The organism is Sphaerotilus sp. FB-3, from assembly GCF_023706025.1.
Classification (GTDB): domain Bacteria; phylum Pseudomonadota; class Gammaproteobacteria; order Burkholderiales; family Burkholderiaceae_C; genus Sphaerotilus; species Sphaerotilus sulfidivorans.
This window is the reverse complement of record NZ_BQWE01000057.1, coordinates 225,396-283,066: the sequence shown is the minus strand read 5'-3', so window position 1 is coordinate 283,066 and position 57,671 is coordinate 225,396. Positions and strand designations below refer to the sequence as shown.

Annotated in this window: 39 protein-coding genes and 6 tRNA genes (2 of these 45 cut by a window edge); 27 read left to right on the top strand and 18 right to left on the bottom strand. The window is 71.1% G+C overall.

What is annotated here, in order from left to right; all coding sequences use genetic code 11:
• Positions 1-1,278: the 5' portion of a sensor histidine kinase gene (locus NFT33_RS17865; protein ID WP_251677356.1), read on the bottom strand. It extends 234 nt beyond the left edge of the window; 1,278 of the gene's 1,512 nt are visible here — the first part of the coding sequence; its start codon is at positions 1,276-1,278; the stop codon falls past the left edge of the window.
• Complete coding sequence (locus NFT33_RS17860; protein WP_220784845.1) at positions 1,275-1,964, bottom strand: response regulator transcription factor; 690 nt, start codon at positions 1,962-1,964, stop codon at positions 1,275-1,277. Before NFT33_RS17860 ends, NFT33_RS17865 begins: the two co-directional genes overlap by 4 nt.
• A gap of 151 nt (positions 1,965-2,115) precedes the next feature.
• Here NFT33_RS17860 and NFT33_RS17855 point away from each other — a divergent pair, with 151 nt between their 5' ends.
• The 4 genes from NFT33_RS17855 to NFT33_RS17840 all read left to right on the top strand — a co-directional run bounded on the left by NFT33_RS17855 (position 2,116) and on the right by NFT33_RS17840 (position 6,018).
• Positions 2,116-3,078, top strand: coding sequence for a tripartite tricarboxylate transporter substrate binding protein (locus NFT33_RS17855; RefSeq protein ID WP_251677354.1), 963 nt, complete (start codon positions 2,116-2,118; stop codon positions 3,076-3,078).
• Between the two features lie 68 nt (positions 3,079-3,146).
• The gene (locus tag NFT33_RS17850; RefSeq protein ID WP_246606973.1) at positions 3,147-3,635 is read left to right on the top strand and encodes a tripartite tricarboxylate transporter TctB family protein; all 489 of its coding nucleotides are present in this window, start codon (positions 3,147-3,149) and stop codon (positions 3,633-3,635) included.
• Position 3,636: 1 nt separating this feature from the next.
• Positions 3,637-5,133, top strand: coding sequence for a tripartite tricarboxylate transporter permease (locus NFT33_RS17845; RefSeq protein WP_149502978.1), 1,497 nt, complete (start codon positions 3,637-3,639; stop codon positions 5,131-5,133).
• A 120-nt stretch (positions 5,134-5,253) separates the two neighbouring features.
• Positions 5,254-6,018, top strand: a complete 765-nt coding sequence (locus tag NFT33_RS17840; RefSeq protein ID WP_251677352.1) for a PIN domain-containing protein — start codon at positions 5,254-5,256, stop codon at positions 6,016-6,018.
• A gap of 33 nt (positions 6,019-6,051) precedes the next feature.
• Here the strand turns inward: NFT33_RS17840 and NFT33_RS17835 are convergent, their stop codons facing one another.
• Both NFT33_RS17835 and hemH read right to left on the bottom strand, forming a co-directional pair.
• Positions 6,052-6,465 carry a hypothetical protein gene (locus tag NFT33_RS17835; RefSeq protein ID WP_251677350.1) on the bottom strand — a complete coding sequence of 138 codons (414 nt, stop codon included), beginning with the start codon at positions 6,463-6,465 and terminating at the stop codon, positions 6,052-6,054.
• A gap of 74 nt (positions 6,466-6,539) precedes the next feature.
• Entirely contained in the window at positions 6,540-7,637 is a 1,098-nt protein-coding gene (gene hemH, locus NFT33_RS17830) for a ferrochelatase (protein ID WP_251677348.1), read from the bottom strand.
• Positions 7,638-7,678: 41 nt separating this feature from the next.
• Between hemH and NFT33_RS17825 the strand changes: the two genes are divergently transcribed.
• The 7 genes from NFT33_RS17825 (at position 7,679) to NFT33_RS17795 (ending at position 25,766) form a co-directional block, all read left to right on the top strand.
• On the top strand, positions 7,679-8,461 hold the full coding sequence (locus tag NFT33_RS17825; RefSeq protein WP_251677346.1) for an HAD family hydrolase: 783 nt from the start codon (positions 7,679-7,681) through the stop codon (positions 8,459-8,461).
• A gap of 133 nt (positions 8,462-8,594) precedes the next feature.
• Positions 8,595-9,947 carry a GAF domain-containing protein gene (locus NFT33_RS17820; RefSeq protein WP_220784832.1) on the top strand — a complete coding sequence of 451 codons (1,353 nt, stop codon included), beginning with the start codon at positions 8,595-8,597 and terminating at the stop codon, positions 9,945-9,947.
• Between the two features lie 14 nt (positions 9,948-9,961).
• Complete coding sequence (locus tag NFT33_RS17815) at positions 9,962-12,133, top strand: hypothetical protein (protein WP_251677344.1); 2,172 nt, start codon at positions 9,962-9,964, stop codon at positions 12,131-12,133.
• Positions 12,134-12,140: 7 nt separating this feature from the next.
• On the top strand, positions 12,141-14,078 hold the full coding sequence (locus tag NFT33_RS17810; RefSeq protein WP_220784829.1) for a preprotein translocase subunit SecA: 1,938 nt from the start codon (positions 12,141-12,143) through the stop codon (positions 14,076-14,078).
• 43 nt (positions 14,079-14,121) lie between these two features.
• The gene (locus NFT33_RS17805; protein ID WP_220784827.1) at positions 14,122-14,979 is read left to right on the top strand and encodes an efflux RND transporter periplasmic adaptor subunit; all 858 of its coding nucleotides are present in this window, start codon (positions 14,122-14,124) and stop codon (positions 14,977-14,979) included.
• A gap of 18 nt (positions 14,980-14,997) precedes the next feature.
• Positions 14,998-24,165 carry a putative Ig domain-containing protein gene (locus NFT33_RS17800; protein WP_251677342.1) on the top strand — a complete coding sequence of 3,056 codons (9,168 nt, stop codon included), beginning with the start codon at positions 14,998-15,000 and terminating at the stop codon, positions 24,163-24,165.
• 62 nt (positions 24,166-24,227) lie between these two features.
• On the top strand, positions 24,228-25,766 hold the full coding sequence (locus NFT33_RS17795) for a sensor domain-containing diguanylate cyclase (RefSeq protein WP_251677340.1): 1,539 nt from the start codon (positions 24,228-24,230) through the stop codon (positions 25,764-25,766).
• Positions 25,767-25,787: 21 nt separating this feature from the next.
• Here NFT33_RS17795 and NFT33_RS17790 read toward each other — a convergent pair whose 3' ends face one another.
• From NFT33_RS17790 to dnaG, 3 genes are all read right to left on the bottom strand, one after another.
• Complete coding sequence (locus NFT33_RS17790; RefSeq protein ID WP_180692772.1) at positions 25,788-26,723, bottom strand: adenylate/guanylate cyclase domain-containing protein; 936 nt, start codon at positions 26,721-26,723, stop codon at positions 25,788-25,790.
• 94 nt (positions 26,724-26,817) lie between these two features.
• Entirely contained in the window at positions 26,818-29,178 is a 2,361-nt protein-coding gene (gene rpoD, locus NFT33_RS17785; protein ID WP_251677338.1) for an RNA polymerase sigma factor RpoD, read from the bottom strand.
• 239 nt (positions 29,179-29,417) lie between these two features.
• A complete protein-coding gene (gene dnaG / locus NFT33_RS17780) occupies positions 29,418-31,511 on the bottom strand; it encodes a DNA primase (protein ID WP_251677336.1) in 2,094 nt (697 codons plus the stop codon).
• A 50-nt stretch (positions 31,512-31,561) separates the two neighbouring features.
• Here dnaG and NFT33_RS17775 point away from each other — a divergent pair, with 50 nt between their 5' ends.
• Entirely contained in the window at positions 31,562-32,824 is a 1,263-nt protein-coding gene (locus NFT33_RS17775; RefSeq protein WP_251677334.1) for an anion transporter, read from the top strand.
• Positions 32,825-32,864: 40 nt separating this feature from the next.
• On the opposite strand, the gene NFT33_RS17770 is transcribed toward NFT33_RS17775, so the two are convergent.
• The 8 genes from NFT33_RS17770 to NFT33_RS17735 all read right to left on the bottom strand — a co-directional run bounded on the left by NFT33_RS17770 (position 32,865) and on the right by NFT33_RS17735 (position 39,694).
• On the bottom strand, positions 32,865-34,676 hold the full coding sequence (locus tag NFT33_RS17770; protein WP_251677332.1) for a gamma-glutamyltransferase family protein: 1,812 nt from the start codon (positions 34,674-34,676) through the stop codon (positions 32,865-32,867).
• A 93-nt stretch (positions 34,677-34,769) separates the two neighbouring features.
• Positions 34,770-35,528 (bottom strand): 3-hydroxyacyl-CoA dehydrogenase, encoded by a 759-nt coding sequence (locus NFT33_RS17765; protein WP_251677330.1) that lies wholly within the window; start codon positions 35,526-35,528, stop codon positions 34,770-34,772.
• A gap of 161 nt (positions 35,529-35,689) precedes the next feature.
• Positions 35,690-36,343, bottom strand: a complete 654-nt coding sequence (gene adk / locus NFT33_RS17760) for an adenylate kinase (protein ID WP_251677328.1) — start codon at positions 36,341-36,343, stop codon at positions 35,690-35,692.
• Between the two features lie 195 nt (positions 36,344-36,538).
• The gene (gene kdsB, locus NFT33_RS17755; protein ID WP_220785785.1) at positions 36,539-37,324 is read right to left on the bottom strand and encodes a 3-deoxy-manno-octulosonate cytidylyltransferase; all 786 of its coding nucleotides are present in this window, start codon (positions 37,322-37,324) and stop codon (positions 36,539-36,541) included.
• Positions 37,321-37,548 (bottom strand): Trm112 family protein, encoded by a 228-nt coding sequence (locus tag NFT33_RS17750; RefSeq protein ID WP_149502997.1) that lies wholly within the window; start codon positions 37,546-37,548, stop codon positions 37,321-37,323. Before NFT33_RS17750 ends, kdsB begins: the two co-directional genes overlap by 4 nt.
• 9 nt (positions 37,549-37,557) lie before the next feature.
• Positions 37,558-38,628 carry a tetraacyldisaccharide 4'-kinase gene (lpxK, locus tag NFT33_RS17745; RefSeq protein ID WP_251677326.1) on the bottom strand — a complete coding sequence of 357 codons (1,071 nt, stop codon included), beginning with the start codon at positions 38,626-38,628 and terminating at the stop codon, positions 37,558-37,560.
• Entirely contained in the window at positions 38,609-39,040 is a 432-nt protein-coding gene (locus NFT33_RS17740) for an ExbD/TolR family protein (RefSeq protein WP_037477675.1), read from the bottom strand. The genes lpxK and NFT33_RS17740 overlap by 20 nt, the downstream gene beginning before the upstream one ends.
• Before the next feature lie 30 nt (positions 39,041-39,070).
• Entirely contained in the window at positions 39,071-39,694 is a 624-nt protein-coding gene (locus tag NFT33_RS17735) for a MotA/TolQ/ExbB proton channel family protein (protein WP_251677324.1), read from the bottom strand.
• Between the two features lie 270 nt (positions 39,695-39,964).
• Here NFT33_RS17735 and xseA point away from each other — a divergent pair, with 270 nt between their 5' ends.
• On the top strand, positions 39,965-41,284 hold the full coding sequence (gene xseA, locus NFT33_RS17730) for an exodeoxyribonuclease VII large subunit (protein ID WP_251677323.1): 1,320 nt from the start codon (positions 39,965-39,967) through the stop codon (positions 41,282-41,284).
• A 78-nt stretch (positions 41,285-41,362) separates the two neighbouring features.
• Positions 41,363-41,947: a Fe-Mn family superoxide dismutase gene (locus NFT33_RS17725; protein WP_251677311.1), complete on the top strand. Its 585-nt coding sequence runs from the start codon at positions 41,363-41,365 to the stop codon at positions 41,945-41,947.
• Positions 41,948-41,980: 33 nt separating this feature from the next.
• Here the strand turns inward: NFT33_RS17725 and hpnE are convergent, their stop codons facing one another.
• From hpnE to hpnC, 3 genes are read right to left on the bottom strand one after another with little or no spacing between them, the layout of a single operon-like run.
• Entirely contained in the window at positions 41,981-43,267 is a 1,287-nt protein-coding gene (hpnE, locus tag NFT33_RS17720; RefSeq protein ID WP_251677309.1) for a hydroxysqualene dehydroxylase HpnE, read from the bottom strand.
• Positions 43,264-44,106, bottom strand: a complete 843-nt coding sequence (hpnD, locus tag NFT33_RS17715) for a presqualene diphosphate synthase HpnD (RefSeq protein ID WP_220785782.1) — start codon at positions 44,104-44,106, stop codon at positions 43,264-43,266. Before hpnD ends, hpnE begins: the two co-directional genes overlap by 4 nt.
• Before the next feature lie 14 nt (positions 44,107-44,120).
• Positions 44,121-44,981 carry a squalene synthase HpnC gene (gene hpnC / locus NFT33_RS17710; RefSeq protein ID WP_251677299.1) on the bottom strand — a complete coding sequence of 287 codons (861 nt, stop codon included), beginning with the start codon at positions 44,979-44,981 and terminating at the stop codon, positions 44,121-44,123.
• A gap of 216 nt (positions 44,982-45,197) precedes the next feature.
• On the opposite strand from hpnC, the gene NFT33_RS17705 reads away from it, so the two are divergent.
• The 13 genes from NFT33_RS17705 to dnaB all read left to right on the top strand — a co-directional run.
• Positions 45,198-46,313: an efflux RND transporter periplasmic adaptor subunit gene (locus NFT33_RS17705; protein WP_251677291.1), complete on the top strand. Its 1,116-nt coding sequence runs from the start codon at positions 45,198-45,200 to the stop codon at positions 46,311-46,313.
• 24 nt (positions 46,314-46,337) lie between these two features.
• Positions 46,338-49,475, top strand: coding sequence for an efflux RND transporter permease subunit (locus tag NFT33_RS17700; RefSeq protein ID WP_251677288.1), 3,138 nt, complete (start codon positions 46,338-46,340; stop codon positions 49,473-49,475).
• Positions 49,476-49,509: 34 nt separating this feature from the next.
• Positions 49,510-49,596: transfer RNA gene (locus NFT33_RS17695), tRNA-Leu, on the top strand.
• A gap of 71 nt (positions 49,597-49,667) precedes the next feature.
• Positions 49,668-50,975, top strand: coding sequence for a trigger factor (gene tig, locus NFT33_RS17690; RefSeq protein WP_149503005.1), 1,308 nt, complete (start codon positions 49,668-49,670; stop codon positions 50,973-50,975).
• Positions 50,976-51,174: 199 nt separating this feature from the next.
• The gene (clpP, locus tag NFT33_RS17685; RefSeq protein WP_037477642.1) at positions 51,175-51,783 is read left to right on the top strand and encodes an ATP-dependent Clp endopeptidase proteolytic subunit ClpP; all 609 of its coding nucleotides are present in this window, start codon (positions 51,175-51,177) and stop codon (positions 51,781-51,783) included.
• A gap of 54 nt (positions 51,784-51,837) precedes the next feature.
• Positions 51,838-53,118 carry an ATP-dependent Clp protease ATP-binding subunit ClpX gene (gene clpX / locus NFT33_RS17680; RefSeq protein ID WP_220785778.1) on the top strand — a complete coding sequence of 427 codons (1,281 nt, stop codon included), beginning with the start codon at positions 51,838-51,840 and terminating at the stop codon, positions 53,116-53,118.
• A gap of 88 nt (positions 53,119-53,206) precedes the next feature.
• Positions 53,207-55,630, top strand: coding sequence for an endopeptidase La (lon, locus tag NFT33_RS17675; protein WP_251677286.1), 2,424 nt, complete (start codon positions 53,207-53,209; stop codon positions 55,628-55,630).
• 116 nt (positions 55,631-55,746) lie between these two features.
• Positions 55,747-55,822, top strand: a tRNA-Gly gene (locus NFT33_RS17670).
• Between the two features lie 15 nt (positions 55,823-55,837).
• Positions 55,838-55,911, top strand: a tRNA-Cys gene (locus NFT33_RS17665).
• Between the two features lie 8 nt (positions 55,912-55,919).
• Positions 55,920-55,995: transfer RNA gene (locus tag NFT33_RS17660), tRNA-Gly, on the top strand.
• Positions 55,996-56,044: 49 nt separating this feature from the next.
• Positions 56,045-56,133: transfer RNA gene (locus NFT33_RS17655), tRNA-Leu, on the top strand.
• 25 nt (positions 56,134-56,158) lie between these two features.
• Positions 56,159-56,234, top strand: a tRNA-Gly gene (locus tag NFT33_RS17650).
• Between the two features lie 112 nt (positions 56,235-56,346).
• On the top strand, positions 56,347-57,671 hold the 5' portion of the coding sequence (gene dnaB / locus NFT33_RS17645; protein ID WP_220785776.1) for a replicative DNA helicase. 97 nt of this gene lie beyond the right edge of the window; only the first 1,325 of its 1,422 coding nucleotides appear in the window; its start codon is at positions 56,347-56,349; its stop codon lies off the right edge, out of view.

Sequence of the window (57,671 nt, the reverse complement as noted above, 5' to 3'; positions counted from 1 at the left end):
GCGCAGCGGCTCGGCGATGCCGGGGCCGCTGTCGGCGATCGTCAGCGCGGCGTGGTGGCCGTCGCGGTGCATCGTCACCGCCAGCATGCCGCCCGGCGCCGAGCACTTGATCGCGTTGTGCAGCAGGTTGCGGGCCAGCTCGCGCAGCGCCCACTCGTGGCCGCGCACCGTGGCCGGCACCGTCTCGACCGAGAAGTCCAGATCGCGCTCGGCGGCCAGCGCGGCCAGGTCCAGCGCGACATCGCGCACCAGCGCCTCCCAGTCGGCCAGCGGCGGCTGGCCCTGCTGGCGCAGCTGCTCGACCTTGGCCAGCGCGAGCATCTGGTTGGCCAGGCCGGTGGCGCGGTCGACGGTGTGCTCGATCTCGGCCAGCGCGGTGGCGCTGTCGGTGTCGCCACGCCGGGCCGACTGCACCTGCACCTTCAGCACCGCCAGCGGCGTGCGCAGCTGGTGCGCGGCATCGCGCACGAAGCGCTTCTGGTGCTCGAGCAGCCGCGCGCTGCGGTCCATCATCGCGTTGGTGGCCTCCACCAGCGGGCGCAGCTCGCGCGGAGCCTCCTCGGTCGCCAGCGGGGTCAGGTCGTCCTCGGCGCGGCGGGCGATCTCCTCGCTGAGCCGGCGCACCGGCCGGGTGGCGTGCTGCACCACCCAGACCACCACCAGCGCGATCACCGCCACCAGCGCCGCCTGGCGCCACAGCGTGCCGATCAGGATCTGCCGCGCCAGCGTGTGGCGCAGCTCCAGCGTCTCGGCCACCTGGATGGTGGCCATGCCCTGGCCGGCCTGGCCCGCCACCGGCTGCAGCAGCACCGCCATGCGCACCGGCATGCCACGGTACTCGGCATCATGGAAGTCGACCAGCGCGGCATAGACGCTGCGCTGCGGGATGCGGCCGTCCCAGCGCGGCAGGTCCTCGAAGCCGCTGACCATCTCGCCGGCAAAGCCGCTGACGCGGAAGAACATGCGGCTGCGGTTGTCCGCCTCGAAGGCCTCCAGCGCCGAGTAGGGCACGTCGGCCGCGACCTGCGCTCCGCCGCTGCCTGCGCGCACCTCCAGCCGCTCGCCGATGGCCTTGGCCGAGGCCAGCAGCGTGCGGTCGTAGGCGATGCCGGCGGCCTCGCTCGCCTCGCGGTAGAGGCTGACGGTGTGGATCACCACCAGCACCGTGACCGGCAGCAGGATGCCCGCCAGCAGCTCGGCGCGCAGCGACAGGTGCGCGATGCGGTGGGCCAGGCGCTGGCGCAGCCGCGCCAGCGGTCCCGGGGCGGCCGTGCTCATGCCGGTGCCGGTGCGGCCTTGAGCAGATAGCCCAGGCCGCGCAGCGTCACCAGCTGCACGCCGGTCTGCGCCAGCTTCTTGCGCAGCCGGTAGACCACCACCTCGATCGCCTCGGTCTGCACCTCGCGCTCGCCGGGAAAGACCAGCTCGAACAGCCGCTCCTTGGCCACCGCCTGGCCGGGCCGCGCCAGCAGCGCGCGCAGCAGCGCCAGCTCGCGCGCGGTCAGGTCCATCGGCCGGTCGTCATGGCAGATCGCGCCGCTCTCGGCGTCGATGCGCAGACCGCAGAAGGTGGGCGCCTGCGCGCTGGCGCCGGGCAGGGTCGGCGCCGCCCGGCGTGCCAGCGCGCGGATGCGCGCCTCCAGCTCGTCCAGGTCGAAGGGCTTGGCCAGATAGTCGTCGGCGCCGGTGTTCAGGCCCAGGATGCGGTCGCCGACCGTGCCGCGCGCGGTCAGGATCATCACCGGCGTGCGCAGCCCGGCGGCACGGGCGCGAGAGAGCACCTCCAGCCCGTCCAGCCCCGGCAGGCTCAGGTCGAGCAGCACCACATCGGGCATCGAGGCCTCCCAGCGGTCGAGCGCGCGTGCGCCATCCTCGCAGCCGATCACCTGCATGCCGCGGCGCTCGAAGGCGCGGCGCAGGGTCGTCTGGATCGTCGGGTTGTCTTCCACCAGCAGCAGTTTCATGGGCGCGAAGCCTAGCGCCATCGGCGCGGGCGCGCAGCCGCCGTGGTGCTTGGCGTTTCCCCTAGGGTCGTGGACAGCCGTTTGACAGCCGCCGACAGGAGCATCGGCGCTGTCCCCCTTTCCATCGAAAACCCTCCTGGAGACTGGTCCCATGCGTCGAGACACCTTCCTGAAGTCGCTGGCCGCGCTGGCCGCTGCCGGTGCGCTGCCGCTGCCCGCGCTGGCCAATGCCAACCTGAAGATGATGATTCCCGCCAATCCGGGCGGCGGCTGGGACACCACCGGCCGGGCGCTGGGCAAGGCGCTGCAGGATGCCGGTGCGGCCGCCTCGGTGCAGTTCGACAACAAGGGCGGTGCGGCGGGCGCGATCGGTCTGGCGCAGTTCGTCAACGCCAGCAAGGGCGATCCGAACGCGCTGATGGTGATGGGCGCGGTGATGATCGGCGGCATCATCACCGGCAAGCCGCCGGTGTCGCTGACCGCGGCGACCCCGGTGGCGCGCCTGACCAGCGAATACAACGTCTTTGTCGTGCCGGCGGACTCGCCCTTCAAGTCGATGAAGGATGTGGTCGAGGCGATGAAGAAGGACATGGGCAGCGTCAAGTGGGGCGGCGGCTCGCGCGGATCGACCGAGCACATCGCCGCGGCGATGCTGGCGCGCGCCACCGGCCTGGACGCGGCGAAGATCAACTATGTGCCCTTCCGCGGCGGCGGCGAGGCCACCGCGGCCATCCTGGGCGGCAATGTCTCGGTCGGCGGCAGCGGCTACAGCGAGTTCCAGCAGTACATCGAGTCCGGCAAGATGCGCCCGATCGGCGTGACCTCGGCCACCCGCCTGAAGAACGCCCCGAACATCCCGACGATGAAGGAGCAGGGCTTCGATGTCGAGATCGGCAACTGGCGCGGCGTCTATGCCGCGCCCGGCATCACGCCCGATCAGCGCAAGGCGCTGACCGCGATGCTGCAGAAGGCGGTCAAGTCCAAGGCCTGGGCCGAGGCCATGGAGCGCAACGGCTGGACCGACGCCTGGCTGGCCGGCCCGGCCTTCGACGAGTTCGTCGAGCGCGAGTTCGCCTCGCTGCGCGCCACGATGGTCAAGGCGGGAATGGTCTGATGAGCGCGACGTCCTCCGGGCCCGTGTCTGCGCCCGCGGCCGGGCAGATGCCGGCTTCCGTTTCTCCGATGCCGCAGGTCCTGGTCGGCCTGGGCACGCTCGCCGTGGCCGCATGGCTGGCCTGGGGGGCGGCGTCGATCTCCGCCGATGCCGGCTATGCCGGCGTCGGGCCGAATTTCCTGCCGTGGGTGGTGAGCGTGCTGCTGGGGCTGTGCGGCGTGTTCATGCTGCGCGAGGCGCTGACCGGAGGATTCCGCGATCTCGACGAGGTCGACGGTGCCGAGCAGGGCGACTGGCGCAGCTTCGTCTGGGTCGCCGCCGGCATCCTGCTCAATGCCTCGCTGATCACCACGATCGGCTTCATCCTGAGCTGCGCGCTGTGCTACCTGCTGGCGGTGCAGGGCTTCCGGCGCTCGCAGGGCAGCGCCGTCGGCGGCGCACGCGCCTGGATCACCGACGCGCTGGTCGGGCTGGCGATCGCCTCGCCGGTCTTCTGGATGTTCACCAAGGGCCTGGCGATCAGCCTTCCCGGCCTGACCCAGACGGGATGGATCTGACATGGGCAACCTCGATCTCTGGCAGCAGCTGCTGAACGGTTTCATGACGGCCGGCACGCCGGTCAATCTGCTGTGGGCCCTGGTGGGCTGCACGCTGGGCACGGCGGTGGGCGTGCTGCCCGGCATCGGCCCGGCCACCGCGGTGGCGATGCTGCTGCCGATCACGCTGAAGGTGGATCCGACCGCCTCGATGATCTTCTTCGCCGGCATCTACTACGGCGCGATGTACGGCGGCTCGACCACCTCGATCCTGCTCAACACGCCCGGCGAGGCCGGCTCGATGGTGACCGCGCTCGAAGGCAACAAGATGGCCAAGAGCGGCCGCGCGGGCGCCGCGCTGGCCACCGCGGCGATCGGCTCCTTCGTCGCCGGCACCATCGCCACCGTGCTGGTGACGATGTTCGCGCCGCTGGTGGCCGAGCATGCGGTCAAGCTCGGCCCGCCCGAATACTTCATGCTGATGCTGCTGGCCTTCTGCACCGTGAGCGCGGTGCTCGGCCAGAGCACGCTGCGCGGGCTGACCGCGCTGGGCGTGGGCCTGGCGATGGGCCTGGTGGGCATCGACCAGATCTCGGCCCAGGCGCGCTACACCGGCGGCGTGCCCGAGCTGATGGACGGCCTGGAGGTGGTGCTGGTCGCGGTCGGCCTGTTCGCGGTGGCCGAGGTGCTCTACGCGGTGCTCTACCAGGGCCGCGAGGTCGAGAGCTACAACCGCATGAGCCGCGTCCACATGACCCGCGACGAGTGGCGCCGCTCCTGGCCGGCCTGGCTGCGCGCGACCTTCATCGGCTTCCCGTTCGGCACGATTCCGGCCGGCGGCAGCGAGATCCCGACCTTCCTGAGCTACGCGACCGAGAAGAAGCTCTCCAAGCACAAGGAAGAGTTCGGCACCACCGGCGCGGTCGAAGGCGTGGCCGGCCCCGAGGCCGCGAACAACGCCGCGATCACCGCGACGCTGATCCCGCTGCTGACGCTGGGCATTCCGACCTCCAACACCACCGCGATCCTGCTGGGCGCGTTCCAGAACTACGGCATCAATCCGGGTCCGCAGCTCTTCGACACCAATGCCGCGCTGGTCTGGGCGCTGATCGCGTCGCTGTACATCGGCAACGTGATGCTGCTGATCCTGAACCTGCCGATGGTCGGGCTGTGGGTGCGCCTGCTGCGCATTCCGAAGCCGCCGCTCTATGCGGGCATCCTGATCTTCGCCACCGTCGGGGTCTACGGCATGCGCCAGAGCGCGTTCGACCTGTTCCTGATGTTCGCGATCGGCCTGCTGGGCGTGGTGATGCGCCGCTTCGGCTTCCCGACCGCACCGGTGGTGGTCGGCATGATCCTGGGCCCGCTGGCCGAAGCCCAGCTGCGCAACGCGCTGTCGATCGGCGAGGGCCGCTGGAGCGTGCTGGTCGAGCGGCCGATGTCGGCCACGCTGCTGGCGGTGATCGTCTCGGTGCTGGTGCTGCCGCGCCTGGTGAAGATGCTGCGCCGCCAGGGCTGATTCCCGCGCCGCCGCTTCGGTGGATTCTCCCGGGGCGTTACCATGACGCCCCTGCAGGCCCGCACGACATCACGCCGTGCGGGCCTGCTGCATTCATGCCTGCTCCGACCGATGATCCCGATGCGCTATCTCACCGACGCCGATGCCCTGACCTGGCTGCTGGGCCAGCATGACGATGCCGAGCACCGTCCGGTGGCGAGCCGTTCTGCCTGGCTGGACCAGATCGACCAGCAGCGCGGCACGCTGCTGGTGCCGGCCACCGTGCTGGCCGAGGTGCTGACCGACACCGGCCGGGCCGGCGAGGGCGCCTGGCGCACGCTGCATGCGCACCGGGTGGTCGAGGTGCTGCCCTTCGACGAGCGGGCCGCGCGCGAGCAGGCCCGGCTGGCCGGCGAGGGCGCCGCGCTGGCGGTGGCCCTGAAGGCGGCCAGCCTGGAGCGGCGCCAGCTGGTGGTGCTGGCGCGGCTGCGCGGCGCGGCGCTGCTGAGCACGCAGCCCGACGGGCGGGCGCTGGCGCAGCAGGCCGGCGTGGCGGTGCAGTCGGTGCGCGAGCTGGTCGCCGGCTGCGCGCTGCGCCAGCTGGCCCTGCCGCTGGAGGACGAGCCGGCGCCGGCCGCCGCGCCAGCACCGGTCGCGGCGCCTCCTGCGCTGATGCGCGCGCCCGGCATGGACCTGTCGGTCTTCCGCGACATCGCGCAGGCGCTGGATTCGATCTTCGATGAAGGCCGTGCCGGCGGCGAGACCGAGACAGCCGCCGAGCCGCAGGCCGCGCCGCCGCAGCGCTCGCCGGTGCCGGTGCTGCCGGCCTGGCTGCTGGCGCCGCCGGCAGCGGCGCCCTCGGCTTCATCCTCTGGCGAGACGCCGGAGCAGGGGCCGGTGGCCTGAGCCGCGCCTCTGCGCCGCCTGCCTGAACAACGGTCAGGGCAGCTGTTCTTCGCTGATCAGATGCCAGCGGCCGACGCTGCCGGCCTGGGCGTGGCGCAGACCGCAGCTGCATCCGCCGCCGGCCGCAGCCGCCAGCGGACGGTGCTCGGTGCCGGTCGAGGCGGCATCGGTCTCGCCGGCCTGCGGCCGCAGCGCCTGGGGCGGCAGGCCGTCCAGGGTGATGATGCGTGCGAAGGAGCCGGTCGGCCGCGCGACGTCCGGCCCCGGTGCGGTGTTCAGCGGCGTCGAGGTCGATGTCGGCATCGGGGCCGGTGCCAGGGCCAGCTCGCCCTCTCGCTCCAGGCAGGCGGTCAGCGGCAGCGTCAGCAGCAGCGTCAGACAGATCGGGGCGATCCGGCGGGCCGAGTGGGCCGAGTCGAGCGAGGGCAGCAGGGTGGGGCGGCGCATGGGCCGCGATTGTAAGAAGAGGTTTCTTCCGCAGGGCTGAACGCCCCGTGATCGCGGGGCGGCTCTGCTGTCGCCTACTGCTTTGCGCCCAGCGCCAGTGCCTGCAGCCGCTGCGCCTCGCGTTCGGCCGCGCGCGGCAGCTCCGCGGGCTGCAGCGGCCAGCCGGCGCTGTGGCGCCGCACGATCGCGTGCAGCGCGGCGATCCATGCCGGATGGTCGTTCAGGCAGGGAATGTGCTCGAAGCGCTGGCCGCCGGCCTGCAGGAACACATGCGAGCCCTCGATGGCGATTTCCTCGAGCGTCTCCAGGCAGTCGGCGGCGAAGCCGGGGCAGAAGACCTGCAGGTGCCTGACGCCCTTCTTCGCCAGCGCCTGCAGCGTCGGCTCGGTGTAGGGCTCGAGCCACTTGGCCTTGCCGAAACGGCTCTGGAAGCTCAGCGAGACCTGATCCGCCGTCAGGCCCAGGCGCTCGGCCAGCAGGCGCCGGGTCTTGTAGCACTGGCAGTGGTAAGGGTCGCCCAGGTGCAGCGTGCGCTCAGGAACCCCGTGGAAGCTCAGCAGCAGGTGGTCGCCGCGGCCCTCGCGCGCCCAGTGGTCGCGCACCCGTGCGGCCAGCGCGTCGATGTAGGCCGGTTCGTCATGATGCTGGCGCACCCAGCGGATCTCGGGCAGCGTGCGCTGCACCAGCTGCCAGCGGTGCACGTCGTCCATCACGCTGGCGGTGGTGGTGCCGGAGTACTGCGGATACATCGGCACGACCAGGATGCGCTCGCAGCCCTCGGCCTTCAGCGCGTCGAGCCCGGTGGCGATCGAGGGCTGGCCGTAGCGCATCGCATGGCGCACTGTCAGCACCTCGCCGGCGGCATCGGCCAGGCGCTGCAGTTCCTCGGCCTGGCGACGGGTCCAGACCGCCAGCGGCGAGCCTTCGGGCGTCCAGATGCTGGCGTACTTGGCGGCCGACTTCGCCGGCCTGACCCGCAGGATGATGCCGTGCAGGATCGGCTTCCACAGCGCCGCCGGGATCTCGACCACCCGAGGGTCGGACAGGAACTGCGCCAGGTAGCGCCGCACCGCCGGCGCGGTCGGCGCATCCGGCGTGCCGAGGTTGACGAGCAGCACGCCGGTGCGGGTGGCACGGCCGTGACGGTGTTCGGGTTCGGGGGCATATCGCATGGCGGGGCGGATTCTCGCCCACTCGGCGACACTGCGGGGCCGTGCCGTCTTCCCTGTTCATGATGTCGATCGACTGTCCAGCCTTCTCCTCCCTGCCGCCGGGCGCTGCCGGCCCGATCCGGGTGCTCACGCTCGATCTCGACGACACGCTCTGGCCGGTCGGGCCGACGCTGGTGCGTGCCGAACAGATGCTGCACGACTGGCTGCGCGCGCAGGCGCCGGCCACCGCCGCGGCCTTCGGCGTCGAGCGCATGGTGGCACTGCGCCAGGAGGTGGCGCGGCGCCGGCCCGATCTGGCGCATGACCTGACCGAGCTGCGCCGCATCACGCTGCGCGAGGCGCTCGCGGCCTCGGGCGACGACACGGGGTTGGCCGATCCGGCCTTCGAGGTCTTCTTCGCCGCGCGCCAGCAGGTGACCTGGTACGAGGATGTGGCCGAGGCGCTGGTGCGTCTGGGCCGGCGCTTCGTGCTCTTCGGCCTGACCAACGGCAATGCCGGGCTGGAGGCCACCGGGCTGACGCCGCACCTGCGCGGCGTGATCAGCGCGCGTGACTGCGGCGTGGCCAAGCCCGATGCGCGCATCTTCGCCGCGGCCTGCGCGGCGCTGGCGGTGTCGCCGGCCGAGGTGCTGCATGTCGGCGACGACTGGGCGCTGGATGTGGTGGGCGCCCGCCAGGCCGGGCTGCACAGCGCCTGGGTGCGTCGCAGCGATGCCGCGCACCGGCCCGGGCCGGCCAGCGGCCGGCCGCAGGATGCGCTCGACCATCTGCACCATCTGACCGTGCCCGATCTGGCGCGGCTGGCCGACCTGCTGGGCGTCTGAGCGGATTTTTCCGCTTTCATCGCGGTACCGCGGCGCCGCCGGAGCGCTTCAATACCGGACGGTGAATGCTCCCCATCCTCTCCGTCCGAACGGCCCGAAAGACCTGAACGGTCAGGACGGGCTGCCTCTGCCCATGCCCGCCGCCGGCTGGCTGATGGAGACGCTGGCGGCCTTTCTGCAGGCGCCGCGCGGCACCGACCCGCTGCGGGCGCTGGTGCTGCATCTGGCCGCCAGCCTGCGCTGCGACCGGGTCGCGCTGGGCCTGCGTCGGCGCAGCCGCTCGGAAATCGAGGTGCTGGCGGTCTCCGACCTGGTGCGTCCGGCCGATGCCGGCGAGCTGGTGCGCGATCTTCACGCGGCGATGATGGAGGCCGCGGCCAGCGCCTGCACGCTGACCCATCCCTCGCGCCGGGCGCTGCCGCTGCATCCGGGGCTGGCGCATGTGCAGCTCGGCCGGGTGCTGGGGGCCTGCGCGGTCTGCAGCGTGCCGCTGGCGCTCGACGGGCGGGTGATCGGCGCGCTGACGCTGCAGCGCGACCTGGGCGCGCCCTTCCGCACCGAGGAGATTCTTCGGCTGGAGCAGGCGGCGCAGTTCCTGGCGCCGATGCTGCGGCTGCATCTGGCCGGGCGACGGCGGCTGGCGCTGGATGCGCTGCCGGACGGCCCGGCCTGGCTGCGGCCGCTGCGTCCGCATCTGGCCATCGGCGCGCTGGCGCTGCTGAGCGCGCTGGCGCTGCTGCCGGTCGAGCGCGAGGTGGTCGCGCCGGCGCAGGTGCGCGGGCTGCACGAGCGCCAGCTGGTGGCGCCGCGCGATGGCTTCATCGCGGTGGTCCATGCGCGCCCGGGTGTGCGCATCGCCGAGGGCCAGCCGCTGCTCGACCTCGACGGCGAGGCGGTCCGGCAGGCCCGGCGCGCCGCCGAGGCCAGCCTGAGCCAGGCCGAGACCGCGGTCAGCGAGGCGCTGGCCCGTCATGACCAGGCCCAGCTGGTGGTGCAGATGGCCCGGGTCGACGAGGCGCGGGCCCGCCTGGAGCAGGCCCGCGAGGATCAGGAGCGCAGCCGGGTGCTGGCGCCGATGGACGGTCTGGTGGTCGACGGCGACCTGAGCCGCTCGGTGGGCGCGCCGGTGCGCCGCGGCGAGGTGCTGATGACGGTGGCGCCGGCCGAAGGCTTCCGGCTGGTGCTGTGGGTCGACGAGCGCGATGTCGCCCGGGTGCGGGTCGGCTCGTCCGGCATGCTGCGGGTGGCGGCCCGGCCCGGCCAGGCGCTGGCGCTGACGGTGACCCGGGTCACGCCGGTGGCGGTGACCCGCGAGGGGCGCAACGGCTTCGAGGTCGAGGCGGCGCTGAGCGGTGCGGCACCGGGCCTGCGTCCCGGCTTCGAGGGCGTGGCCCGGATCGGTGCCGGGCGGCAGCTGCTGCTGCAGGCGCTGCTGGGTCGTCTGCCCGACAGCCTGCGCATCGGCTGGTGGACGCTGCTGGGCTGAGGCGGCACACGGCGATGCAGCCTCCAGCGATGATCGACAGCCCGCTGTGGCACCGGGTCGCCGACCTGGTGCCGCGGCTGCGGCCGACGGTGCGGGTGCGCCACCGCGGCGAGGGCGAGGCGGCGCGCCATCTGCTGGCCGACACGCTCACCGGCCGCCACCATCTGCTCGACGAGGCGGCCTGGGCCTTCGTCGGCCGCTTCGACGGCCGGCGCAGCATCGGCGAGCTGTGGCAGTGGCTGGGCGAGAACGGCCGCCAGCCGCCGACCCAGCACGAGATCGTCGAATGGCTGTCGAGGCTCGATGCCGCGGGCCTGCTGCAGTGCGATCGCCTGCCCGATCTGGCCGGTCTGCTGCGCGGACAGGAACGCGAGGAGCGGCGCCACCGCCAGGCCCGCATCAATCCGCTGTCCTGGCGGCTGCCGCTGGGCGATCCGGGGCGCTGGCTGGTGCGGCTGGATCCGCTCGGCCGGCTGCTGGCGCATCCGCTGCTGCTGCTGGCGGCGCTGCTGCTGGTGCTGCTGGGCGCCGCCCAGGCCTTGCTGGAGGGGCCGGCGCTGCTGGCCGATGTGCGCCAGCGCCTGGCCAGCCCGGTCTTCCTGGCCAGCGTCTGGGCGGTCTATCCGCTGATGAAGGCGCTGCACGAGCTGGGCCATGCGCTGGCGGTGCGGCATTTCGGTGCCGAGGTGCGCCATGTCGGCATCGCGGTGATCTATCTGCTGCCGGCGCCGTATGTGGATGCCTCGGCGGCCAGCGGTCTGGCGCGACGGCGCGAGCGCGCGGCGGTCGCGCTGGCCGGCATCGCGATCGAGCTGGTGCTGGCGGCGCTCGGCGTGCTGGCCTGGTCGGTGCTCCAGCCCGGGCCGGTGCGCGATCTGGCGCTGACCCTGGCGCTGGTCGGGGCCGGATCGACCTTGCTGGCCAATGCCAATCCGCTGGTGCGCATGGACGGCTACCATGTGCTGGCCGACCTGCTCGACCTGCCCAATCTGGCCTCGCGCAGCCGTTCGGCCTGGCTGGAGGCGCTGCGCAGCGCGCTGCTGCGCCAGCCGCGTCCGCAGCGGGCACGGCCGGGCCGCGCGCAGCGCCTGGCGCTGGCGCTGCATGCGCCGCTGGCCTGGCTGTTCGGCGTGGGCGTGGCGGTGTCGGTCGTGCTGTGGCTGGCGCCAGTGTCGGCCCTGCTGGCGCTGCTGGTGGCGGCGCTCTCGGGCTGGACGCTGCTGCTGCGGCCGCTGCTGCAGCTGATGCGCTGGCTGGCCGGCGCGCCCGAGCTGGGCGGGCGTCGGCTGCGGGTGGCGCTGCAGCTGCTGCTGCCGGGTGCGACGCTGCTGGCGGTGCTGCTGTGGCTGCCGCTGCCGCATGCCACCGTGGCCGAGGCGGTGGCCTGGATGCCGGAAGAGGCGCTGGTGCGCGCGCCTGCCGACGGCGAGATCGTCGCGGTGCAGGCGGCCGACCGGCAGCGGGTCGAGTCCGGCGCGCCGCTGCTGCGCCTGCACAGCCCGGCTCTGCAGGTCGAGCGGGCCGAGGTGCACGCGCAGCGCATCGCGCTCGAGATCGAGGCGCTGCAGCAGCAGATCCGCCATCCGGCCGGCGCCGCGCGCGCCGAGGCCCGTGCGCAGGCGCTGCAGCAGCAGGAAGACGAGCTGTCCCGGCGGCTGGCGCAGCTCGACAGTGCCAGCCGCCGCGCCGGGCAGCTGCGCTGGATCGCGCCGGAGCGGCTGGTGGCCGGGCGCATCGTCAGCCGTGGCGAGGTGCTGGGCCATGTGCTGGCCGGCGACCGGCTGATCGCCCGGGTCGCGGTGCCGGGGGAGCGGGTGGCCGACCTGATGCGCGGCGTGCAGGCGGTCGAGGTGCTGGCGCTGGAGGCGCCCGCGCGGCCGCAGGCCGGTCGCTGGGACGGGGTGCTGCCGCAGACCGCGCTGCGGCTGCCGGTGCGCGCGCTGGGCAGCAGCGGCGGCGGCGCCATCGAGGTCGATCCGGCCGATGCGGAGGGGCTGCGCACCCTCGCGCCGGTGGCGGTGATCGATGTGGAGGTGCCGGCGCTGGCGGCCGACCGGCTGGGCGGCCGGCTGAAGGTGCGCTTCGACCACGGTCCGCGCCCGCTGGGCGGCCGGCTGCTGGAGGCGCTGCAGCGCCTGGTGCTGGGCCGCTTCGGCGAGGCGGTCGACGTGCCCGCGGGCGGCTGAGCGGGCGATGCGTGCATCGCCCGCTGGCGGTGGCCCGCCCCGGGTCCGGCCGGGGCCGGTCTGGGGCCCCTATCCGCTGCGCAGCGAGCCGCCGCCGCCCTGGCAGGCGCTGCGCACGCGGCTGCGCCTGCAGCGCGCACGACCGCTGTTCCTGCGCCGCTTGCAGGCGCTGGCCGGCGGGACGGCGGCCCTCGAGGATCTGGCTGCGCCGCAGTGGCGCGCCCGCCTGCGCGGCGAGGGCTTCGAGGCGGTGCTGATGGCCGAGGTGCTGCACCGGCTCGGCCTGCTGGTGCAGCGCGAGCTGGGCTTCATGCCGCATCCGCCGCAGATGCTCGCGGCCTGGGCGATGCTGCAGGGCAGCCTGGTCGAGATGGCCACCGGCGAGGGCAAGACGGTGGCCACCTTCCTGGCTGCAGCCAGTGCGGCGCTGGCCGGCGTGCCGGTCCATGTGCTGACCGCCAACGACTATCTGGCCGAGCGCGATGCCCGCCGGCTCGCGCCGCTCTACCAGGCGCTCGGGCTGAGCTCCGGCTGGATCGCCAGCGGCACCGACGAGGCCGGGCGCCGCGCCGCCTATGCCTGCGATGTCGTGCATGCGCCCGCGCGCGAGCTGGCCTTCGACCATCTGCGCGACCGGGTCGACTTCGGCCGGCCCGACGGCAGCCTGGCCTGGCAGGCCCGCGTGCAGCGCAGCGGCACGGCGCCGCGCCTGCGCGGCCTGTGCCTGGCGCTGATCGACGAGGTCGACAGCGTGCTCTGCGACGAGGCCCGCGTGCCCCTGGTGCTGGCCGCGGCTGCACCTCAGGATCTGCCCGAGCCGGTGCTGCGTCAGCTGCTGGCGCAGGCCGGTGGCTGGCGGCAGGGCATCGAGTTCGTGGTCGATGGCGCAGCGGTGAGGCTGACCCCGGCCGGACGGCAGGCGCTGCCGGCGCTGGCGGCCTGTCTGCCGAGGCCCTGGTCGGACAGCCGCTGGCATGAGGACGGCCTGCTGCGCGCGCTGACCGCGCAGCACCGGCTGCAGCGCGACCGCGACTATGTGGTGCAGGGCGGCGCGGTGGTGCTGGTCGATGCGCTGACCGGGCGTGCCGCGCCGGAGCGGCGCTGGTCCTGCGGCCTGCATGCGCTGCTGGCGCTCAAGGAGGGCCTGGCGCTGCCCGATGCGCAGCAGACGCTGGCGCAGCTCACCTACCGGCGGCTGTTCTCGCGCTATCACCTGCTGGGCGGTCTCAGCGGCACGCTGTCCGAGGTCGGGCTGGATCTGGCGCTGGCCTTCGGCACGCCGGTGCTGAGGCTGCCGCGCCACCGGCCCTCGCGGCTGCAGCTCGGCGGCATCCGGGTGTTCGCCGATGCGTCCGAGCGCTGGCAGGCCGCCTGCGAGCGGGCGCAGGCCCTGGCGCAGGACGGGCGTGCGGTGCTGATCGGCACCGGTTCGGTGGCCGAATCGGAGCGGATCGCGGCGCTGCTGCGCGAGCGCGGGCTGCGGCCGCTGGTGCTGCATGCGCTGCAGGGCGCGCTCGAGCATGAGGTCATCGCGCGGGCCGGTCGGCCTGGGCGCATCACGGTGGCCACCCAGATCGCCGGGCGCGGCACCGACATCGCGCTCGACCCGGCGGTCCACCGGCGGGGCGGCCTGCATGTGCTGGCCTGCGCCGACGACTTCGGTCGGCGCGCCTGGCGTCAGCTGGTCGGGCGCTGCGCCCGCCAGGGCGATCCGGGATCGGCAGAAACCCTGTTGAGCTGCGCGGAAGGCGTGCTGTTCCGGCGCTTGCCGCGCTGGCTGGCGATTACCCTCGTCGGCAGACCGGCCGGCTCGCGCCTGACCGAGCGGCTGTGGCGGCTGGCCCAGTGGCTGGACGAGCTCGACGGCATCCGGGCCCGCCATGCGCTGCAGCGACAGGACCGCCGTCAGGCCGAGCGCATGGCCTGGAGCGGGCCGGAGGAGTGAGGCGATGAACCTGAATGCACCTGATCTACCCAAGCTGCCATCGATGACGACGCTGTTGCTGGCTGCAGCCCTGGCGGGCGCGTCCGGTCTGGCGGCGGCCGCGCCGCTGGCCTGCCTGATCGAGCCCTCGCAGGTGGTCGACATCGGCTCGCCGGTGGTCGGCGTGATCGCCAGCGTCGAGGTCGAGCGCGGCGACGCGGTGCGCCGCGGCATGGTGGTGGCGACGCTGCGCCGCGATGTCGAGCGTGCCAATCTGGGCGCGGCCACCGCGCGTTCGCAGGTCCAGGCCGAGCTGCGCGCGGCCCGTGCCGCCGCCGACCTGGCGCTGAGCAAGCTCGCGCGCGCCGAGGATCTGCGCCGGCAGAACTTCATCTCCGAGGTCGCGCTGGAGCAGGCGCGCTCCGAGGCCGAGGTGGCGCAGCGCCGCGTCGACGCGGTGCGCGAGCAGCAGCGCGCCGCCGCCAGCGACGCCGAGGCCGCACGCACCCAGTTCGCGCAGCGCGAGCTGGCCGCCACGCTCGATGGCATCGTCACCGAGCGCTTCCTGAATCCGGGCGAGCGGGTCGACGACAAGCCGATCCTGCGCATCGCCCGGCTCGATCCGCTGCGGGTCGAGCTGGTGCTGCCGCTGGCCGACATGGGCCGGCTCAAGGCGGGCGACACGCTCACGCTCAAGCCCGACTATCCCGGCGCACCGACGCGCAGTGCCACCGTCGAGCGCGTCGACCGGGTGGTCGATGCGGCCAGCCGCACCTTCCGCGCGCGGCTGACGCTGCCCAATCCGGAGCATGCGATTCCCGCCGGCGTGCGCTGCGTCGCCGACTGGGGCGATGCGAAGGCGGCGTCCGGCACCTCCGGCGCCACGCCGACGCGCGACCTGCGGCCTGCGGTGCTGCGCTGAGCCGGGTCTGTCTGTTCCATGCTGCCCAGCGGTCCGCGTCCCGGCCTCGAGGAGCTCGAGCCGCGTCTGCTGTACTCGGCCGACGCGGCGCTGCTGCTGGGCGGGCTGCCGGTGGCCGATGTGCGCCAGGTCGCGTCGGCGTCGACCGTGGCCTCCTCGCAGGCCGACAGCGGCGCGCGCTGGCTGCTGGTCGATCGCCGCGCCGAGGACTGGGATCGCCTGCTGGCCGAGGCGCAGGCCTTGGATCCGTCGCGGCCGCTGCAGCTGCGCTGGGTCGAGCCCGACGAGGACGGCGCCGCGCTGCGCGCCGCGGCCACCGACGATGGCGAGCCGACCGCACTGATCGCTGCCTGGACCGATGCCGACGGGCGGGCCTGGCTGGGCCGCAGCGTGCTGGAGGTCGCATCGTCGCCGCTGCAGTCGGTTGCCACCGCGGAGGCCCCGGTCGAGACCGGCCCGGCCGAGGACTGGACGCTGGCCGTGCGGCGCGAGCTGGTCATCATCGACGGTCGCATCGAGGGCGCCGGGGCGCTGGCCGCCCTGTGGTGGCAGGACGAGAACAGCACCCGCACGCTCGAGGTCATCGTGACCGATCCGTCGCGCGACGGCCTGAGCCAGATCGGCGAGCTGCTGGCTGCACGTGGCGGACAGGAGGGGCTGGCGGCGCTGCATCTGGTCGGCCACGGCACGGCCGGACAGTTCTCCTTCGGCGGCGACGCGATCGACGCGGGCACGCTGGCACGGCATGAGGCGGCGCTGCGCGCCTGGGGCCAGGCCCTGGCCGAGAACGGCGATCTGCTGCTCTACGGCTGCGACACCGGCGCGGGCTCGCAGGGCGAGGCGCTGCTCGAGGCGCTGCAGGCGCTGACCGGCGCCGACGTGGCGGCCAGCACCGACGCCACCGGCGGCAGCGCCGCCGGCGCCGACTGGGACCTGGAGGCCACACGCGGTGTCATCGAGACGAGTCTGGCCGCGCCCGTGCACGAAGCGCTGATGCGCTGGGAGGGGCGACTGGCTGCGTATGTGGTGAGCAGCGACAGCGACAACGGCGCCGTGGGTACCTTGCGCTGGGCGATCCAATCGGCCAATGCCAGCCCGGGGGCTGACACCATCACCTTCGCCAACGGCGGGGTGCCGGTCACGATCCTGCTGAACGCGATGCTGCCGCCGATCACCGACAGGATCACGATCGACGGTTCGTCCGGCGGCGTGCCGACGGTGGCGATCGACGGCCGCTTGCTCGGCGCAGGCGCGGACGGGCTGCAGCTCTACACCGGCTCCGACGGCAGCATCCTTCGTGGCCTGGCGCTGCAGAACTTCTCGCAGGACGGCATCGACATTTCGGGCAGCGGCAACCATGTGATCGCCGGCAACCGGATCGGACTGGACCTGTTCGGCAATGCCGCTGGCAACCAGCAGGGCGTCAACCTCTGGAACACCAGCGGCAACCGGATCGGCGGCAGCAGCACGGCCGACCGCAACATCATTTCCGGCAACAGCGGCGTCGGCATCTACATCGGAGGTGGCTCCACCGCCAACCGGATCGAGGGCAACTGGATCGGTCTGGACAGCACCGGCACCGCGGCGATGGCCAATCCCTACGGCATCCTGGTGCAATCGGCCGGCAACACCCTCGGCGGTGCGGGCAGTGGTGCGGGCAACATCGTCTCTGGCAACCTGGACGGCATCGTGCTGTCGGGGCCATCGGCCAGCGCCAATCAGATTCTGGGCAATCAGGTCGGCCTGTCGGCTTCTGGCGGCAGCGCGGTCGGCAATGCCTTCGACGGCATTCGCCTGGAAGGCGGCGCCAGCGACAACACCGTCGGTGGCGCGGGTGCTGGCCTGCGCAATGTCGTCAGCGGCAACGGGCGCGATGGCGTGCGCATCATCGGCGAGGCCAGCGACGGCAACGCGGTGCTGGGCAACTGGATCGGCAGCAATGCCGATGGCACCGCGGTCCTGGGCAATGGCGGCGACGGCATCTTCATCCTGGATGGCGGCGACAGCAGCCGCATCGGCGGTGCCGCGCCGGGCGAGGGCAACTGGGTCATCGGCGCTGGCCTGTTCGGCATCGAGATCGACGGCGACTCGACCGGCACGACGATCCGCGGCAACCGCGTCGGCACCGATCTGGCCGGCACCGCCAACTTCGGCGCGGTCCAGAACGGCATCCTGCTCGAGAACGGCGCGGCGCAGTCGTCGATCGTCGAGAACACGGTCGCCTTCAGCGGCCGGGGCGGCGTCTACACCGACGGCATCGACCTGCTGTCCACCGCCGGCAGCGGCAACCTGATCAGCCGCAACACGCTGTACTCGAATGCTGGCCAGGACATCAACCTCGGCGCGAGCGGGCTCGACGGCAATGATTCGCTCGATGCCGACAGCGGCGCCAACGACCTGCAGAACCATCCGCTGCTGAGCAGCGCGACCCTGGGCACCGGCACGCTGCAGGTGCTCGGCCAGCTCGACAGCGCGGCCTCGGCGCTGTACCGGATCGAGTTCTTCGCCGATCCGGGCGGGCAGGGCGATGCGCGCGTCTACCTCGGCCAGACCACGGTCACGTCGGATGCCGGCGGCCGCGCCAGCATCGACGCGCTGCTCGAGGCCAGCCTGGCGGCCGGAGCGACGGTCACTGCGACGGCGACCCGGGTGTCTAGCGGCAGCACCTCAGAGGCGGCCGTGCCGGTCACGGTCGCCGCACGCGCCAACACCGCGCCGGGCTTCGTCGCCGCCAGCGGCCAGGTCATCACCCCGGTCAGCGGCGGCGACGACTGGATCCGCACGATGCAGATCCAGGACGACGGTCGCATTCTCGTCGCGGGCCACCAGCCCGGTGCCGGCGGCGGCCAGGATGTGCTGTTGATGCGCTACCGGGCCGATGGCACGCTCGACACCACCTTCGGCAGCGGCGGCCGGGTCACGGTCGCGGCCGCGAGCTTCGGCGGCACCACCGCCCAGGTCTGGGCGATGGCGGTGCAGGCCGACGGCGCGATCGTCGTGGCCGGCCAGGCCACGGTCGGCGGCGTGCAGTACGCGCTGGTGCAGCGCTATCTGGCCGACGGCAGCCTCGACAGCAGCTTCTCCGGCGACGGCACCGCGCTGTGGGGCGATGTCAGCCAGTTCTGCGAGGCCAGCGCGGTGGCGATCGATGCGCAGGGGCGCATCGTGCTGGGCGGCACGGTCAGCGGCGCGACCGCGGTCGCGCGGGTGACGGCCGACGGCATGCTCGACACCGCCTTCGGCGGAGGCAACGGCTATGCCTGGGTCGATGCCGGCCTCGGTGCCGACCTGGTCGGCGCGCTGGCGATCCAGTCCGACGGCCGCATCCTGCTCGGCGGCTCGGCCGGCAACGATCATGCCCTGGTGCGCTGGAACGACGACGGCACGCTGGATGCCGGCTTCGGCAGCGGCGGCATCGTGCGCACCGACGTGGCTGGCGGCTTCGACATGATCCGCGCGCTGGTGGTGCAGGACGACGGCCGCATTCTCGCCGGCGGCTATTCGACCCAGGCAGGCGGCGACATCGACTTCACGCTGCTGCGCTACCTGGCCAGCGGCAGCGTCGACACCGGCTTTTCCGGCGACGGCCGGGTGACGACCGACCTGGGCGGCGCGGACATCGTGCAGGCGATGGTGCGCGACGCCAGCGGCCGCATCGTGCTGGCCGGCTACGACGGCTCGGGCCGGATCGCGCTGGTGCGCCATCTGGCCGACGGCTCGCTCGACACCGCTTTCGGCCAGGGCGGCCTCGTCCAGCAGGCGATCGGCGCGAGTTCCGGCGCCGGTGCGCTGGCGCTGCGCCCGGACGGCCGGCTGGTGGCCGCGGGCTGGTCGTCCGATGGTACGCAGCGCGATCCGCTGCTGCTGGGGCTGCTGACCGACGGCTCGCTCGATCCGGGCGTCGGCAGCGCGGCGGCGACGCTGGGCGGCACGGTGGCCTGGACCGAGGGCGCCACCGCAGTCGTGCTCGATGCCGACGTGCGCCTGAACGATGCCGATCTGGCCCAGGCCGGCAGCTACGCCGGCGCGACGCTGACGCTGGCGCGCCAGGGCGGCGCGCAGGCCCAGGACCAGCTCGCCTTCGACGGGCTGGTGGTGACCGTCAGCGGCACGGCGGTCCTCGTCGACGGGGTGCAGGTCGGCAGCTACACCTTCACCGGCGGCCAGATGCAGGTCAGCTTCGGCGCACAGGCCACGCAGGACCGCGTTGACCGGCTCGCGCGCCACATCGTCTACTGGAACAGCTCGGACGCGCCGCCCGCCAGCGTGACGATCGCCTGGACGCTGGCCGACGGCAACACCGGCGCGCAGGGCAGCGGCGGCGCGCTGGCCGGCGCCGGCAGCGTCACGGTGGCGATCACCGCGGTCAACGACGCGCCGACGCTGGCCCTGCCGGGCCGGCAGTCGACCCCGGTCGACACCCCGCTGGTGCTCGACTCCGCCTCGGGCCGGGCGCCGCAGGTGGCCGATGCCGATGCGGCGCTGCTGCAGGTCACGCTGACGAGCGATGGCCATGGTCTGCTGACGCTGTCGGGCACCACCGGCCTGAGCTTCTCGGCCGGCGATGGCAGCGCCGACACGGCGATGACCTTCAGCGGCAGCGCCGCCGCGATCAACGCCGCGCTCGACGGGCTGCGCTTCGCGCCGTCGGCGGCCTATCAGGGCGGCGCGACGATCGGCTTCTCGGTCAGCGATCTCGGTGGCAGCGGCTCCGGCGGCACGCTGACCACCACCGGCAGCGTCATCGTGGAGGTCGGCGCGCTGCGCTTCCGCGACGGCAGCGCCGGCTATGCCGGCACGCAGGACACCTACATCGACGACAGCGTGCCCGGCAGCGCCTTCGGCACCTCGACCACCGTGCGCGCCGATGAGGGTTCGCCACGCCAGACCGCGCTGATCCGCTTCGACCAGATCATCGGCAACGGTGCCGGCCAGGTTCCGGCAGGTGCCACCATCACCTCGGCGACGCTGTCGCTGTATGTGACCGAACGCGATGCCGCCGACACCGTGGCGCTGCACCGGATGAAGATCGACTGGAGCGAAAGCTCCACCCACGCTTCGCTGGTCAACGGCATCCAGGCCGACGGCAGCGATGCCGAGGCCAGCGGCATCGCCATCGATGCCGGCCTGTCGGGATGGATCAACATTTCCGGCCTGGCCGCCGCCGTCCAGGCCTGGGTGGATGGCGCGCCCAACTTCGGCTGGGCGATCGTGTCGGACGCCGATGACACCTGGGCCTTTGCGTCCTCCGAGTCGGCCGATGCGATGCTTCGGCCTTATCTGACGGTCGCCTACACCGTGCCCCAGGCCCCGGTGCTCGGCACCAGCGCCGGCGGCGCCAGCTATGTCGAGAACGCCGCACCGGTGGCGGTCGACCCGGCGCTGACGCTCTCGGACGCCGACAGCACCCAGCTCAGCGGTGCCAGCGTCGTCATCAGCGCTGGCCATGTGGCGGCGCAGGATGTGCTGAGCTGGGCCGCGGTGACGGGCATCAGCGGTAGCTGGAATGCTGCCACCGGCACGCTCAGCTTCAGCGGCACCGCCGCCTTGGCCGATTACCGCACGCTGCTGCGCTCGGTCAGCTACGCCAACAGCAGCGACAGCCCGAGCGGCGTCAGCCGCACGCTGAGCTTCACGGTGACCGACACCACCGGCCTGTCCAGCGCCGCTGCCACCCGGTCGATCCAGCTCTCGGCCGTCAACGATGCGCCGACAGTCGCCACGCCAATCGCCGACCAGAGCGCGACCGAGGATCAGCCCTTCAGCTTCCAGATCCCTGCCGGGACGTTTGCCGATGTCGACGCGGGCGACTCGCTGAGCTACACGACGAGCACGCTGCCGAGCTGGCTGAGCTTCAATGCCGCGACGCGCACCTTCAGCGGCACACCGGTCAATGCCGATGTCGGCGCGCTGACGATCACGGTGACGGCGAAGGATGGCAGCAACGCCACGGCCAGCGATTCCTTCGTGCTGACGATCGCCAACGTCAACGATGCACCGACAGTCGCCACACCACTCGCCGACCAGAGCGCGACGCAAGATCAGCCGTTCAGCTTCCAGATCCCTTCGGGCACCTTCGCGGATGTCGACGCGGGCGACTCGCTGAGCTATACGACGAGTGCGCTGCCGAGCTGGCTGAGCTTCAATGCCGCGACGCGCACCTTCAGCGGCACACCGGTCAATGCCGATGTCGGCGCGCTGACGATCACGGTGACGGCGAAGGATGGCAGCAACGCCACGGCCAGCGATTCCTTCGTGCTGACGATCGCCAACGTCAACGATGCACCGACAGTCGCCACACCACTCGCCGACCAGAGCGCGACGCAAGATCAGCCGTTCAGCTTCCAGATCCCTTCGGGCACCTTCGCGGATGTCGACGCGGGCGACTCGCTGAGCTACACGACGAGCGCGCTGCCGAGCTGGCTGAGCTTCAATGCCGCGACGCGCACCTTCAGCGGCACACCGGTCAATGCCGATGTCGGCGCGCTGACGATCACGGTGACGGCGAAGGACGGGAGCAACGCCACGGCCAGCGATTCCTTCGTGCTGACGGTGACGAACGTGAACGACGCGCCGACGGTGGCGTCTCCGATCGTCGACCAGAGCGCGACGCAAGATCAGCCGTTCAGCTTCCAGATCCCTGCTGGGACGTTTGCCGATGTCGATGCGGGCGACTCGCTGAGCTACACGACCAGCACGCTGCCGAGCTGGCTGAGCTTCAATGCCGCGACACGCACCTTCAGCGGCACGCCGGCCAATGCCGATGTCGGCGCGCTGACGATCACGGTGACGGCGAAGGATGGAAGCAACGCCACGGCCACCGATTCATTCGTGTTGACGGTGACGAACGTCAACGACGCGCCGACAGTCGCCACGCCAATCGCCGACCAGAGCGCGACCGAGGATCAGCCGTTCAGCTTCCAGCTTCCGGCCGGGACGTTTGTCGATGTCGATGCGGGCGACTCGCTGAGCTACACGACGAGCACGCTGCCGAGCTGGCTGAGCTTCGATGCCGCGACACGCACCTTCAGCGGCACGCCGGCCAATGCCGACGTCGGCGCGCTGACGATCACGGTGACGGCGAAGGACGGGAGCAACGCCGCGGCCAGTGATTCCTTCGTGCTGACGATCGCCAACGTCAACGACGCGCCGACGGTGGCGTCTCCGATCGCCGACCAGAGCGCGACGCAAGATCAGCCGTTCAGCTTCCAGCTTCCGGCCGGGACGTTTGCCGATGTCGATGCGGGCGATTCACTGAGCTACACGACGAGCACGCTGCCGAGCTGGCTGAGCTTCAATGCCGCGACGCGCATCTTCAGCGGCACGCCGGCCAATGCCGATGTCGGCGCGCTGACGATCACGGTGACGGTCAAGGATGGCAGCAACGCCGCGGCCAGCGATTCCTTCGTGCTGACGATCGCCAACGTCAACGATGCGCCGATCTTGCAGGCTGGCGGGCCGCTGACGCTGGAGGAGGGCGGGCATCAGGTGCTGACGCTGGCGGACCTGCTGCCGGCGGATGTCGATGACGATGAACGCTCGCTGGTGTTCGAGCGGGTCGGCGGCGCGCCGGCCGGCCGGCTGGAGCGGGTCGATGCGCCGGGCGTGGCGGTGGACCGCTTCAGTGCCGGGGATCTGGCCGATGGGCTGATCCGGTATGTGCACGACGGCAGCGAGAGCGTGTCCGATCGGCTGGAGCTGCGGGTGCGCGATGCGTCCGGGGCGCTCTCGGATCCGGTGCGGCTGGAGATCGTGATCACGCCGGTGGACGACGAGGCGCCGCGCATCGTCTCGAGCGACGGGCAGGCCCGGGTCGTGCTGGATCATTCCGAGAACAGTCCCTGGCAGAGGGTCATGCAGGCCAGCGATGCCGACCGGCCGCTGTCGGTGCTGCAGTGGCGGATCGCGGGCGGGGCGGATGCCGCCCGCTTCGAGATCGATGCCGACAGCGGCGAGCTGCGGCTGCTGGGCCTGCTCGACCGCGAGCAGCCGCAGGATGCCGACCGCGACAACCACTACGAGGTGCTGATCGAGGTCTCGGACGGGCGCCAGGCCGCCACGCAGCAGCTGCTGCTGCGCATCACCGATGTGGACGAGGCGCCTGAGATCGAGATCGGGCTGCTGCAGGTCGATCAGGGCATGCGCCTGCGCCTGGACGAGAGCCTGCTGCGGGCACAGGATGTCGACAGCGCGGCGGATGTGCTGGTCTACCGGGTCGTCGCCGTCGAGAACGGCCGCTTCGTGGCGGCGGGCGGCGACTCGGTGCTGACGACCTTCTCCCAGGCGGATGTGGCTGCGGGTCGGGTGGTGTTCCTGCATGACGAGAACTCGCTGGCGGCCCGCTTCAGCCTGGTGCTGTCGGACGGGCGCAATGAATCCGGCGTCATGAGCATCGAGATCGCGGTGCGCGAGCGCGGCTTCGATGCCGGATCGATGCCGACCGAGCCGCCGCCGGACCGGATGCCGGCCTCGTCGGCGCTTGTCGTGTCCGGCATCGAGCCTGCCGACCCGATGCGCGAGCGCACGCAGCAGGCGCAGGCCAGCCAGGAGATCGTGCGCGCGGCGGTGCTGCGCGGGCTGGCCGCGCGCGAGGGCGGCGGTGCCGGTGCGGCCGAGCTGGTGGCCGGTGACCTGATGGCGGGCTGGGTCGACGCGCTGCGCCGCTTCGCCACGCTGTCGGCGTCGGAGACGCAGGCCGCACGTCCGGGCGCGCTGCGCGGCGAGGTCGGCTTCTCCGTGGACCTGATGCGCCTGCCTGACAGCGACCTGCTGGTGCTGCTGGATGTGGTTCTGGATCTGGCCGGCTTCGAGGCGACGGCCCTGATCCGCCCGGTCAGCGAGGGTGTCGGCGGCACGCAGACGGCCAGCGGCGAGACCGCCCGATCAGCCGGGACCGACGAGCCGGAGAACCTGCTGCAGCGCGAATGGCAGAGCGGCACGGTGGCCCGCACCGGCGCGGTGGTGATGAGTGCCGGCGCGCTGTTCTGGGCCGTCCGGGCCGGGGGGCTGGCCGCCAGTCTGGCCTTTGCCTCGCCGGTCTGGTGGCGGCTGGATCCGCTGCCGGTGCTGCAGGCGGCCCGGCGCGAGACGGCCGGCGCCGAGGCTGGCCGGCGAGGCTGGCGCGACACCGGCGTGACCGGCGAGCTCGCCGGCCTGGCCGAGGATCTGCTCGATCGCCAGGGCTGAGTGAGTCACACCATGTCCGTTTCCTTTTCCGACCGATGCCCGCGACAGGAGAGTGCGCCGTGATGCCCCGCCTGAGGCCGTTCGACACCATCAGCCGCATCGCCGTCGGCCTGGCTGCGCTGGTGGTGCTGTGCCTGGTGACGATCGATGCCCTGTTCGGCCTGGTGGCCGATCCGGCCGCCCGCGAGGCGGACCGACGTCGGGCGGTCAGCCAGGTCCTGGCCGATCAGCTGATGGTGGCGGCCACCCGGCTGGGCGAGCGCGAGGTGCAGCAGATGCTCGATGCCTTCCGGCGCCGCGAGACGCAGGCGCTGGCCATCGTGCTGCGACCGACCGGTGCCGAGCCGGTGGCCGGCAGTGGCATCCTGCAGCCCGCGGGCGATGCCGGCCGCATGCATCTGGCGGTGCCGGTGCAGCTGCAGGGCCGTGACTGGGGTGCGCTGGAGCTGCAGTGGCAGCCGATCCCCGGCGAGGGCTGGCCGCAGCGGCTGCTGAGCCTCAGCACGCTGTGGCCGCTGCTGTGCTTCCTGGGCATGACGGTGCTGCTGCGCCTGTATCTGGGCCGGGTACTGAACCAGCTCGATCCGAGCGGCACCGTGCCGGGCCGGGTGCGCACGGCCTACAACTCGCTGACCGAGGGCGTGATGATCCTGGACGAGCACGGCCGCATCCTGCTGGTCAACGAGGCGGTGGCGCAGATCACCGGCCGGCGCGATGTCTCGATCGGCCGGCAGATCGAGGACATCGCGGTCTTCGCCTCGATGCGCCAGGACGATCCGTCCCGCCCGCTGCCCTGGCGCATGGCACTGGAAAACGCGGTGGGCGTCGAGCGCATCCGCATGGTGATCGGCGAGGGCAGCCGGGCGCGCATCCTGCTCGTGAGCTGCGCTCCGCTCGGGCCGGAGCTGGACAACCCGGTCGAGCGCCGGCTGCGCCGCCGCAAGGGCGCCGAGGGCTGCCTGGTGGTGCTGGCCGACCAGACCTCGCTGGAGCGCGCGCACGAGCAGCTCTCGCGTGCGCTCAAGGACCTGCAGGGCGCGCACGAGCAGATCCGTCTGAAGAACGAGGAGCTGTTCCGCCTGGCCACCCGCGATCCGATGACCGGCTGCCTGAACCGGCGCGCCTTCTTCGAGCAGGCCGGCGCGCTGAAGGAGCGCTGCAACCTCGAGGGCCGGCCGGTCGCTGCGGTGATGTGCGACATCGACCACTTCAAGAGCTTCAACGACCGCTACGGCCACGCGATCGGCGACGAGGTCATCAAGGCGGTCGCCGGCATCTACAACGGCAGCGCGCGCGAGGCCGATCTGGTCTGCCGCTACGGTGGCGAGGAGTTCTGCGTGCTGCTGCCGGACTGCGAGGAGGCGGTCGCGCTGGCGATCGCCGACACGCTGCGCCGCCTGGTGCAGGACACCGCCGGCGACGGCATCGACCATGATCCGCGGCTGACGATCACCTCGAGCTTCGGCGTCGCGGTGACCCGCTCGACCCGCGTCGGGCTGGAGGCGCTGATCGACCAGGCCGACCAGGCGCTCTACCAGTCCAAGCGCAACGGCCGCAACCGCTGCACGCTGCACGAGGAGAAGGTGGCCGAGCCGGCCTGAGCCGTGCCGTCCGGCGCCGGCTCAGAGCGGCAGCGGATCGGTGTCGTCGAAGCGCAGGACCTCGAAGCTGACGGTCGGCGCGTTGATGATGTTGGGGCTGACGCCCAGGCAGATCAGCCCGCGACCGTGCAGCGTGCAGGCGCCACGGCGCAGCGTGACCACCTCGGACTGGCGGCCGAAGCGCACATAGGTGCCGTTGGAGCTCAGGTCGGTGAGCTGGAAGTTGCCGCTGTGCCACTCGATGCGGGCATGCACCCGCGAGACACGGCTGTCGTCGAGGCAGTAGGCCGCCTCGTGGCTGCGGCCGATGATGACCGGCAGGTTGCGCACCGTGTGGATGCGCGAGACTCCCTCGCAGACCAGCCGGATGCCTTCGGGCACGGTGGCCGGCGCGGTGTCGCCGAACATCGTCGACATCGGGTCGGGGCCGGAGCGCTTGCTCTCGAAGCGCCAGACCTCGACCGGCTCGACCCGCCCGCGCAGGTGAAGCCGCTCGAGCCGGCGAAAGCGCTCGCGCACGTCGGGCGCCAGCACCGCCAGCGTCTGCGAGGTGATCAGCGTCTCGTTGTCGCCGGCGTGGTCGAGCAGCCGGGCAGAGACATTGACCGCATCGCCGAAGCAGTCGCCCGCCACCTCGATGACCTCGCCGTGCGCCATCGCGATCTGCACCCGCATGACCGGGCTGCGCGACGGCCGCGCCGAGCCCATCACCCGGTCGAGCGAGTCGTGGACTTCCTCGGCCGCACGCACGGCACCGGCCGGGTGGGGGAACATGGCCATCAGGCCATCGCCCAGCGTCTTGATCACGCGACCGCCCTGGCCCTCCATGATGCGGGCGACCACCGCCACGCTGTGGGTGACGACCGTCGCCGCCTCGGCATTGCCCAGGCTCTCGTACAGGGAGGTGCTGCCGCGCAGATCGGCAAAGAGAATGGTGCAAGTGACGGTCTGCGACATGGCTTCAGTTTACCCCGGCATTCCGTGATGCAGTGCGCATCCAAAGGTTGCAGAAGTGATAAGACCCCGCTCATTCGCGGGGTCTTCGGGGCGTTTACAGATTGTCCAGATAGGTGCGCAGCTTGTCCGAACGGCTCGGGTGCTTGAGCTTGCGGATCGCCTTGGCCTCGATCTGGCGGATGCGCTCGCGGGTCACGTCGAACTGCTTGCCGACCTCTTCCAGCGTGTGGTCGGTGGACATCTCGATGCCGAAGCGCATGCGCAGCACCTTGGCCTCGCGCGGCGTCAGGCTGTCGAGGATGTCGCGCACGACATCGCGCAGACCCGACTGCATCGCGGCCTCGATCGGCGCGGTGTTGTTGGTGTCCTCGATGAAGTCGCCCAGATGGCTGTCGTCGTCGTCCCCGATCGGCGTTTCCATGGAGATCGGCTCCTTGGCGATCTTCATGATCTTGCGGATCTTGTCCTCCGGCATGTCCATCTTCTCGGCCAGCACCGGCGCGTCCGGCTCGTAGCCGAACTCCTGCAGATGCTGACGCGACAGGCGGTTCATCTTGTTGATGGTCTCGATCATGTGCACCGGAATCCGGATGGTGCGGGCCTGGTCGGCGATCGAGCGGGTGATGGCCTGACGGATCCACCAGGTCGCGTAGGTCGAGAACTTGTAGCCGCGGCGGTATTCGAACTTGTCGACCGCCTTCATCAGGCCGATGTTGCCTTCCTGGATCAGGTCGAGGAACTGCAGGCCGCGGTTGGTGTACTTCTTGGCGATCGAGATCACCAGGCGCAGGTTGGCCTCGATCATCTCGCGCTTGGCTTCGCGCGAGTTGGCCTCGCCCTCGTTCATGCGCTTGTTGATCGCCTTCAGGTCGTCGATCGGCACGATCGCGCGCTTCTGCAGGTCGATCAGCTTCTGCTGCAGCTCCTGCACCGCGGGCAGGTTGCGGCTCAGCACCGCGCTGTAGCCCTTGCCGGCTGCGACTTCGCCCTCGGCCCAGGCCAGGTTCAGCATGTTCGGCGGGAAGACCTTGATGAAGTGCTCCTGCGGCATGCCGCAGCGGTCGACCACGATCTTGCGCAGCTCGCGCTCGTAGCGGCGCACGTCGTCGACCTGCGAGCGCAGCAGGTCGCACAGCCGCTCGATGGTCTTGACGGTGAAGCGGATGGTCATCAGCTGCGCGCTGATGGCTTCCTGCGCGGCGTTGTAGGCGTCGCAGCGGTAGCCCTTGGACTCGATGGCCGCGCGCATCTTCGCGTTCTCGTCGCGGATCGCGTCGAAGCGCGACAGCGCCTGGTTCTTCATCTCCTCGAGCTTCTTCGTCAGCGCCTTGGAGGTGCCGGCGCCTTCTTCCTCGTCCTCGTCGAACTCGTCGAAGTCTTCCTCGGCGACATAGTCGTCGGCTTCCTCCGACGACACGAAGCCGTCGACCACCTCGGAGATCTGCATCTCGCCGGCGCGGATGCGGTTGGCCATCGCCAGGATCTCGTCGATGGTGGCGGGCGAGGCGGAAATCGCCAGCATCATCGCCTGCAGGCCGCCTTCGATGCGCTTGGCGATCTCGATCTCGCCCTCGCGCGTCAGCAGCTCGACCGTGCCCATCTCGCGCATGTACATGCGCACCGGGTCGGTCGTGCGGCCGAACTCGGAGTCGACGGTCGACAGCGCGGCCTCGGCGGCTTCCTCGGCCTCTTCCTCGGTCGAGGTGGTCGTGCCACCGCCGGCGATCAGCAGCGTGGCGGCGTCAGGCGCCTGCTCGTAGACCGCGATGCCCATGTCGTTGAGCATCGAGATGATGGCTTCCAGGATCTCGTTCTCGACCAGCTTCTCGGGCAGGTGGTCGTTGATCTCCTGGTGCGTGAGGTAGCCACGCGTCTTGCCCATCTTGATGAGGGTCTTCAGCTCCTGGCGGCGCTTGGCGACTTCCTCTTCGGTCAGGGTGGTCTCGTCGAGGCCGAACTCGCGCATCAGCGCGCGCTCCTTGGCGCGGCTGACCTTCATGCGCAGCGGCTTGGCCTTGGGCTTGTCGGCCTCGCCGCTGTCTTCCTCGGCGGCGGCCTCGACCTCGGGGTCGGCTTCGGCCTCGACATCGGCTTCGGCGTCGAGTTCGCCCTCGAGGTCGGTGAAGTCGTCGTCGGCGCTTTCCAGGCCGGGCTTCTTCTTCGCCTCGGGGGTCTTCTTGCTGCTGTCGGCGGCCTTGGCGGTGTCCGCGCTGGCGGCCTTGGGCTTGCGGCCGCGGCGCACGACGACCGGCTCACCGGACGGCACAGCGGCAGCCGGCGCGGCAGCCGGCGCGGCGACCGGGGCGACCGGCGCGGCGGCGACGGTCGGGGTCGGCGTGGCTTCGGGCTTGACGGCCTTGACCGCACGCACCACGCGCACGGTGCGCGGAGCGGCGGCCGGGGCGGCGGCGCTGTTCGTCGGGGAAGTCTGGTCGGGGCTGTTCTTCGCGGTCATGCGATTCCTCGGCTGGGGTGCTCGGATACGGTGAGGCTTTGAGCCCGCAACTCAAGTCCGAGAAGCCACGGACCTTTCGGCACGCGGCGCGGACTCTGCGTTCGGGCGGGCAAGCTGGCGTGAACTGTCTTGAATGCAGCGCTGGCGGAGGAAGTGGCCGTCATGTCATGCCCGTGTCGCGGGTGGCCGGGGCCGGCAGGCGCTGCTGTCACTCTTGCCGCATCGAAACCAACCTTCAATTATACAGCGCCGCCACTGAGCCTCGATTTCAGCGCTGCCCTCAGGGCATTGAGCTCTGTCCCGCGCGCCCGAGCGGCCTCTGAAAGAGGACCGGACTCGATCAGCAGATTCCATTCGTCGGCGACCTGCTCGAGCCGCAGCCGGTCGATCAGCACCGGCAGATCGCCGGCGGCCGGCAGGCTGCCCAGCGCAAGCAGCCGCTCCATGCGCGCCAGCAGCGCGCCGGTGCCGGCCTCCTCGGCTTCGGTGCGCAGCAGGGGCAGCAGTTCTTCCGGCGGCAGCGCGCCCTCGTCGTGCAGCAGCTGCTCCAGCCGCGAGAACAGCGCGCCGTGCGGCGCGGGCTGCTGCACCAGCTGGTCGTGCATCTCGGCGGGCAGCGTTTCCCAGGCCGCCAGACCGCAGGCCAGCGTCCAGGCGATCTGGTCGAGCAGCGAGGCGGTGCGCGGCGGCGTGCTGCGCGGCGAGGCGGTGGCGTCGCCGCCGCGGCGGTCGCGCCAGCGGCCGCGCTCACGCTCGCCCTCGCGGCCCTCGCGGCCCTCGCGGTCACGCCGGAAGGGGCGGCCGTGGCCGCGCTCGAAGCGCCGGTGTGCCGGCGTGCCGTCGTCGCGCGGGTCGTAGCCGAGCGGATCCTGCGCGGCGGACTCGGCCTGCGGCGCGCGGTCGTCGGGCGGAATGTCGTCCCAGTGCGGCGGCGGTGCGGGCGCGCGATCGGTCTCGGCGCGGGCGCGGGCGGGCTCCTGGCGACGTGCCGTCGGCTCGCCGGCCGCGCGGGCCGGGCCGTGGCCGGGGCGGCCGGCAGCGCTCCAGTGCCGCTCCAGCACCTCGAACGAGACGCCGCCGTCGCGCGCCAGCTCGTCGAGCAGCTGCGCCTTCAGCAGGCCCTCCGGAATCAGCTCGAACAGCGGGCGGGCCTGCGCGAGCATGCGGGTGCGGCCCTCCGGCGTCGTCAGATCGCAGCCCTCGGCGGCGATGGCGCGCAGCTGGCGCGACAGCGGCACCGCCTCGGCGATGCACTGCTCGAAGGCCTCGGTGCCGTGCTCGCGGATGAAGGTGTCCGGATCGTGCTCGGCCGGCAGGAAGAGGAATCGGAAGCTGCGGGTGTCGCCGATATGCGGCAGCACCGCCTCCATCGCGCGCGCTGCCGCCCGCCGCCCGGCCGCATCGCCGTCGAAGCTGAAGACCAGGTGCTCGGCGAAGCGCAGCAGCTTGGCCACATGGTCGGCGGTGCAGGCGGTGCCCAGCGTCGCCACCGCGTTGCCCACGCCGAGCTGCGCCAGCGCCACCACGTCCATGTAGCCTTCGGTGATCAGGATGAAGCCGCGCTGGCGGATCGCCGCGCGCGCCTCGAACAGGCCGTAGAGCTCGCGGCCCTTCAGGAAGACCGGCGTCTCGGGCGAGTTCAGGTATTTCGGCTCGCCCTTGTCCAGCACCCGCCCGCCGAAGCCGATGACCTCGCCCTTGGGGTTGCGGATCGGGAACATGATGCGGTCGCGGAAGCGGTCGTAGCGGCGCTGCTCGCCGGCCTCGTCCTGCAGGATGACCAGGCCGGACTCGACCAGCTTGGGGTCGTCGTATTCGCCGAAGGCGCTGGCCAGGCCGTGCCAGCCCGCCGGCGCATAGCCCAGGCCGAAGCGCGCGGCGATCTCGCCGGTCAGGCCGCGGCCCTTCAGGTAGTCGATCGCGCGGCGGCTGCCCTTGAGCTGGCCGCGGTAGTGGTGGCAGGCCTTGGCGAGCACGTCCACCAGCGAGAGCTGCTTCTCGCGGGCCTGGGCGGCGCGCTCGCGCTCGCGCGGGTCGCGGTCGTCGTCGGGCACGGTCAGGCCCAGCTCGCCGGCCAGATCCTTGACCGCCTCGACGAAGCCCAGGCCGCCGTGCTCCATCAGGAAGCCGACCGCGTTGCCATGCACGCCGCAGCCGAAGCAGTGGTAGGTCTGGCGCGAGGGGCTGACGACGAAGCTGGGCGACTTCTCGCCGTGGAAGGGGCACAGGCCCTTGTAGTTGATGCCGGCCTTCTTCAGCGGCACGGCGCGGCCCACCACGTCGACGATGTCGGCGCGGGAGAGCAGGTCCTGGATGAAGCCTTGGGGTATCACGCGGCGGAGTCTAGCGGAGCGCCCTCGGCGGCCCTTTCTAGAATGCCGCGATGTCCTTGCCCGCGCTCCTGTCCTCCGAAGGCCTGCACGACGCCTATGTGCTGGCCGTCTTCGCCACCGTCTATCTCGGCATGATCCTGGGCGGCCTGCCGCGGCTGCATCTCGACCGCACCGGCGTGGCGCTGCTGGGCGCGATCGCCATCGTCGGCGCCGAGGTGATGACCCCTGAGGACGCCGCCCGCGCGATCCACCTGCCGACCATCCTGCTGCTGTTCTCCTTCATGGTGATCTCGGCGCAGATGCGCCTGGGCGGCTTCTACGGCGCGGTGACCCGGCGCATCGCGGCGCTGCCGGTGGGGCCGGCGGCGCTGATGGGCGTGGTGATCGCGGTGTCTGCGGTGCTGTCGGCGGTGTTCTCCAACGACATCGTCTGCCTGGCGGTGGCGCCGGTGCTGGCCGAGGCCTGCCTGCGCCGGCGGCTCGATCCGGTGCCCTTCCTGCTCGGGCTGGCCTGCGCGAGCAACATCGGCTCGGCCGCGACGCTGATCGGCAATCCGCAGAACATGCTGATCGGCGAGGTGCTGAAGATGCCGTTCGCCGGCTATGCGCAGGAGGCGATCGGGCCGGTCGTCGCCGGGCTGCTGGCGCTGTGGGCGCTGCTGGCGGGGCAGATGCGCAGCACGCCGCCGGTGGCCGAGCCGGATCCGGCGCAGCTCGCCGCCCTCACCGCCGAGGTGCCGCCCTTCGACCGCTGGCAGACCGCCAAGGGCCTGGGCGTGGCGCTGGCGCTGGTCGGGGTGTTCCTGTTCACCGACTGGCCGCGCGATGTGGCCGCACTGGCCGGCGCGGGCGTGCTGCTGCTGAGCCAGCGCTTCCATTCGTCCAAGGTGATGGGCCTGATCGACTGGGAGCTGCTGATCCTGTTCATGGGCCTGTTCGTCGTCAACCAGGCGCTGGAGCTGACCGGGCTGACCCGTCAGGCGGTGGCCTGGCTGGGCGCGCAGGGCGTGGATCTGGCCGACCCGGCCACGCTCTTCGTCGCCACCCTCGGCCTGAGCAATCTGGTGTCGAACGTGCCGGCGGTGATGGTGCTGATGCCGCTCGCCCAAGGGGAGCACGTCGGCGTGACGCTGGCGCTGGTCAGCACGATGGCGGGCAATCTGCTGATCGTCGGCTCGATCGCCAACCTCATCGTGGTGGATGCCGCCGCGCGCTGCGGCATCACGATCGACTGGCGCCGCCACGCGCGCACCGGCGTGCCGGTGACGCTCGTGACGCTGGCGATGGTGGCGGGCTGGCTGGCGCTGCGCTGAGGCGGGCGGGCAGCCGGCTGGCCGGGCACTTGCTCGGGCTTCAGTCGCCCAGCACCACGCCTTCGCGCCGCGGATCGGCGCCGCCCCGCCAGATCGTCCGCCCGTCCTGCGTGCCGCGCGCGATCGCCTGCAGGCCGCTGGTCATGTCCTGCTCGCGCACCTCGTGGCCGCGGGCCTTCAGCGCCTCGATGACCGGGGCGGGGAAGCGGCCTTTCTCCAGCACCACCGGCCCGCCGGTGGTGCCGAAGTTGGGCAGGTCGATGGCGGCCTGCGGGTCGAGCCGCCACTGCAGCAGGCCGTGCAGCGTGCGCGCGGTGTAGTGGATGATCAGCGCGCCGCCGGGGCTGCCGGCACTGGCGGCCAGCCGGCCCTCGGCATCGAAGACCAGGGTCGGCGCCATCGACGAGCGCGGGCGCTTGCCCGGCTCGACCCGGTTGGCCACCGGACGGCCGGTGGCGTCGGCGGGCGCGAAGCTGAAGTCGCTCAGCTCGTTGTTCAGCAGGAAGCCGCGCACCATCTGGCGCGCGCCGAAGGCGTCCTCGATGGTGGTGGTCATCGACACCGCGCGGCCCTCGGCGTCGACGATGCTGATGTGGCTGGTGCCGTATTCGATCTGCTCGGCCATCGGCGCGAAGCTGGTGCGCACCGGGCCGGGCACACCGGCCGGCGCGGTCGGGGCGCGCTGTGCATGGATGAGCCGCGCCCGCGCGTCGAGGTAGGCGGGGTCGAGCAGGCTGCGCCAGTCGCCGCCGGGCGCCGGCACGAAGTCCGGATCGCCCAGGTACTGCGCCCGGTCGGCGAAGGCCAGCCGCGAGGCCTCCATGTAGGTGTGCAGCCAGTCGGCCGAGGGCAGGCCGGTGTCGGTAGCGAGCGGCTCCTGCGCCGCGCCGGTGCGTGCCATCAGGCCCAGGATCTGGCCGACCGCGATCGCGCCGGAGCTGGGCGGCGGAAAGCCGCAGATCTTCCAGCGCCGTGAACCTGCCGTGTGGTCGTGGCAGATCGCTTCGCGCGCCTTGGCGTGGTAGCCGGCCAGGTCGGCCAGCGTCATCCGGCCCGGATTGCCCGGATGGCCCTGCACCTTGGCGACGATGGCCTGCGCGATCTCGCCCTCGTGCAGCGCCCGCGAGCCGTCGCGCGCCAGGCGGCGCAGCACCTCGGCCAGCTCCGGGTTCTTCAGCCAGTGGCCGACCGGCCAGGGCGTGCCGTCGGGCTGGTAGAAGAAGGCGGCGGCCGTCGGGTCCTTCCGGAGGTGGGCGTCGGCCTGCAGCATCGCGTGCAGCCGGGGGCTGACCGGGAAGCCTGTCTCGGCCAGACGGATCGCCGGCTCGAACAGCGCGGCCCAGCGCAGCCGGCCGTGCTGCGCGTGTGCCATTTCCAGCATGCGCACCGTGCCGGGCACGCCGACCGAGCGCCCGCCGACCACCGCGTCATGGAAGGCCATCGGCTTGCCCTCGGGTGTCAGGAACAGGCGCTCGTCGGCGGCGGCCGGCGCGGTCTCGCGGCCGTCGAAGGCCTGCACGCGCTGGCCGTCCCAGTGCAGCAGGAAGGCGCCGCCGCCGATGCCGCTGGACTGCGGCTCCACCAGCGTCAGCACCATCTGCACCGCGATCGCCGCATCCAGCGCCGAGCCGCCCCGCGCGAGCATCTGCCGGCCGGCCTCGGTGGCCAGCGGATTGGCCGCGGCCACCGCGAACCGTGCATGCCGGCTGGCGGGTCGGGCAGCCTGCTGGCCGGTGGCGATCTCGGGCTGGCGTGGCAGGCCGGCGTCGGGGGGCGGCGCCGGCGGCGTGGCGCAGGCCGCCAGCAGCGTGGCGGCGGCCAGCAGGGCCGGGGCAGGGCGGCGAAGGATCATGCGTTCTCCCTGGAGCTGCGGGGGCAGTCGTGATGCAGGTCACGATGGTGGCATGAAGTCGCCGCCTCCGGGCGGCGCGGTGCCGCCGATCGGTCAGCGCGGCGCGAGGCGGATCGCGCCGTCCAGGCGGATCACCTCGCCGTTGAGCATGTCGTTGGTGACGATCTGCTGCACCAGCTTGGCGTAGTCCTCGGGCTTGCCCAGGCGGCTCGGGAAGGGCACGCCGGCGGCCAGCGCATCCTGCACCTCCTGCGGCATGCCGAACAGCATCGGCGTGCCGAAGATGCCCGGCGCGATCGTCATGCAGCGGATGCCGTTCTTCGACAGGTCGCGCGCGATCGGCAGCGTCATGCCGACCACGCCACCCTTGCTGGCCGCGTAGGCCGCCTGGCCGATCTGGCCGTCGAAGGCGGCGATGCTGGCGGTGTTGATCAGCACGCCGCGCTCGCCGGTGGGCTCGGGCGCGTTCTTCGCCATCGCCTCGGCGGCCAGGCGGATCATGTTGAAGCTGCCGACCAGGTTGATCTGGATGACCTTGGCGAACAGGCCCAGCGCATGCGCGCCGTCCTTGCCGACGGTGCGCGCTGCCGGCGCGATGCCGGCGCAGTTGACCAGGCCGAAGAGCGCACCCATCGACAGCGCCTGCGCCACCACGGCGCGGCCGTCGTCCTCGCTGGAGACATCGCAGCGCACGAAGGCGCCGCCGATCTCGTCGGCGACCGCCTGGCCGCGCTCGGCCTGCAGATCGGCGATGACGACCTTCGCGCCCTCGCGCGCCAGCATGCGCGCTGCGCCTTCGCCCAGGCCCGAGGCCGCGCCGGTGACGATGAAAACCTTGCCTGCGATGTCCATGGAATGTGTTCCTGCCTTGTGCGTTGCGGGGTTGTGGGTGAGGTCCGGTGGGGCGTGATGCTGGTTGACGTTGACGTAAACGTCAACTGGGGAAAACGAAAAAGGCCGCTCAGGGCGGCCTTGTCGGGAGGCGGGCAGCGCGGCGGGCGCGCTGCCGGCGATCAGCTCAGCGCGGCCAGCGCGCGGGCGGTGATCTCGTCGACGCTGCCCACGCCGGCGATGGCGCGGTACTTCGGGGCGTTGTCGTCGCCGGTGGCGGCCCAGCTCGAGTAGTAGTCGACCAGCGGGCGGGTCTGGCTCTGGTAGACCTCCAGACGCTTGCGCACCGTCTCTTCCTTGTCGTCATCGCGCTGGATCAGGTCCTCGCCGGTGACATCGTCCTTGCCTTCGACCTTCGGGGGATTGAAGACGACGTGGTAGGTGCGGCCCGAGGCCACATGCACGCGCCGACCGCTCATGCGGCCGATGATGTCCGCGTCCGGCACGTCGATCTCGAGCACATAGTCCAGCTTGACGCCCGCGGCCTTCATCGCGTCGGCCTGCGGGATGGTGCGCGGGAAGCCGTCGAACAGGAAGCCGCCGGCGCAGTCGGGCTGCGCGATGCGTTCCTTGACCAGGCCGATGATGATCTCGTCGCCGACGAGGCCGCCGGCGTCCATCACCTTCTTGGCCTCGATGCCCAGCGGGGTGCCGGCCTTGACGGCGGCGCGCAGCATGTCGCCGGTCGAGATCTGCGGAATGCCGAACTGCTTGCAGATGAAAGCAGCCTGCGTGCCCTTGCCGGCGCCGGGTGCGCCCAACAGAATCAGTCTCATGAATCTCCTCGGTCTCTGAAAAACGGTGCCGGGCCGATGGCCCGGCATGACTGTGCTTTGCGTGTGATTGAGCGCTGTTGCCGACGCGGGCGAGTGCATTGTCAGAATCGCTTCCAGAATAGCACGGGCCCCCTGTGATGAAACTGACACTTCGTGTCAGGGTCTGCCCAGGGTTTGCGTCGGGCGCGGAATGGTCTAGCGGGTGTCCGCGGACGAGCGCTGTTCGAAGATGCGACGCACCCGCGCCAGGTCTTCGGGCGTGTCGACGCCGGGGCCGGGGCGCTGCGGACTGAGGTGCACGACGATGCGTTCGCCGTGCCACAGCACCCTCAGCTGCTCGAGCGACTCGATCTGCTCGAGCGGCGCCGGCGGCAGCGCGGGGAATCGGCGCAGGAAGCCGGCGGTGTAGCCGTAGATGCCGATGTGGCGCAGCGGCGCCGGATCGGGCAGCGCCGTCACGCCCTGCGCGTGGCCGTCGCGCCACCAGGGCATCGGCGCGCGCGAGAAATACAGCGCCCGCCCGGCCGCGTCGGTGACCACCTTGACGACGTTCGGGTTGAGGTATTCCTCGACGCTGTCGATCGTGTGCGCGGCGGTGCTCATCACGCATTCCGGATGCGCCTGCAGCCGCTCGGCACAGGCGGCGACCAGCGCCGGATCGATCAGCGGCTCGTCGCCCTGCACGTTGACGACGATGTCGCGGCCGTCCAGGCCCAGCAGCGTGCAGGCCTCGGCGAGGCGATCGCTGCCGGTGGGGTGGTCGGCGCGGGTCAGCACCGCGTCGACGCCGTGCGCCTGGCAGGCCTCGAGAATGCGCGGCGAGTCGGCGGCCACGACCACCGCACGCGCGCCGGCCTCGCGGCAGCGCTGCGCCACGCGCACCACCATCGGCACGCCGGCCAGATCGGCCAGCGGCTTGTCGGGCAGCCGGGTCGAGGCCAGCCGCGCCGGAATCAGCACGGTGCAGTCGAGGCTCGTCATGGCGTGTCCGGTGCGTTCGGCGCGGGCGCGGGAAAGACCGGGGGCGGCACGATCGCGTCCGGATCGACGCTGCGTGCCTCGTTCTCGAGCATGACGGCGATGCCGTCGCGCACCGGGAAGGCCAGGCGGTCGGCCGGGCAGAGCAGTTCGCGGGTGTCGTGCAGGTGCGTCAGCGGACCCTTGCAGATCGGGCAGACGAGCAGTTGCATCAGTCGGGTGTCCATGGCGGGATGCTACCTTGCCGCAAGGGCCTGAAGAACGGTGGAGATCAATCCGGGAGGCAGTTGAAGCACCAGTGGAACCACATGGATGCGCAGCCCCGGGCGTTCGGCGGCCAGGCGCGCCGGGTCCAGCTTGACCGCATCCTTCTCGGTGACCAGCACCTCGGTGGCGGTGGCCGGCCAGGGCAGCGTCGCATGGCCGTGGTGGTCGTCGAGCGCCAGCGTGTCGAGGTCCAGGCCCTGGGCGCGCAGCGCGTCGAAGAAGCGTGCGGGCTGGCCGGTGCCGGCGCTGGCCAGAAGCCGGCGTCCGCGCAGCGCGGCCCAGGCCGCCTCGCCGGGGCGGTCTGGCACGCCGGCCCACCAGTCGGCCAGCGCGACCGGCGCGCCCAGCCGTCGCTGCAGGCGCTCGCCCGGCGGCAGGCCGGGCGCCGGCTCGGCGCCGCCGGTGTTGTGCACCGCGAGCTGGACACGTCCGGCCGGCGGTGCGTCCACCGGCTCGCGCAAGGGCCCGGCCGGCAGCAGCCAGCCGTTGCCGGCGCCGCGTTCGTCGAAGACCACGATCTCGATGTCGCGCGCCAGGCGCAGGTGCTGCAGTCCGTCGTCGCAGACGATGACGTCGGTGTCGGGATGGCGGGCGAGCAGCTGGCGCGCGGCCGCGGCGCGGTCGCGGCCGACCACCACCGGCGCGCCGGTGCGCCGGCGCATCAGCAGCGGCTCGTCGCCGCAGGTGGCGGCCGGATCCTGGGGCTGCACCTCGTGCAGCGCCGCGAGATCGCTGCGGCCATGACCGCGCGAGACGATGCCGGGCCGGCGACCGGCCGCGCGCAGCGCCTCGACCAGCGCGATCGTCACCGGGGTCTTGCCCGCGCCGCCGGCGACCCGGTTGCCGACGACGAGCACCGGGACCGGCAGGCGCTCGCGGCGCAGCAGGCCGGCACGGTAGAGGCCGCGGCGCAGGCCGACCAGCGTGGCGTGCAGCAGCGCCAGCGGGCGCAGCAGCCACTGCGCCACGCCGCCGCGCTGCCAGATCGCCTCGAGGCGGGCGGCCGCGCCGCGGGCGTCCTCAGCGGCTGCTGCCGCCACGGCCGGTGGACTGGGTCGCGAAGGTCAGCTGCACCAGACCGGCGCGGCGGGCGGCGTCCATCACGTTGATCACGCTCTGGTGCGCGGCCATCGCGTCGGCCGAGATGATGACCGGGCGGTCGCGCTCGCCCTGCGCGGCGGCCAGCAGCGCGCTCGTCAGCGTGTCGATGCCGCCGTTCTCGACCGGCTGGCCGTTGATGCTGTAGCGTCCTTCGGACGACACGCCGACGATGATCTCGCGCGGGCGGCTGTCGAGCCGGTTCGACTCGGCCACCGGCAGCGTGACCTTCAGCTGGGTGTACTTGGCATAGGTGGTGGTCAGGACCAGGAAGATCAGCACCACCAGCAGCACATCGATGAACGGGATCAGGTTGATCTCCGGCTCGTCGGGGCGGCGCGGACGGAAGTTCATCGCCATCGTGCGGTGTCTCCGGGCCGGCGTTCAGCGGCGGCCGCGCGGCAGCAGGTGGGGCAGCAGCCGCTCGGCGGCCTGCTCCATCTGCAGCACATGGCCGTCGACCAGGGAGCGGAAGTGACGCCAGGTCACCAGCGCCGGAATCGCCACGATCAGGCCGAAGGCGGTGTTGTAGAGCGCCACCGAGATGCCGTGTGCGAGCTGCTCCGGATTGCTGCCGGTGGTCGGCGACTGCGCGCCGAAGATCTCGATCATGCCCACCACCGTGCCGAGCAGGCCCAGCAGCGGCGCGGCCGAGGCGATGGTGCCCAGCAGGCTCAGGTAGCGCTCCAGGCGGTGCGCGGCCAGGCGGCCGGCATTCTCGAAGGCATTGCGCAGCTGGGCCTCGTCGCCGCGGGCGTCAGTGGCTGCGGCGCGAATGCCTGCGGCCAGCACCGTGCCCAGCACCGAGCTGTCATGCAGCTTGTCGACCACGTCCGGCGCCGGCAGGCCGCTGCGGGTGAGGGTGATCACCTCGTCGAGCAGCGTCGGCGGAGCGATGCGGGCCGCGCGCAGGCTCATGAAGCGTTCGATGATGATCGCCAGCGCGGCGATGGAGCACAGGATCAGCGGCCAGATCGGCCAGCCAGCGGCTTGTATGATCGAAAACAAAGGTCTTTCCCCAGGGCAACGCTCGGAGCGCTGTGCCGGCATGGCGCAGCAGCATGGAATTATGGCCTCAACACCGGGGTGATCCGCGCCTTGCCTTCCTGCGGCAGGGGTCGGCGGCCGGTCGGGATTGTCCACCAAGCCTGTGGATAAGTCTGTTGATAAGCTGAGAGTCGATGCGCCAAGTCCTTTTCGGGCAAGGAGTTTTCTTGGGTTGCCTGTTTTTTGATCAGTGTGGCGGAAGAATGAAAGAATCAGCCCCGGGAGCGCTTCATGCCTGCAACTGAGCCGATCTGGGAGGTCGCGGCGCTGGTGCGCGCCGTCGGCGAGGCGCTGCAGGACGGCTTCGGCGCGGTGGCGGTGCGCGGCGAGCTGGCCGGCTTCACCCGTGCCGCCAGCGGCCACTGCTATTTCAATCTGCGCGCGCCCGAGGGCGAGGCCGGGCTGCGCTGCGCGATGTTCCGCCGCGCGGCGTCGCTGCTCGACTTCTCGCCGCGCGACGGCCAGCAGGTCGAGCTGCGCGGCCGGCTGGCGATCTACGAGCCGCGCGGCGAGCTGCAGATGATCGTCGAGGCGATGCGCCCGGCCGGCGAGGGCCGGCTGATGGAGCAGTTCCTGCGCCTGAAGGCGAAGCTGCAGGCCGAAGGGCTGTTCGATCCGGCGCGCCGCCGCCCGGTGCCGGCCTTCGTGCGGCGCATCGCGGTGGTCACCTCGCCGGCGGCCGCGGCGCTGCGCGATGTGCTCAGCGCCCTGGCGCGGCGTGCGCCGCAGGTCGAGGTGATCCTGTGTCCGGCCGCGGTGCAGGGTGCGGAGGCGCCGGCGCAGCTGGTGCGCGCCATCGCGGCGGCCGGGCAGGTCGAGGGCGTCGAGCTGCTGATCGTCTGCCGTGGCGGCGGCTCGCTCGAGGACCTGTGGGCCTTCAACGACGAGCGGGTGGTGCGCACGGTCGCCGCCAGCGCGGTGCCGGTGATCTGCGGCGTCGGCCACGAGACCGACACGACGCTGGCCGACTTCGCCGCCGACCTGCGCGCGCCCACGCCCACCGCCGCCGCCGAGCTGGCCGCGCCGCCGCGCGAGGACTGCCTGCGCACGCTGCAGCAGCTCGCGCGCCGGCTGCGGCAGCGGGTGCAGGCCCGGCTCGACGGCGAGGCGCAGCGCCTGGACCGCGCGGCGCTGCGCCTGTCGCGCCCGGCCGACGCGCTGCACGCGCAGCACCGCCGGCTGGCGCTGCTGGCCCAGCGCCATGCCGGTCTGCCCGCCACGCGGCTGATGGCCGAGCGCGCACGGCTCGAGCGTCTGGCGCAGCGGCTGACGGACGCGCGCCGCCAGCGCCAGATCGAGACCGCGCGCCGTCTGGAGCTGCTGGGCGCCCGGCTGGCCGCGCTCGACCCGCAGCGGGTGCTGGCGCGCGGCTATGCGCTGCTCGAGGACGGGCAGGGCCGGCCGCTGCTCAGCGTCGACGGGGTGCAGGCCGGCGCGAGCGTCGGGGCCCGGCTGGCCGACGGCCGGCTGGCGCTGCAGGTGACCGAGGTCTGCCCCCGTCCTGCGAAAGAAAAGGCTTCTCCCTACAATGGGCCGCCGAGCGGCCGGTGAGCCTGCGCACCGCGCAGCATCGCCGGCCCTTGATGAGCACTCTCACCCTCTCGCACCCCAACCACGAAGGATTCACACATGGCTTTCGAACTGCCCGCCCTGCCGTATGCCAAGGACGCCCTGGCCCCGCACATGTCGGTCGAGACCTTCGACTACCACTACAGCAAGCACCATCAGGCCTACGTCACCAACCTGAACAACCTGGTGCCCGGCACCGCGTTCGAAGGCAAGGGCCTGGAAGAGATCGTCAAGACCTCCAGCGGCGGCATCTACAACAACGCCGCCCAGGTCTGGAACCACACCTTCTTCTGGAACTGCATGACCCCGAACGGCGGCGGTGCCCCGACCGGCGCGCTGGCTGATGCGATCAACGCCAAGTGGGGCTCGTTCGACGAGTTCAAGAAGGCCTTGCAGACCTCGGCCGTGGGCAACTTCGGCTCGGGCTGGACCTGGCTGGTGAAGAAGGCCGACGGCTCGGTCGACATCGTCAACATGGGCGCTGCCGGCACCCCGCTGACCACCGGCGACACCGCGCTGCTGTGCGTCGACGTGTGGGAACACGCCTACTACATCGACTACCGCAACCTGCGCCCGAAGTTCGTCGAGACCTTCCTGAACAGCCTGGCGAACTGGAAGTTCGCCGAGGCCAACTTCGCCGCCTGAGCGTTCTCCGGCATCCGCACGCCGCGGCGGTCTTCAGGCCGCCGCGCTGCGAACCGCGCCCTCGAGCGTGGCCGGATACGGCCCCTCGACCCAGTCGGCGGCCGCGCGCAGCCCCGGCGCGATCTGCGCCGGCGGGCGCGCCAGCCCCGGCACGCAGCGGAAGGTGGCGCGCTTCTCGGCCACCAGCCGCTCCAGTCGCACCGCGTTCCCTGCGCCGTCGCCGAGGTCGCGCAGCACCGCGCGGGCCTGCGTCAGCAGCGCCTGGCCGGTGGCCTCCAGGCCACGCTCGACCCAGGGTGCCGCGCCGCTGACCACGAAGGCGAAGCGCCCGGCCCGCAGCCCCAGCGCCTCATGGTCGAAGGCGAACTGTGCCGGCGCCTGCGGCCCCTCGGCCAGCGCGACCATCGGCGCGGCCAGCCGTGCGCCCGGCGCCTGCACATAGCCGGTGATGATCGGCTCGAAGCCGAAGGCCTCGGCCTGCGCCGCCCAGCCGGGCGCGACCGCGCGCGTCAGCCGTGCCGCCTCGGCTGGCGGGCAGGCCAGCACCACCTGATCGAAGACCTCGCCGTCGACCCGCCAGCCGCCGCCCGGCGCGGGTTCGGGCTCCAGCGTGCGCACCCGTCGGCCGGTGTGCAGCGTCGCGCCGTGCTGCTGCAGCCAGCGCCAGGCCGGCTCGGGCAGCAGCTCGGCCAGCGGCCGGCGCGGAATCAGCAGGTCGCTGGCGCCGGGGCCCGAGAACAGTGCGTCATGCAGCACCCGCAGGAAGACCTGCGCGCTGGCCTCCGGCGCCGGCGTGTTCAGCGCCGCCACGCACAGCGGGTCGAGGATCTCGGCGCGCACCCGCGCCGGCAGGCCGGCGGTGAGCTGCGCCACCGTCCAACCCGCGTCGCAGCGAAAGCCCCGCAGCAGCCAGCCCAGCGCGGCCGAGCTCAGCGCCAGCCGCTCCGACAGCCGCCAGTGCCGCATCGCCCAGACCGCACGGCCGAACTCGAGCAGAGGCGAGCCCGCCCGCAGCCGCAGCCCCACGCCGTCCTGGTCGAGCAGCGCCAGCGGCTGGCGCCGCAGCACCGCGTCGGGATCGACGCCGACGCGGCGCATCAGCCCGAGCGTGGCGGTGTAGGCGCCGATCAGGATGTGCTGGCCGTTGTCGAGCCGGTCGGCCGGATCGCCGCCGGCCGCGCCCTCGGCGGCCAGGCTGCGCGCGCGCCCGCCGGGCTGCGGCGCCATCTCGAGGACGGTCACCGCGCGGCCGGCCTCGACCGCGGCGACCGCTGCCGCCAGCCCGGCCCAGCCCGCGCCGACGATGGCGACGCGGCTCACCGGCCGCGCCAGTTGGTCTTCATCGCGATCCAGAGCTTGCGCACCGGCGTCAGCGAGATGCGCTGGTGCAGCACCTGGAACTCGGCCGCCTCGATCTCGCGCAGCAGCGTGCGGTAGATGTTGGCCATCATCAGGCCGGGCTTCTGCGCGCGCGCGTCGGCCGCGGGCAGCAGCGCCAGTGCCTGGTCGTAGGCCTGGTGGGCGCGCTCGGCCTGGAACTTCATCAGCGCGGTGAAGCGCTCGCTGTAGCCGCGGTTGAGGATCTCGTGCGCCTTGACGTCGAACTGCTTGAGCTCGTCGATCGGCAGGTAGATGCGCCCGCGCCGCGCGTCGTCGCCGACGTCGCGGATGATGTTGGTGAGCTGGAAGGCCAGGCCCATCTGGTGTGCGTAGGCGGTGGTGGCCGCCTCGGTCTGGCCGAAGATGCGCGCGGCCACCTCGCCGACGATGCCCGCCACCAGGTGGCAGTAGCGCTTCAGGCCGGGATAGTCGAGATAGCGGCTCTGCTGCAGGTCCATCTCGCAGCCCTCGATGACGGCCAGCAGGTGCGCCGGCGTGATCTGGTAGAGAGCGACGTGCGGCATCAGCGCCTTCATGACCGGATGCGTCGGCTCGCCGGAGAAAGCGCGCTGCACCTCGGTGCGCCACCACGCCAGCTTGGTGGCGGCCACGCCCGCGTCGCTGGTCTCGTCGACCACGTCGTCCACCTCGCGGCAGAAGGCATAGAACGCGGTGATCGCCGCGCGGCGCTCCGGCGGCAGGAAGAGGAAGGCGTAGTAGAAGCTCGAGCCGCTGCCGGCCGCCTTCTCCTGGACGTAGTGCTCGGGGGAGGTGGTCATGGGGGGCGATTGTCTCAGGTGCGCGTGGCGCGGCCGCGACCTTCGCGTGCCCCGCGACCCATCCGCACCGCCCGCCACAGCAGCCCTGGCGCATCCCACGCACCGATCTTCGGCCGCGCCGCCAGCGTGGCGAAGCCCGTCGCCTCGATCTTGTCGAGGATGCGCAGGCCCCCTTGCACCACCAGCCGCAGCTCCCAGCCGGTGCGCCCGGGCAGGCGCAGCGCCAGCGGCGCGCCGTCGAGCATCATCGCGCGGGCCCAGGCCACCTCGTCGGCGATCAGCGCGCGGGTCTCGGGCGTGTCGCGGCCGGCCAGCAGCATCTCCTCGCTGACCCGGAAGCGCGCCCAGTCCGAGCGCGGCAGGTAGATGCGACCGCGCGGATGGTCGCGGCTGCAGTCCTGCCAGAAGTTGATCAGCTGCAGCGCCGAGCAGATCTCGTCGGAGCGGGTCAGCGAGTCGTCGTCGCGCACGCCGTACAGGTGCAGCAGCAGCCGCCCGACCGGATTGGCCGAGCGCTCGCAGTAGCGCAGCAGTTCGGTGCGGTCGGCGTAGCGGCTCTGGTGCAGGTCCTGCTCGAAGGCGTCGAGCAGGGCCTCGAGCAGCGGCAGCGGCAGGTGATGGCGGCGGAAGACCGGCGCCAGCGGCCCGAACACCGACGCCCAGCGCGGCGAGGGCGCATGGCCGCGCGCGACGCAGCGCAGATCCTCGCGGTAGGCGGCCAGATCGGCGGCGCGCTGCGCGGGCGTGGCGTCGCCCTCGTCGGCCAGGTCGTCGGCGGTGCGCGCGAAGCCGTAGATCGCGGTGATCGCCGGGCGCAGCGCCGGCGGGCACAGCACCGAGGCGACGGGAAAGTTCTCGTAGTGGTCGACGGACATGCCGCTGTCTGCTGTTCGCTGTTCGCGAGGGCTCGCGATGAGGAGATGTTGATCCGCGACAGCCGGCGGCGTCGCGGGGCCGATTATCCGCGCGAGGTTTGACAAGGCTCGAACCGGGCTTCTACATTAGCGAATTACTGACCGGTCAGTCAGTTTCAGAAGTTCCCGTGTTCTTCCCGGAGCCTGCGCATGTTCCTTCGCCCGTGCCTTCGTCCTGTGTCCCTGTCTGCCGGTCGTCCGGTCGTCCTGTCGAGCCTGCTGCTGGCGCTGGTGCTGGCCCTGTCCGGCTGCGCGAAGAAGGAAGCGGCGCCGGAGCCGCTGCGCGCGGTGCGCACGATCAAGGTCGAGAGCGGCAGCGTCGCGGCGCTGCAGGAGTTCTCCGGCGAGGTGAAGGCGCGCACCGAGACGCGGCTGTCCTTCCGGGTCGGCGGCAAGCTGCTGCGCCGCGAGGTCGATCTGGGCGATGCGGTGCGGCCGGGCCAGGCGATCGCGCAGCTCGATCCTGCGGATCTGAAGCTGGGGCAGGAAGCGGCCGCGGCCGGCCTGCGCGCCGCGCAGGTGCAGGCCGAGCAGAGCGCGGCCGACCTGAAGCGCTACCGGGAGCTGCATGAGCAGGGCTTCATCGGCGCGGCCGAGCTGGAGCGGCGCGAGACCGCGCTGAAGGCGGCGCAGGCCGCGCTCGACCAGGCGCGGGCGCAGGCCGGCGTGCAGGGCAACCAGGCGCAGTACACCCGGCTGGTGGCGGAAGGTGCCGGCGTGGTCACCGCGGTCGAGGCCGAGCCGGGTGCGGTGGTGGCGGCGGGCACGCCGATCGTGCGCGTCGCGCTGGACGGCCCGCGCGATGTGGTCTTCAGCGTGCCGGAGGACCGGGTCGCCGAGCTGCGCGCGCTGATGGGCCGCGCCGGCGCGCTGCAGGTGCGGCTGTGGGGTGGCGACAGCGAGACGCTGCCGGCGACGCTGCGCGAGCTGGCCGCCGCGGCCGACGCGAGCACCCGCACCTTCGTGGCCAAGGCCGATGTCGGCACCGCCGCGCTGCGCCTGGGCCGCACCGCCACCGTGGTGATGGAGCGGCCGCGCCGCGACGACCAGATCCGCCTGCCGCTGGCGGCGGTGGCCGAGCAGGGCGGGCGCAGCGTGGTCTGGCTGCTCGATGCGCAGGCGATGACGGTGCGCCCGCAGCCGGTGCGCATCAGCGGCGCCGACGGCAACCAGGTGCTGGTGGCCGAGGGCCTGCAGCCTGGCCAGGAGGTGGTGGGCGCCGGCGTGCATGTGCTGACGCCGGGCCAGAAGGTGCGCCGCTACATCGAGCCGGCCCGCGCCGCCTCGCGCTGATCGCTCGTGTCGCCAGGGGATCCCATGAAGGTTCATGTTCACGACCAGGTCCGCCACTCCGGCTTCAACATCTCGCGCTGGGCGCTCGAGCACCCGGCGCTGACGCGCTACCTGATGATCGTGCTGATGGTGCTCGGCGTGGCCGCGTACTTCCAGCTCGGCCAGGACGAGGATCCGCCGTTCACCTTCCGCGCGATGGTGGTGCAGGCCTACTGGCCGGGTGCGACGGCGCAGCAGATGGCCGACCAGGTCACCGACAAGATCGAGAAGACGCTGCAGGAGGTGCCGCACGCCGACATCATCCGCTCGTACACCAAGCCGGGCGAGTCGGTGACCATCTTCCAGATCAAGGACGATTCGCCGCCGAAGGAGGTCCAGCAGACCTGGTACCAGACGCGCAAGAAGATCGGCGACATGCGTGGCACGCTGCCCGCCGGCGTGCTCGGGCCCTTCTTCAACGACGAGTTCGGCGATGTCTACGGCTCGATCTTCGCGCTGTCGGCCGACGGCTTCAGCCGCGAGGAGCTGCGCGAGTTCGCCGACCGCGCCCGCGCCGAGCTGCTGCAGGTCAAGGATGTCGCCAAGGTCGAGGTCTTCGGCGCGCAGCCGGAGAAGGTCTTCATCGAGCTTTCCGGCCAGCGTCTGGCCCAGCTCGGCCTGGACCTGAACACGGTGATCGCGCAGATCGGCGCGCAGAACGCGGTCGAGAACGCCGGCGTGCTCGACGCCGGCAGCCAGAACCTGCAGGTGCGGGTGGGCGGCCAGTTCGGCTCGCTGGAGGCGCTGCGCCAGCTGCCGCTGCGGGGGGTCAACCCGGGCACCGGCGTGGCCAGCATGACCCGCCTGGGCGATGTGGCCACCATCCGGCGCGGCTACATCGATCCGCCGGCGGTCAAGGTGCGCCACCAGGGCCGCGAGGTGATCGCGCTGGGCGTGTCGATGGCCAAGGGCGGCGACATCATCGCGCTGGGCGAGGCGCTGCAGGCGCGTGTCGCGCGCATCCGCCAGGATCTGCCCGCCGGCATCGAGCTGTCCCAGGTGCAGGACCAGCCGGTGGCGGTGGCCAAGTCGGTGGGCGAGTTCGTCAAGGTGCTGGTCGAGGCGGTCGTCGTGGTGCTGGCGGTGAGCTTCATCAGCCTGGGTCTGCACACCCGGCCGCTGCGCATCGACATCTGGCCGGGCCTGGTGGTGGCGCTGACCATTCCCCTGGTGCTGGCGATCACCTTTGTCACCATGTACTACTGGGGCGTCGGGCTGCACAAGATCTCGCTGGGCTCGCTGATCATCGCGCTGGGCCTGCTGGTCGACGACGCGATCATCGCGGTCGAGATGATGGTCAGAAAGCTCGAGGAGGGCCATGACCGGCTCTACGCCGCGACCTACGCCTACGACGCCACCTCGATGCCGATGCTCACCGGCACGCTGATCACCGCGATCGGCTTCCTGCCGATCGGCATGGCGCAGTCGACGGTGGGCGAATACACCTTCGCGATCTTCGCGGTCACCTCGGCGGCGCTGCTGATCTCGTGGGTGGTGTCGGTCTATTTCGTGCCCTATCTGGGCGCGCGGCTGCTGAAGGTGCGCCCGCATGCCGACGGCCAGCCCCATGAGCTGTTCGACACGCCGTTCTACAGCCGCTTCCGCCGTCTGGTGGGCTGGTGCGTGGATCACCGCTGGATCACGATCGCGCTGACGATCGGCGTCTTCGTGCTCGGCCTGGCCGGCATGGGCCGGGTGCAGCAGCAGTTCTTCCCCGACTCGAGCCGGCCGGAGATCCTGGTCAACCTGTGGCTGCCCGAGGGCGCGACGATCACCGAGAGCGACCGGCTGGCCGAGCGGCTGCACAAGCGGCTCCAGGGCGAGGCCGGCGTCGAGAGCGTGACCAGCTGGGTCGGCTCGGGCGTGCCGCGCTTCTATCTGCCGCTGGACCAGATCTTCCCGCAGACCAATGTCAGCCAGACCATCGTGCTGCCGAAGGACCTGGCCGAGCGCGAGGCGCTGCGCCGGCGCCTGCCGGAGATCCTGGCGGCCGAATTCCCCGAGGCGCGCGGCCGGGTCACGCTGCTGCCCAACGGGCCGCCGGTGCCCTATCCGGTGCAGTTCCGCGTCGTCGGACCCGATCCGCAGATCGTGCGCGAGTGGGGCGACAAGGCGCGCGCGGTGCTGCAGGCCAGCCCGAACCTGATCGGCGTCAACGACAACTGGAACGAGAAGGTCAAGGTGCTGCGCCTGGAGATCGACCAGGACAAGGCGCGTGCGCTGGGCGTCTCCAGCCAGTCGATCGCGCAGGCCACGCGCATGCTGCTCAGCGGCACGCCGGTGGGCCAGTACCGCGAGGGCGACAAGCTGATCGACATCGTCATGCGCCAGCCGCTGTCCGAGCGCGACGCGATCACCGATCTGGGCAACGCCTATGTGCCGACCGCCTCGGGCCGCCCGGTGCCGCTGGTGCAGATCGCGCGCATCGGCCATGTCTGGGAGCCGGGCGTGATCTGGCGCGAGGGCCGCCAGTACGCCGTGACCGTGCAGGGCGACGTGCCCGACGGCATGCAGGGCGCCACCGTGACCGCCGAGATCTGGCCGGCGCTGGACAAGATGCGCGCCGACCTGCCGCCGGGCTACGACATCCAGGTCGCTGGTGCGGTGGCCGAGAGCAGCAAGGGCCAGGGCTCGATCGCCAAGGGCGTGCCGGTGATGCTGTTCCTCACCTTCACGCTGCTGATGCTGCAGCTGCAGAGCTTCAAGCGCGCGATGCTGGTCTTCCTGACCGGCCCGATGGGCATCGCCGGCGTGGCGGCTGCGCTGCTGCTGCTCGACCGGCCCTTCGGCTTCGTCGCGCTGCTGGGCGTGATCGCGCTGATGGGCATGATCCAGCGCAACTCGGTCATCCTGATCGACCAGATCGAGCAGGACCGCGCCGCCGGCGTGCCTGACCGGCAGGCGGTGGTCGAGTCGGCGGTGCGGCGTTTCCGCCCGATCGTGCTGACCGCGGCCGCGGCGGTGCTGGCGATGATCCCGCTGTCGCGCAGCGTCTTCTGGGGCCCGATGGCGGTGGCGATCATGGGCGGCCTGATCGTGGCGACGGCGCTGACGCTGCTGGCGCTGCCGGCGATGTACGCGGCCTGGTTCCGCGTCGGACGGGACGACGCGCGACTCGGCTAGAATGTCGCGCTTTCCGGGAAATCCGGTGCAGGCCGCGCGGGTGGCGAAATTGGTAGACGCACCAGGTTTAGGTCCTGACGCCTTCACGGGCGTGCCGGTTCGAGTCCGGCCCCGCGCACCACATGCAGACGTCTTCCGGTTTCCTGCGCCGGACGTCCCTCCTGAATTCAAGCAACTGTAGAGCTTCAGAACATGGCTGTTACCGTGGAGACCCTCGACAAGCTCGAGCGCCGCATCACCCTGACCCTGTCGGCCGAGGAGATCAAGAACGAGGTCGAGACCCGCCTGAAGAAACTGGCCCGCACGGTCAAGGCCGACGGATTCCGTCCGGGCAAGGTGCCGATGAATGTCGTGGCCCAGCGCTACGGCTTCTCGGTCCAGTACGAAGTGATGAACGACAAGGTCGGCGCCGCCTTCGCGCAGGCCGCTGGCGAGGCGCAGGTCCGTGTGGCCGGCACCCCGCGCATCTCCGAGAAGGAAGACGCCGCCGAAGGCCAGCTGCAGTTCGACGCCGTCTTCGAGGTCTATCCTGAAGTCGTCATCGGCGACCTGACCGCCGTCGAGATCGAGCGCGCCAGCGCCGAGGTCAACGACGCCGCGATCGACCGCACCCTCGACATCCTGCGCAAGCAGCGCCGCACCTTCACCGAGCGCGCCGCCGGCGAGGAAGCCACCGACGGCGACCGTGTCACCATCGACTTCGACGGCTCGATCGACGGCGAGCGCTTCGAGGGCGGCAAGGCCGAGGACTTCCAGTTCCTGCTGGGCGAAGGCCGCATGCTCGAAGCCTTCGAGAAGGCCGTGCGCGGCATGAAGGCCGGCGAGTCCAAGACCTTCCCGCTGAAGTTCCCGGACGACTACCACGGCTCGGACGTGGCGGGCAAGGAAGCCGACTTCCTGGTCACGCTGAAGAAGGTCGAGCAGCAGAACCTGCCGGTGGTCGATGATGCCTTCGCCGAGTCGCTGGGCATCACCGAAGGCGGCGTCGAAGGCCTGCGCGCCGACATCCGCAAGAACCTCGAGCGCGAGGTCAAGTTCCGCGTCGCCGCCCGCAACAAGCAGGCGGTGATGGACGCCATCGAGAAGGCCGTCACCTTCGACCTGCCCAAGGCGCTGGTCGATGCGGAAGTCGAGCGCCTGGTGGCCAACGCCCGTGCCGACCTGAAGCAGCGTGGCATCAAGGACGCCGACAAGGCCCCGATCCCGGCCGAGATGTTCACCGCGCAGGCCGAGCGCCGCGTGCGCCTGGGCCTGTCGCTGGCCGAGTTGGTGCGTGCGAACTCGCTGTCGGCCACGCCGGACCAGCTGCGTGCCCACATCGAGGAGATGGCGCAGAGCTACGAGCGTCCGCAGGACGTCATCGCCTGGTACATGGGCGACCAGCAGCGCATGGCCGAGGTCGAGGCGGTGGTCATCGAGGCCAACGTCACCGACTTCGTGCTGGGTCAGGCCAAGGTCACCGACAAGGTCCTGGGCTTCGACGAGCTGATGGGCGCCTGACACGCGCCTGAAGCCGACGTTTCCAGTCGGTGAAACGATCACAAGGGGCGCCTAAGGCGCCCCTTGTCACATGATCGGCACACCCGTTCCGGGTGTTGAATTACGCAAACCCCCATAATCGGGTTCGTCGCGGACGTCGCGGCCTTTCCGGTCCGAAACGTCCCCGCGCCAGACAAGAGTGAAGCTTCAAGGGTCCGCAATGAGCGCAATCGACACGCAGAATCTGGGCATGGTGCCCATCGTCATCGAACAGTCCGGACGCGGAGAGCGCTCCTACGACATCTACTCGCGCCTGCTGCGCGAGCGTGTCATCTTCCTGGTCGGTCCGGTCAACGACCAGACCGCCAACCTGGTCGTCGCGCAGCTGCTGTTCCTCGAGAGCGAGAATCCCGACAAGGACATCTCGCTGTACATCAACTCGCCCGGTGGCAGCGTCTCGGCCGGCATGTCGATCTTCGACACGATGCAGTTCATCAAGCCGCAGGTCTCGACGCTGTGCATGGGCATGGCCGCCAGCATGGGCGCCTTCCTGCTGTCGGCGGGTGCACCGGGCAAGCGCTTCGCGCTGCCGAACTCGAAGATCATGATCCACCAGCCGCTCGGCGGCGCCCAGGGCCAGGCCACCGACATCGAGATCCATGCCCGCGAGATCCTGAAGACGCGCGAGCAGCTCAACCGCATCCTCGCCGAGCGCACCGGCCAGCCGCTCGAGAAGATCCAGAACGACACCGAGCGCGACTACTACATGTCCGCCGCCGAGGCGCAGACCTATGGCCTGATCGACCAGGTCATCGCCAAGCGCGGCTGATGCCCGGCTGGCGTTTCCCGGCATTTCCTTTCCTTCGACTCGAGGCCGCATCCCATGCCTGACAAAAAAGGCTCTCCCGGCGAAAAGACGCTGTACTGCTCGTTCTGCGGCAAGAGCCAGCACGAGGTCAAGAAGCTGATCGCCGGTCCCTCGGTGTTCATCTGCGACGAGTGCATCGAGCTGTGCAACGACATCATCCGTGACGAGGCCCCGGGAGCCGAGGCGCAGGCCGGCACCAAGGCCGGTCGCGACGATCTGCCGGTGCCGGCCGAGATCAAGGCCAGCCTCGACCAGTACGTGATCGGGCAGGAGCAGGCCAAGCGCACGCTGTCGGTGGCGGTCTACAACCACTACAAGCGCCTGAAGCACATGGCCGGCAAGACGAAGTCCGACGACGTCGAGCTGACCAAGAGCAACATCCTGCTGATCGGCCCGACCGGCTCGGGCAAGACGCTGCTGGCGCAGACGCTGGCACGGCTGCTCAACGTGCCCTTCGTGATCGCCGACGCCACCACGCTCACCGAGGCGGGCTATGTCGGCGAGGACGTCGAGAACATCATCCAGAAGCTGCTGCAGAACTGCAACTACGAGGTCGAGCGCGCCCAGCGCGGCATCGTCTACATCGACGAGATCGACAAGATCAGCCGCAAGGCCGACAACCCGTCGATCACCCGCGATGTCTCCGGCGAGGGCGTGCAGCAGGCGCTGCTGAAGCTGGTCGAGGGCACGATGGCGTCGGTGCCGCCGCAGGGCGGGCGCAAGCATCCGAACCAGGATTTCCTGCAGATCGACACGACCAACATCCTGTTCATCTGCGGCGGCGCCTTCGACGGTCTGGAGAAGGTCATCGCCAACCGCTCCGAGAAGTCGGGCATCGGCTTCGGCGCCTCGGTCAAGAGCAAGCAGGAGCGCAGCATCACCGAGGTGTTCCGCCAGATCGAGCCCGAGGATCTGGTCAAGTTCGGCCTGATCCCCGAGCTGGTCGGCCGCCTGCCGGTGATCGCCACGCTGGGCGAGCTGACCGAGGACGCGCTGGTGCAGATCCTGACCGAGCCGAAGAACGCGCTGGTCAAGCAGTACCAGAAGCTGTTCGGCATGGACGGCGTCGAGCTGGAAGTGCGCTCGTCGGCGCTGTCGGCGATCTCGCGCAAGGCCCTCAAGCGCAAGACCGGCGCGCGCGGCCTGCGCTCGATCATGGAGCAGGCGCTGATGGACACGATGTTCGACCTGCCCACCTTCGACGGCGTCGCCAAGGTCGTCGTCGACGAGCACACCATCGAGGATGGCACGAAGCCGCTGCTCGTGTACCGCGAGCAGGCCAAGGCCAGCGCCTGAGTGATCCCGCACCGGGGGGCCGGGGCGGGAGTCGCCCTTGCAAACCGGTGCCGCGGTCCCAGATGGGACTGCAGAAAGAGAGGTTCTGATGTCAGGCCACCCCATTCTTCCCCCGGACCCGATCACGCTGCCGCTGCTGCCGCTGCGCGATGTCGTGGTCTTCCCGCACATGGTCATCCCGCTGTTCGTGGGCCGGCCGAAGTCGATCAAGGCCCTCGAGGCCGCGATGGAGGCGGGTCGCCAGATCATGCTGGTGGCCCAGAAGGCCGCCGGCAAGGACGAGCCCAAGCCCGACGACATGTTCGAGACCGGCTGCGTCTCCAGCATCCTGCAGATGCTGAAGCTGCCCGACGGCACGGTGAAGGTGCTGGTCGAGGGCATGCAGCGCGCCACCACCCAGAGCATCGACGACAGCGGCGAGCATTTCACCGCGGTGGTCACGCCGGTGCCGGTGCCCGATCAGGGCTCGCCGGAAATCGAGGCGCTGCGCCGTGCGGTCACCCAGCAGTTCGACCAGTACGTCAAGCTCAACAAGAAGATCCCGCCGGAGATCCTGACCTCGATCGCCGGCATCGATGACGCCGGCCGGCTGGCCGACACCATCGCCGCGCACCTGCCGCTCAAGCTCGAGAACAAGCAGCTGGTGCTCGACATGGTGCCGGTCGACAAGCGCCTCGAGAAGCTGCTCGAGCTGCTCGAGCACGAGGTCGACATCCTCCAGGTCGAGAAGCGCATCCGCGGCCGCGTCAAGCGCCAGATGGAGAAGAGCCAGCGCGAGTACTACCTCAACGAGCAGGTCAAGGCCATCCAGAAGGAGCTCGGCGAGGGCGAGGAAGGCGCCGATCTCGAGGAGCTCGAGAAGAAGATCGCCGCCGCCCGCATGTCGAAGGAGGCGCGCAAGAAGGCCGATGCCGAGCTGAAGAAGCTCAAGCTGATGTCGCCGATGTCGGCCGAGGCCACCGTCGTGCGCAACTTCATCGACACGCTGGTCAACCTGCCGTGGGCGAAGAAGAGCAAGGTCAAGCACGACCTGCCGCTGGCTGAGGAGGTGCTCGACGAGGACCACTTCGGTCTCGACAAGGTCAAGGAACGCATCCTCGAGTACCTCGCGGTGCAGCAGCGCGTCGACAAGGTCAAGGCGCCCATCCTGTGCCTGGTCGGACCGCCGGGCGTGGGCAAGACCTCGCTGGGGCAGTCGGTGGCGCGAGCCACCGGCCGCAAGTTCGTCCGCATGGCGCTGGGCGGCGTGCGCGACGAGGCCGAGATCCGCGGCCACCGCCGCACCTACATCGGCTCGATGCCGGGCAAGGTGCTGCAGTCGCTGACCAAGGTCGGCGTGCGCAATCCGCTGTTCCTGCTCGACGAGATCGACAAGCTGGGCATGGACTTCCGGGGCGACCCGTCGTCGGCGCTGCTCGAGGTGCTCGATCCTGAGCAGAACCATACCTTCAGCGACCATTACGTCGAGGTCGACTTCGACCTGTCGGACGTGATGTTCATCGCCACGTCCAACAGCATGAACATTCCGCCGGCGCTGCTCGACCGGATGGAAGTCATCCGCCTGTCGGGCTACACCGAGGACGAGAAGGTCTCGATCGCCCAGCGCTACCTGCTGCCCAAGCAGCGCGAGAACAACGGCGTCAAGGACAGCGAGATGGAGGTCACCGAGGACGCCATCCGCGCGGTGATCCGCTACTACACCCGCGAGGCTGGCGTGCGCTCGCTCGAGCGCGAGGTCTCCAAGATCTGCCGCAAGGTGGTCAAGGGCCTGTCGCTGAAGAAGTACGAGGGCCAGGTCGTCGTGACGGCCGACAACCTCAACGACTTCCTGGGCGTGCGCAAGTACAGCTACGGCGAGGCCGAGAAGGACAACCAGGTCGGTCAGGTCAACGGGCTGGCCTGGACCGAGGTGGGCGGCGACCTGCTGACCATCGAGGCCGCGGTGATGAACGGCAAGGGTGCCATCACCCGCACCGGCTCGCTCGGCGACGTGATGAAGGAATCGGTCGAGGCCGCGCGCACCGTGGTGCGCAGCCGTGCCGCCCGCCTGGGCATCAAGGACGAGCTGTTCGAGAAGCGTGACATCCACATTCACGTGCCCGACGGCGCCACGCCCAAGGATGGTCCGAGCGCGGGTGCCGCGATGGCCACTGCCTTCGTGTCGGCGTTGACCGGCATCCCGGTGCGTGCCGATGTCGCGATGACCGGCGAGATCACGCTGCGCGGCGAGGTCACCGAGATCGGCGGGCTGAAGGAGAAGCTGCTGGCGGCCCACCGCGGCGGCATCCGCACCGTGCTGATCCCGCAGGACAATGCCAAGGATCTCCAGGACATTCCCGAGAACGTCAAGAGCCAGCTCGAGATCATTCCGGTGAAGTGGTTCGATCGTGTCCTGGAAGTGGCCCTCGAGCGTCTGCCCGAGCCGCTGCCTGACGAGGAGATCAAGGCCGAAGCGCCGAAGGCGGCCGAGCCTGCCGTGGGTGCAGCCATCGAAGCGGCGACCAAGCACTGACGGGTACACTGAAAAAAAACGGCCGAAACGCTTGCGCGTCGAGAATAAGGTGTTCTATACTTTCGTTCTCGACGCAGCGCAGACAACCAAATCAGCGCAGCAAAGCGAAGAGAAATGCGGGAATAGCTCAGTTGGTAGAGCGCAACCTTGCCAAGGTTGAGGTCGCGAGTTCGAGCCTCGTTTCCCGCTCCAGATACTGATGTCGGTGGCGCGGTAGCAAAGCGGTTATGCAGCGGATTGCAAATCCGTCCAGGGCGGTTCGACTCCGCCCCGCGCCTCCAGAGTCGATGCGGGAATAGCTCAGTTGGTAGAGCGCAACCTTGCCAAGGTTGAGGTCGCGAGTTCGAGCCTCGTTTCCCGCTCCAGATTCTCGTCTGGTGTCATGATCGCGAAGAATTCAGGTTCTCGCTTCAGGCCCGGGTGGTGAAACTGGTAGACACTGCGGACTTAAAATCCGCCGCCTTGAAAAGGGCGTACGGGTTCGATTCCCGTCCCGGGCACCAGTTTCGACAAGTCATTGCCAGTTACGCGGGAATAGCTCAGTTGGTAGAGCGCAACCTTGCCAAGGTTGAGGTCGCGAGTTCGAGCCTCGTTTCCCGCTCCAACATGAAAAGAGTCGTCCACCGGACGACTCTTTTTTTTGTCCCATCATCCTCGGTGGGCGATGTCGCGCTGCCGGTGTCCTCGTCCGGCACGCAGGTGCCTATCATTGCGCCATGTCTTCCCAGATTCCCGGCTACTTTCCTTCTCCCGGTTCGCGCGGCATTGACGACGAGGTCGCGCGCCTGCGCGTGCCGCCGCATTCGATCGAGGCCGAGCAGAGCGTTCTCGGCGGCCTGCTGCTCGACAACAGCGCCTCCGACCGTGCCGGCGATGTGCTGAGCGAATCGGATTTCTACCGCTACGAGCATCGGCTGATCTACACCGCGATCATGTCGCTGGTCAGCGGCAGTCGTCCGGCCGATGTGATCACCGTCTTCGAGCAACTGCAGAGCCTGGGCAAGGCGGAGGAGGTCGGGGGGCTGGCCTATCTGAATGCGCTGGCCAACAGCGTGCCGGGTGCGGCCAATCTGCGTCGCTATGCCGAGATCGTGCGCGAACGTGCGATCCTGCGCCGCCTGGTCGAGACCAGCGACGAGATCGCCACCCGCGCGCTCAATCCGCAGGGCGCGGCCGTGTCGGCCATCCTGGACGAGGCCGAGGCCAAGATCTTCAAGATCGGCGAGGAGGGCTCGCGCAACAAGCAGGGCTTCCATTCGCTCGACAATCTGGTGGTGCAGCTGATCGACCGGGTGCAGGAGCTGGCCGACAGCGGCGCCGGCGATGTGACCGGCGTGGCCAGCGGCTTCATCGATCTCGACCGGATGACGGCCGGCCTGCAGGGCGGCGACCTGATCATCCTGGCGGCACGGCCGTCGATGGGCAAGACCGCCTTTGCGCTCAACATCGCCGAACATGTGGCGGTGAAGGAGCGCAAGCCGGTGGTCGTGTTCTCGATGGAAATGGGCGCGTCGCAGCTGGCGCTGCGGATGGTGGGTTCGCTCGGGCGCATCGATCAGCAGCACCTGCGCACCGGTGCGCTGACCGATGACGAGTGGGGGCGGCTGTCGGAGGTGCTTGACCTGCTGCACGGCGTGAGCCTGTTCATCGACGAGACACCGGCGCTCACGCCGGGCGAGGTGCGGGCGCGCTCGCGCCGTCAGGCACGCCAGTTCGGCCAGCTCGGCCTGATCGTCATCGACTACCTGCAGCTGATGAGCGGCTCGGCCTCCAGCAGCGGCGAGAACCGCGCGACCGAGATCTCCGAGATCTCTCGCGGCCTGAAGGCGCTGGCCAAGGAGCTGCACTGTCCGGTGATCGCGCTGTCGCAGCTCAACCGCTCGGTCGAGACCCGCACCGACAAGCGGCCGATGATGTCGGACCTGCGCGAATCGGGCGCGATCGAGCAGGATGCGGACGTCATCATGTTCATCTACCGCGACGAGTACTACAACAAGGACTCGAAGGAGCCGGGCGTGGCCGAGATCATCATCGGCAAGCA

What these genes read in the sequence shown, in the direction of transcription:
- NFT33_RS17840 (WP_251677352.1), top strand. Translation starts at nt 5,254, where the DNA reads ATGCGCTATCTCACCGACGCCGATGCCCTGACCTGGCTGCTGGGCCAG.
- NFT33_RS17790 (WP_180692772.1), bottom strand. Translation starts at nt 26,723, where the DNA reads ATGTCGCAGACCGTCACTTGCACCATTCTCTTTGCCGATCTGCGCGGC.
- NFT33_RS17770 (WP_251677332.1), bottom strand. Translation starts at nt 34,676, where the DNA reads ATGATCCTTCGCCGCCCTGCCCCGGCCCTGCTGGCCGCCGCCACGCTG.
- hpnD (WP_220785782.1), bottom strand. Translation starts at nt 44,106, where the DNA reads ATGACCACCTCCCCCGAGCACTACGTCCAGGAGAAGGCGGCCGGCAGC.
- NFT33_RS17805 (WP_220784827.1), top strand. Translation starts at nt 14,122, where the DNA reads ATGACGACGCTGTTGCTGGCTGCAGCCCTGGCGGGCGCGTCCGGTCTG.
- NFT33_RS17725 (WP_251677311.1), top strand. Translation starts at nt 41,363, where the DNA reads ATGGCTTTCGAACTGCCCGCCCTGCCGTATGCCAAGGACGCCCTGGCC.
- NFT33_RS17750 (WP_149502997.1), bottom strand. Translation starts at nt 37,548, where the DNA reads ATGGACACCCGACTGATGCAACTGCTCGTCTGCCCGATCTGCAAGGGT.
- kdsB (WP_220785785.1), bottom strand. Translation starts at nt 37,324, where the DNA reads ATGACGAGCCTCGACTGCACCGTGCTGATTCCGGCGCGGCTGGCCTCG.
- NFT33_RS17815 (WP_251677344.1), top strand. Translation starts at nt 9,962, where the DNA reads ATGCAGCCTCCAGCGATGATCGACAGCCCGCTGTGGCACCGGGTCGCC.
- adk (WP_251677328.1), bottom strand. Translation starts at nt 36,343, where the DNA reads ATGAGACTGATTCTGTTGGGCGCACCCGGCGCCGGCAAGGGCACGCAG.
- hemH (WP_251677348.1), bottom strand. Translation starts at nt 7,637, where the DNA reads ATGCGATATGCCCCCGAACCCGAACACCGTCACGGCCGTGCCACCCGC.
- NFT33_RS17835 (WP_251677350.1), bottom strand. Translation starts at nt 6,465, where the DNA reads ATGCGCCGCCCCACCCTGCTGCCCTCGCTCGACTCGGCCCACTCGGCC.
- NFT33_RS17775 (WP_251677334.1), top strand. Translation starts at nt 31,562, where the DNA reads ATGTCCTTGCCCGCGCTCCTGTCCTCCGAAGGCCTGCACGACGCCTAT.
- rpoD (WP_251677338.1), bottom strand. Translation starts at nt 29,178, where the DNA reads ATGACCGCGAAGAACAGCCCCGACCAGACTTCCCCGACGAACAGCGCC.
- NFT33_RS17850 (WP_246606973.1), top strand. Translation starts at nt 3,147, where the DNA reads ATGCCGCAGGTCCTGGTCGGCCTGGGCACGCTCGCCGTGGCCGCATGG.
- NFT33_RS17800 (WP_251677342.1), top strand. Translation starts at nt 14,998, where the DNA reads ATGCTGCCCAGCGGTCCGCGTCCCGGCCTCGAGGAGCTCGAGCCGCGT.
- NFT33_RS17855 (WP_251677354.1), top strand. Translation starts at nt 2,116, where the DNA reads ATGCGTCGAGACACCTTCCTGAAGTCGCTGGCCGCGCTGGCCGCTGCC.
- tig (WP_149503005.1), top strand. Translation starts at nt 49,668, where the DNA reads ATGGCTGTTACCGTGGAGACCCTCGACAAGCTCGAGCGCCGCATCACC.
- hpnC (WP_251677299.1), bottom strand. Translation starts at nt 44,981, where the DNA reads ATGTCCGTCGACCACTACGAGAACTTTCCCGTCGCCTCGGTGCTGTGC.
- clpP (WP_037477642.1), top strand. Translation starts at nt 51,175, where the DNA reads ATGAGCGCAATCGACACGCAGAATCTGGGCATGGTGCCCATCGTCATC.
- lon (WP_251677286.1), top strand. Translation starts at nt 53,207, where the DNA reads ATGTCAGGCCACCCCATTCTTCCCCCGGACCCGATCACGCTGCCGCTG.
- NFT33_RS17810 (WP_220784829.1), top strand. Translation starts at nt 12,141, where the DNA reads ATGCGTGCATCGCCCGCTGGCGGTGGCCCGCCCCGGGTCCGGCCGGGG.
- NFT33_RS17795 (WP_251677340.1), top strand. Translation starts at nt 24,228, where the DNA reads ATGCCCCGCCTGAGGCCGTTCGACACCATCAGCCGCATCGCCGTCGGC.
- clpX (WP_220785778.1), top strand. Translation starts at nt 51,838, where the DNA reads ATGCCTGACAAAAAAGGCTCTCCCGGCGAAAAGACGCTGTACTGCTCG.
- NFT33_RS17845 (WP_149502978.1), top strand. Translation starts at nt 3,637, where the DNA reads ATGGGCAACCTCGATCTCTGGCAGCAGCTGCTGAACGGTTTCATGACG.
- NFT33_RS17700 (WP_251677288.1), top strand. Translation starts at nt 46,338, where the DNA reads ATGAAGGTTCATGTTCACGACCAGGTCCGCCACTCCGGCTTCAACATC.
- NFT33_RS17740 (WP_037477675.1), bottom strand. Translation starts at nt 39,040, where the DNA reads ATGAACTTCCGTCCGCGCCGCCCCGACGAGCCGGAGATCAACCTGATC.
- NFT33_RS17765 (WP_251677330.1), bottom strand. Translation starts at nt 35,528, where the DNA reads ATGGACATCGCAGGCAAGGTTTTCATCGTCACCGGCGCGGCCTCGGGC.
- xseA (WP_251677323.1), top strand. Translation starts at nt 39,965, where the DNA reads ATGCCTGCAACTGAGCCGATCTGGGAGGTCGCGGCGCTGGTGCGCGCC.
- NFT33_RS17820 (WP_220784832.1), top strand. Translation starts at nt 8,595, where the DNA reads ATGCCCGCCGCCGGCTGGCTGATGGAGACGCTGGCGGCCTTTCTGCAG.
- NFT33_RS17860 (WP_220784845.1), bottom strand. Translation starts at nt 1,964, where the DNA reads ATGAAACTGCTGCTGGTGGAAGACAACCCGACGATCCAGACGACCCTG.